Origin of the sequence: Pseudophaeobacter leonis, assembly GCF_002087335.1 — a bacterium.
Classification (GTDB): Bacteria; Pseudomonadota; Alphaproteobacteria; order Rhodobacterales; family Rhodobacteraceae; genus Pseudophaeobacter; species Pseudophaeobacter leonis.
Window position 1 is genome coordinate 1 of record NZ_MWVJ01000102.1, and the last position, 57,102, is coordinate 57,102.

50 protein-coding genes, 1 tRNA gene and 9 pseudogenes (1 of these 60 only partly in view) are annotated in these 57,102 nt (G+C 58.6%); 22 read left to right on the plus strand and 38 right to left on the minus strand.

Translation table 11 applies throughout. The features are described from left to right. A partial coding sequence (locus B4968_RS23845; protein WP_139792914.1) for a hypothetical protein occupies positions 1-232 on the minus strand: 232 nt, incomplete at its 3' end. Then, positions 219-344 carry a hypothetical protein gene (locus B4968_RS25350; protein ID WP_277620964.1) on the minus strand — a complete coding sequence of 42 codons (126 nt, stop codon included), beginning with the start codon at positions 342-344 and terminating at the stop codon, positions 219-221. The genes B4968_RS25350 and B4968_RS23845, both read right to left, overlap by 14 nt. 230 nt (positions 345-574) lie before the next feature. Here B4968_RS25350 and B4968_RS18745 point away from each other — a divergent pair, with 230 nt between their 5' ends. The 5 genes from B4968_RS18745 (at position 575) to B4968_RS18765 (ending at position 4,670) form a co-directional block, all read left to right on the plus strand. Then, the gene (locus B4968_RS18745; protein WP_083100859.1) at positions 575-916 is read left to right on the plus strand and encodes a DUF2946 family protein; all 342 of its coding nucleotides are present in this window, start codon (positions 575-577) and stop codon (positions 914-916) included. Between the two features lie 80 nt (positions 917-996). After that, positions 997-2,103, plus strand: a complete 1,107-nt coding sequence (locus B4968_RS18750) for an ABC transporter substrate-binding protein (protein ID WP_083100860.1) — start codon at positions 997-999, stop codon at positions 2,101-2,103. Further along, complete coding sequence (locus B4968_RS18755) at positions 2,100-3,188, plus strand: FecCD family ABC transporter permease (protein WP_241525850.1); 1,089 nt, start codon at positions 2,100-2,102, stop codon at positions 3,186-3,188. The genes B4968_RS18750 and B4968_RS18755 overlap by 4 nt, the downstream gene beginning before the upstream one ends. After that, a complete protein-coding gene (locus tag B4968_RS18760) occupies positions 3,185-3,943 on the plus strand; it encodes an ABC transporter ATP-binding protein (protein ID WP_161492612.1) in 759 nt (252 codons plus the stop codon). Before B4968_RS18755 ends, B4968_RS18760 begins: the two co-directional genes overlap by 4 nt. Positions 3,944-4,205: 262 nt before the next feature. Next, entirely contained in the window at positions 4,206-4,670 is a 465-nt protein-coding gene (locus B4968_RS18765) for a GNAT family N-acetyltransferase (protein WP_083100862.1), read from the plus strand. Here B4968_RS18765 and B4968_RS18770 read toward each other — a convergent pair. The 3 genes from B4968_RS18770 to B4968_RS18780 form a co-directional block, all read right to left on the minus strand. Beyond that, complete coding sequence (locus B4968_RS18770) at positions 4,667-4,900, minus strand: hypothetical protein (RefSeq protein WP_139792915.1); 234 nt, start codon at positions 4,898-4,900, stop codon at positions 4,667-4,669. The genes B4968_RS18765 and B4968_RS18770 overlap by 4 nt on opposite strands. A gap of 197 nt (positions 4,901-5,097) precedes the next feature. Beyond that, a complete protein-coding gene (locus B4968_RS18775; RefSeq protein ID WP_083100864.1) occupies positions 5,098-5,424 on the minus strand; it encodes a helix-turn-helix domain-containing protein in 327 nt (108 codons plus the stop codon). Next, entirely contained in the window at positions 5,421-5,744 is a 324-nt protein-coding gene (locus B4968_RS18780; RefSeq protein ID WP_083100865.1) for a hypothetical protein, read from the minus strand. The genes B4968_RS18775 and B4968_RS18780 overlap by 4 nt, the downstream gene beginning before the upstream one ends. 47 nt (positions 5,745-5,791) lie before the next feature. Here B4968_RS18780 and B4968_RS18790 point away from each other — a divergent pair, with 47 nt between their 5' ends. Beyond that, on the plus strand, positions 5,792-6,676 hold the full coding sequence (locus B4968_RS18790; RefSeq protein ID WP_338153316.1) for a S24 family peptidase: 885 nt from the start codon (positions 5,792-5,794) through the stop codon (positions 6,674-6,676). Between the two features lie 536 nt (positions 6,677-7,212). Here B4968_RS18790 and B4968_RS18795 read toward each other — a convergent pair. From B4968_RS18795 to B4968_RS23225, 3 genes are all read right to left on the minus strand, one after another. After that, the gene (locus tag B4968_RS18795) at positions 7,213-9,408 is read right to left on the minus strand and encodes an ATP-binding protein (RefSeq protein WP_161492613.1); all 2,196 of its coding nucleotides are present in this window, start codon (positions 9,406-9,408) and stop codon (positions 7,213-7,215) included. Further along, entirely contained in the window at positions 9,326-10,231 is a 906-nt protein-coding gene (locus tag B4968_RS18800) for a substrate-binding periplasmic protein (RefSeq protein WP_083100868.1), read from the minus strand. Before B4968_RS18800 ends, B4968_RS18795 begins: the two co-directional genes overlap by 83 nt. 207 nt (positions 10,232-10,438) lie before the next feature. Beyond that, the gene (locus B4968_RS23225; protein ID WP_139792916.1) at positions 10,439-10,825 is read right to left on the minus strand and encodes a response regulator; all 387 of its coding nucleotides are present in this window, start codon (positions 10,823-10,825) and stop codon (positions 10,439-10,441) included. 287 nt (positions 10,826-11,112) lie between these two features. Here B4968_RS23225 and B4968_RS18810 point away from each other — a divergent pair, with 287 nt between their 5' ends. The 4 genes and pseudogenes from B4968_RS18810 (at position 11,113) to B4968_RS23230 (ending at position 12,815) form a co-directional block, all read left to right on the plus strand. Next, the gene (locus B4968_RS18810; RefSeq protein ID WP_083100869.1) at positions 11,113-11,382 is read left to right on the plus strand and encodes a hypothetical protein; all 270 of its coding nucleotides are present in this window, start codon (positions 11,113-11,115) and stop codon (positions 11,380-11,382) included. 231 nt (positions 11,383-11,613) lie between these two features. Then, on the plus strand, positions 11,614-11,892 hold the full coding sequence (locus B4968_RS18815; RefSeq protein ID WP_083100870.1) for a hypothetical protein: 279 nt from the start codon (positions 11,614-11,616) through the stop codon (positions 11,890-11,892). 88 nt (positions 11,893-11,980) lie between these two features. Next, positions 11,981-12,633: pseudogene (locus B4968_RS18820) on the plus strand (hypothetical protein). Next, positions 12,630-12,815: a helix-turn-helix transcriptional regulator gene (locus B4968_RS23230; protein ID WP_139792917.1), complete on the plus strand. Its 186-nt coding sequence runs from the start codon at positions 12,630-12,632 to the stop codon at positions 12,813-12,815. The pseudogene B4968_RS18820 and the gene B4968_RS23230 overlap by 4 nt, the downstream one beginning before the upstream one ends. 81 nt (positions 12,816-12,896) lie before the next feature. Here B4968_RS23230 and B4968_RS18825 read toward each other — a convergent pair. Both B4968_RS18825 and B4968_RS18830 read right to left on the minus strand, forming a co-directional pair. Beyond that, positions 12,897-12,982: transfer RNA gene (locus B4968_RS18825), tRNA-Leu, on the minus strand. Between the two features lie 188 nt (positions 12,983-13,170). Next, positions 13,171-14,745 carry a caspase family protein gene (locus B4968_RS18830; protein WP_241525851.1) on the minus strand — a complete coding sequence of 525 codons (1,575 nt, stop codon included), beginning with the start codon at positions 14,743-14,745 and terminating at the stop codon, positions 13,171-13,173. A 321-nt stretch (positions 14,746-15,066) separates the two neighbouring features. Between B4968_RS18830 and lipB the strand changes: the two genes are divergently transcribed. Next, a complete protein-coding gene (gene lipB / locus B4968_RS18835) occupies positions 15,067-15,726 on the plus strand; it encodes a lipoyl(octanoyl) transferase LipB (protein WP_083100871.1) in 660 nt (219 codons plus the stop codon). 103 nt (positions 15,727-15,829) lie between these two features. Here the strand turns inward: lipB and B4968_RS18840 are convergent, their stop codons facing one another. The 3 genes from B4968_RS18840 to B4968_RS18850 form a co-directional block, all read right to left on the minus strand. Then, positions 15,830-16,216 carry a hypothetical protein gene (locus B4968_RS18840; RefSeq protein WP_083100872.1) on the minus strand — a complete coding sequence of 129 codons (387 nt, stop codon included), beginning with the start codon at positions 16,214-16,216 and terminating at the stop codon, positions 15,830-15,832. A gap of 17 nt (positions 16,217-16,233) precedes the next feature. Beyond that, positions 16,234-17,460, minus strand: coding sequence for an alpha/beta fold hydrolase (locus B4968_RS18845; protein ID WP_083100873.1), 1,227 nt, complete (start codon positions 17,458-17,460; stop codon positions 16,234-16,236). 506 nt (positions 17,461-17,966) lie between these two features. Next, positions 17,967-18,389 carry an HIT family protein gene (locus B4968_RS18850; RefSeq protein WP_083100874.1) on the minus strand — a complete coding sequence of 141 codons (423 nt, stop codon included), beginning with the start codon at positions 18,387-18,389 and terminating at the stop codon, positions 17,967-17,969. Positions 18,390-18,750: 361 nt separating this feature from the next. On the opposite strand from B4968_RS18850, the gene ctaD reads away from it, so the two are divergent. Beyond that, complete coding sequence (gene ctaD, locus B4968_RS18855; RefSeq protein ID WP_083100945.1) at positions 18,751-20,424, plus strand: cytochrome c oxidase subunit I; 1,674 nt, start codon at positions 18,751-18,753, stop codon at positions 20,422-20,424. A gap of 330 nt (positions 20,425-20,754) precedes the next feature. Further along, positions 20,755-21,200: pseudogene (locus tag B4968_RS18860) on the plus strand (DUF2244 domain-containing protein). 178 nt (positions 21,201-21,378) lie between these two features. Here B4968_RS18860 and B4968_RS18865 read toward each other — a convergent pair. The 8 genes from B4968_RS18865 to B4968_RS18895 form a co-directional block, all read right to left on the minus strand. Next, positions 21,379-22,803, minus strand: a complete 1,425-nt coding sequence (locus B4968_RS18865; RefSeq protein ID WP_083100946.1) for a gamma-aminobutyraldehyde dehydrogenase — start codon at positions 22,801-22,803, stop codon at positions 21,379-21,381. A gap of 17 nt (positions 22,804-22,820) precedes the next feature. After that, positions 22,821-23,627, minus strand: a complete 807-nt coding sequence (locus tag B4968_RS18870) for an ABC transporter permease (protein WP_083100875.1) — start codon at positions 23,625-23,627, stop codon at positions 22,821-22,823. Further along, positions 23,617-24,366, minus strand: a complete 750-nt coding sequence (locus tag B4968_RS18875) for an ABC transporter permease (protein WP_241525852.1) — start codon at positions 24,364-24,366, stop codon at positions 23,617-23,619. The genes B4968_RS18870 and B4968_RS18875 overlap by 11 nt, the downstream gene beginning before the upstream one ends. Before the next feature lie 187 nt (positions 24,367-24,553). Further along, positions 24,554-25,540, minus strand: a complete 987-nt coding sequence (locus B4968_RS18880; RefSeq protein WP_083100877.1) for an ABC transporter ATP-binding protein — start codon at positions 25,538-25,540, stop codon at positions 24,554-24,556. A 63-nt stretch (positions 25,541-25,603) separates the two neighbouring features. Then, positions 25,604-25,726, minus strand: a complete 123-nt coding sequence (locus B4968_RS25355) for a hypothetical protein (RefSeq protein WP_277620965.1) — start codon at positions 25,724-25,726, stop codon at positions 25,604-25,606. Beyond that, positions 25,719-26,765: an ABC transporter substrate-binding protein gene (locus B4968_RS18885; protein WP_241525853.1), complete on the minus strand. Its 1,047-nt coding sequence runs from the start codon at positions 26,763-26,765 to the stop codon at positions 25,719-25,721. The genes B4968_RS25355 and B4968_RS18885 overlap by 8 nt, the downstream gene beginning before the upstream one ends. Positions 26,766-26,896: 131 nt before the next feature. Continuing rightward, positions 26,897-27,805: a LysR family transcriptional regulator gene (locus B4968_RS18890; RefSeq protein WP_083100878.1), complete on the minus strand. Its 909-nt coding sequence runs from the start codon at positions 27,803-27,805 to the stop codon at positions 26,897-26,899. A gap of 227 nt (positions 27,806-28,032) precedes the next feature. Next, on the minus strand, positions 28,033-28,506 hold the full coding sequence (locus tag B4968_RS18895; RefSeq protein ID WP_083100879.1) for a GatB/YqeY domain-containing protein: 474 nt from the start codon (positions 28,504-28,506) through the stop codon (positions 28,033-28,035). Between the two features lie 245 nt (positions 28,507-28,751). Between B4968_RS18895 and carA the strand changes: the two genes are divergently transcribed. Together carA and B4968_RS18905 are read left to right on the plus strand one after the other, a co-directional pair. Continuing rightward, positions 28,752-29,915, plus strand: a complete 1,164-nt coding sequence (gene carA, locus B4968_RS18900; protein ID WP_083100880.1) for a glutamine-hydrolyzing carbamoyl-phosphate synthase small subunit — start codon at positions 28,752-28,754, stop codon at positions 29,913-29,915. Positions 29,916-30,146: 231 nt separating this feature from the next. Then, complete coding sequence (locus B4968_RS18905) at positions 30,147-32,237, plus strand: glycosyltransferase (RefSeq protein WP_241525854.1); 2,091 nt, start codon at positions 30,147-30,149, stop codon at positions 32,235-32,237. Positions 32,238-32,258: 21 nt separating this feature from the next. Here the strand turns inward: B4968_RS18905 and B4968_RS18910 are convergent, their stop codons facing one another. Beyond that, positions 32,259-32,912 (minus strand): GntR family transcriptional regulator, encoded by a 654-nt coding sequence (locus B4968_RS18910; RefSeq protein ID WP_083100881.1) that lies wholly within the window; start codon positions 32,910-32,912, stop codon positions 32,259-32,261. 156 nt (positions 32,913-33,068) lie between these two features. Here B4968_RS18910 and B4968_RS18915 point away from each other — a divergent pair, with 156 nt between their 5' ends. The 3 genes and pseudogenes from B4968_RS18915 (at position 33,069) to B4968_RS18925 (ending at position 35,475) form a co-directional block, all read left to right on the plus strand. After that, complete coding sequence (locus B4968_RS18915; RefSeq protein ID WP_083100882.1) at positions 33,069-33,725, plus strand: pyrimidine 5'-nucleotidase; 657 nt, start codon at positions 33,069-33,071, stop codon at positions 33,723-33,725. Positions 33,726-33,924: 199 nt separating this feature from the next. Beyond that, positions 33,925-34,176: a hypothetical protein gene (locus B4968_RS18920; RefSeq protein ID WP_083100883.1), complete on the plus strand. Its 252-nt coding sequence runs from the start codon at positions 33,925-33,927 to the stop codon at positions 34,174-34,176. Between the two features lie 101 nt (positions 34,177-34,277). Continuing rightward, positions 34,278-35,475 (plus strand): annotated as a pseudogene (locus B4968_RS18925) (UbiH/UbiF family hydroxylase). 113 nt (positions 35,476-35,588) lie between these two features. Here B4968_RS18925 and B4968_RS18930 read toward each other — a convergent pair. From B4968_RS18930 to B4968_RS18940, 3 genes and pseudogenes are all read right to left on the minus strand, one after another. After that, positions 35,589-36,711 (minus strand): annotated as a pseudogene (locus B4968_RS18930) (aminotransferase class V-fold PLP-dependent enzyme). Between the two features lie 164 nt (positions 36,712-36,875). Next, a pseudogene (locus B4968_RS18935) lies at positions 36,876-37,335 on the minus strand (Lrp/AsnC family transcriptional regulator). Positions 37,336-37,360: 25 nt separating this feature from the next. After that, positions 37,361-37,816, minus strand: a complete 456-nt coding sequence (locus B4968_RS18940; RefSeq protein ID WP_083100884.1) for an Lrp/AsnC family transcriptional regulator — start codon at positions 37,814-37,816, stop codon at positions 37,361-37,363. Between the two features lie 131 nt (positions 37,817-37,947). Here B4968_RS18940 and ilvC point away from each other — a divergent pair. The 3 genes and pseudogenes from ilvC (at position 37,948) to B4968_RS18955 (ending at position 41,038) form a co-directional block, all read left to right on the plus strand. Further along, positions 37,948-38,971, plus strand: a pseudogene (gene ilvC / locus B4968_RS18945) (ketol-acid reductoisomerase). Positions 38,972-39,113: 142 nt separating this feature from the next. Next, positions 39,114-40,036: pseudogene (locus B4968_RS18950) on the plus strand (DMT family transporter). 87 nt (positions 40,037-40,123) lie between these two features. Further along, positions 40,124-41,038: a DMT family transporter gene (locus tag B4968_RS18955; RefSeq protein ID WP_083100885.1), complete on the plus strand. Its 915-nt coding sequence runs from the start codon at positions 40,124-40,126 to the stop codon at positions 41,036-41,038. Between the two features lie 50 nt (positions 41,039-41,088). Here the strand turns inward: B4968_RS18955 and folP are convergent, their stop codons facing one another. The 9 genes and pseudogenes from folP to B4968_RS19000 form a co-directional block, all read right to left on the minus strand. Continuing rightward, positions 41,089-42,084: a dihydropteroate synthase gene (folP, locus tag B4968_RS18960; protein WP_083100886.1), complete on the minus strand. Its 996-nt coding sequence runs from the start codon at positions 42,082-42,084 to the stop codon at positions 41,089-41,091. Further along, positions 42,081-43,001, minus strand: coding sequence for a dihydroneopterin aldolase (locus B4968_RS18965; protein WP_083100887.1), 921 nt, complete (start codon positions 42,999-43,001; stop codon positions 42,081-42,083). Before B4968_RS18965 ends, folP begins: the two co-directional genes overlap by 4 nt. Positions 43,002-43,323: 322 nt before the next feature. Next, complete coding sequence (locus B4968_RS18970; protein ID WP_139792918.1) at positions 43,324-43,971, minus strand: cell wall hydrolase; 648 nt, start codon at positions 43,969-43,971, stop codon at positions 43,324-43,326. 171 nt (positions 43,972-44,142) lie between these two features. Beyond that, positions 44,143-46,707 (minus strand): putative PEP-binding protein, encoded by a 2,565-nt coding sequence (locus B4968_RS18975; protein ID WP_241525855.1) that lies wholly within the window; start codon positions 46,705-46,707, stop codon positions 44,143-44,145. A gap of 338 nt (positions 46,708-47,045) precedes the next feature. After that, complete coding sequence (locus B4968_RS26295; RefSeq protein ID WP_420916553.1) at positions 47,046-47,480, minus strand: DALR anticodon-binding domain-containing protein; 435 nt, start codon at positions 47,478-47,480, stop codon at positions 47,046-47,048. Between the two features lie 63 nt (positions 47,481-47,543). Continuing rightward, a pseudogene (gene glyS, locus B4968_RS18985) lies at positions 47,544-49,270 on the minus strand (glycine--tRNA ligase subunit beta); the annotation flags it as partial. Positions 49,271-49,279: 9 nt separating this feature from the next. After that, complete coding sequence (gene gltS, locus B4968_RS18990; RefSeq protein ID WP_083100889.1) at positions 49,280-50,488, minus strand: sodium/glutamate symporter; 1,209 nt, start codon at positions 50,486-50,488, stop codon at positions 49,280-49,282. A 62-nt stretch (positions 50,489-50,550) separates the two neighbouring features. Further along, positions 50,551-51,079 (minus strand): annotated as a pseudogene (locus B4968_RS18995) (DUF6446 family protein). Positions 51,080-51,188: 109 nt separating this feature from the next. Beyond that, a complete protein-coding gene (locus B4968_RS19000) occupies positions 51,189-52,154 on the minus strand; it encodes a glycine--tRNA ligase subunit alpha (protein WP_420916551.1) in 966 nt (321 codons plus the stop codon). A gap of 317 nt (positions 52,155-52,471) precedes the next feature. On the opposite strand from B4968_RS19000, the gene B4968_RS19005 reads away from it, so the two are divergent. Next, the gene (locus B4968_RS19005; RefSeq protein ID WP_083100949.1) at positions 52,472-54,346 is read left to right on the plus strand and encodes a trypsin-like peptidase domain-containing protein; all 1,875 of its coding nucleotides are present in this window, start codon (positions 52,472-52,474) and stop codon (positions 54,344-54,346) included. Positions 54,347-54,527: 181 nt separating this feature from the next. Here the strand turns inward: B4968_RS19005 and B4968_RS19010 are convergent, their stop codons facing one another. From B4968_RS19010 to B4968_RS19025, 4 genes are all read right to left on the minus strand, one after another. Continuing rightward, positions 54,528-55,169, minus strand: coding sequence for an SDR family oxidoreductase (locus B4968_RS19010; RefSeq protein ID WP_083100891.1), 642 nt, complete (start codon positions 55,167-55,169; stop codon positions 54,528-54,530). Positions 55,170-55,185: 16 nt separating this feature from the next. Then, complete coding sequence (locus tag B4968_RS19015; RefSeq protein WP_083100892.1) at positions 55,186-55,695, minus strand: DUF1178 family protein; 510 nt, start codon at positions 55,693-55,695, stop codon at positions 55,186-55,188. A gap of 179 nt (positions 55,696-55,874) precedes the next feature. Continuing rightward, positions 55,875-56,654 carry an EcsC family protein gene (locus B4968_RS19020; RefSeq protein WP_083100893.1) on the minus strand — a complete coding sequence of 260 codons (780 nt, stop codon included), beginning with the start codon at positions 56,652-56,654 and terminating at the stop codon, positions 55,875-55,877. Between the two features lie 48 nt (positions 56,655-56,702). Beyond that, positions 56,703-57,102, minus strand: partial view of a GNAT family N-acetyltransferase gene (locus tag B4968_RS19025; RefSeq protein ID WP_083100894.1) — the 3' portion only. It continues 140 nt past the right edge of the window; only the last 400 of its 540 coding nucleotides appear in the window; the start codon falls outside the window, past its right edge; its stop codon occupies positions 56,703-56,705.

The window sequence follows — 57,102 nt, forward strand, 5'->3', positions numbered from 1 at the left end:
ACGACCCGTTGAAACCACACCGCACAGCCGACCTTGGTGCGCAGCCGTAGCATGTTGGTTTAGGTTTGCTAGGGCTGGCGGCTTGGCAGTTAAAGAACAACCCGCGATCTGCGCCGGTTTCCAGATCCATCAGGTGCCGCTCGTAAGCCATCCGCACCAAGTCACCTGCGACGATATCGCCCTCCAGAACCCCCAGCGCATATTTGCTGACAGGGTGATCAATTGGTTCCATTGAGCTGCACCATAACCTGATCGAACAGATCCCCCTGGCCCCCATCACTCAAGCGCGCCGCATCAACTGGGCTCAGGCCGAACAAGGCCGCGTCCCGCCGCATCGCGGTCATGGCCGTTTCCTGCAGCGTTATCCCTAGTTGCAGGCGCGAGGATTGCCGGGCGAGTTGATATTCATTTTTGCAAAACACCGTTCCACATAGTCCAAAACCGAGGGTGATTGGAGCGAACTTTCGAAGCGGCCAATAATTGCGCTGGACTTATACAGCATAACCTGTTGAAAAGTGCCCGATGGATTACCATGCGAGTTACATTGAAAAGATCACCTAAACATAAGGTTTGGATGCTTTTTCCAGCGGTGGCTTGGCTGTTTATTCAGTTCAGCATGTCCGGGCTTATACTCGGCACGTCAGCCAATGCGATGCAAGTCGAAATTTGTTCGCGCTTTGGTATTCAGACTATATCCATAAATCCTGACACCGGCGAGCCGACTGAGCAAGCCATAGGCAGCGGTTGCGACTGGTGTCAGTCTTTTGGCGCCACGATTGATATCGCGACGCGCCATGATGTGGCGTGGTCTGCGTTTGAGCGCGACCATACCCAAATTCTACCAGCCAGCCCGCGGATGCATGTGCCACTGCGCCTTGTTGCAGGTTTTCAAAGCCGCGCACCACCAATCCTTTGAACTTTCACACACTCTAACAAAACATAACGAGCTTCCCTAAGTGGGCGGCCCGAATAAATCTGTGAACCAAAGGAAACCCTATGTTCAAAACACTTTCACGCGGCGTTGCTGCCGTGGCCTTCATGGCGTCATTCGCCCTGCCTGCAGGGGCAGAAAGCATCACAGTCACTGACACGCTTGATCGCACTGTTGAAATCCCGGCTGATCCACAGCGCATCTTGTTGGGGTTCTACTACGAAGACTTCCTCGCGGTGGCCGGGCCTGACGCCTACGACCGCGTTGTCGCGATTTCAAAGGACACATGGGCCGGATGGCGGAACCTGCAATGGCAGACATACGCAGCCGCCATTCCCCGTCTTGAAGAGCTGGCAGATGTAGGCGAAGTCGACTCTGGCACCTTCTCGCTTGAAGCCGTTGTTGCCGCCAAACCTGATGTCGCCGTGCTCGCGGCCTGGCAGTATAAGGCACTGGGCGACGTGGCTGAGCGGATCGAAGCGGCTGGTATCCCCGTGGTCGTACTCGACTACAATGCGCAAACCGTTGAAAAGCACGTTCAGTCGACGCATCTTCTCAGCCAGATCATGAAGTCCGAAGACCGTGCGCAAGAGCTGGCTGACGCCTATGCAGCACAGGTCGCTGACGTTATGGCCCGCCTTGCAGCATTACCCAAAGGCGATGCGCCGAAAGTCTACGTCGAGCTTGCCCGCAAAGGCAAAGACGCTGTCGACAACTCCTACTCAGGCACTCAATGGGGCAGCGTGATCAACCAGGTTGGCGCGATCAACATTGCCGATGGCCAGATCAGCAACTGGGGCAAGCTGAGCCCTGAATATGTACTGGCGCAAAATCCGCAGGCTATTTTTCTCGCGGGCTCGGGATGGGCTGGACGCGACGAGGCCGTCATCATGGGGCCGAATGTGGACAGCGCGCTGACGCATGAGCGCATGAAGGCCTACCTCGGTCGCCCTGGCTGGGATGGCTTGGATGCGGTTGAAGACGGCAAGGTTTTCGGCATCTACCACGGTGGCAACCGCACACTCTATGACTATGCGTTCCTGCAGTTCGTTGCCAAGAGTCTCTACCCTGAGGCCTTCGCCGATGTTGACCCGCAGGCGTCTCTGGAGCGGTTTTTCGCAACCTATATGCCCGTCGAATTCAAAGGCACCTACATGACTAAGTTGCCGTGAGCAGCGCCTTGAATACGTCTGACGCACTAACGGAAGGGGCGGCGCAAGCTGCCCCTGCTCAACTTGGCTATCGGCAGCTGATAGCGCGGCGCGTCTTCTGGCTTGTGGCTGCCACAGCAACGCTTGCGGTGCTCGTCGTCGCGGATATCCTGATCGGCCCTGCCTTCTTGGCTGGGGGGGATGTGCTGCAAGCCTTGTTCCTCCCCAGTCAAGCCAGCAGTATGGTGCGGGTTATCGTGCATGATATCCGCCTGCCGATGACGCTGATGGCTATTCTTGTCGGCATTTCCTTGGGCACCGCTGGCGTACATATGCAAACGATCCTCGGCAACCCTCTGGCCAGCCCCTACACACTGGGTTTTTCGGCGGCGGCCGGTTTTGGTGCAGCTCTCGCTATTCTCACCGGAATAACCCTGCCGTTTGCTCCTTGGTTGACGATCCCCTTGGCGGCTTTCGTCATGTGCGCCGCGGCCGCCGCCCTGGTGTTCGCCTTTGCTAACATAAGGGGAATGAGCCCCGAAATCATGGTGCTCGCAGGTATTGCCACGCTCTTCATGTTTCAATCAGCGCAATCCATGGTGCAGTATCTCGCCTCTCCTGAGGTGCTGCAATCTATCGTCTTCTGGCTCTTCGGCTCGCTCCTCAAGGCAAGTTGGAACAACGTGCCAATTGTCGCTGCTTGCTTCGTGTTCGCAAGCCTCATAGTGCTTCCCAATCTGTGGCAGCTCACGGCATTAAGGCTCGGCGATGTGCGTGCCGCGTCGATTGGCGTTGATGTGAAATCACTTCGCATAAAGCTATTTGCCGTGGTCGCGCTGCTGACTGCATCCGGAGTAGCCTTCGTTGGCACCATCGGGTTTGTCGGCCTCGTCGCGCCTCATATCGCACGTATGCTGGTTGGCGAAGATCAACGCATTCTTTTACCCATGTCTGCTTTAACCGGCGCTATCACCATGACTGGTGCCTCGGTGCTGTCCAAACTGGTGTCGCCCGGCGGGGTGATCCCCATTGGCATCGTCACCGCGCTGATCGGCGTGCCGTTCCTTTTTTTCCTTATACTACGCGGCCAAAGGAGACACTGGTGAGCCTGCAAACCAAACATCTCAGCGTGTCTTATGGCACGGCACCCATCATTCGCGATTTTTCTGAGCCATTTAAAACAGGGCAAGTCACCGCCTTGATCGGCTGTAACGGCGCGGGCAAATCAACGCTGTTCAAGGCGATGGCTGGCTTGTCACCGATGAAAGGGCATCTTTTGTTTGCAGAGCATCTTTTGACGGCGGCAGAACAGCGCCAACACATCGCCTACATGCCTCAAGATACTGACGCAACATCATCGTTGACCGTGCTGGAAGTTGTTCTACTTGGCCGCCTCGGAAAGCTGGGTATGCGCCTACCGACTTCTTTGGTGGGTGAGGCAACAACTGCACTCCAAACCTTTGGCCTCGCAACGCTAGAAAATCGTACACTCAATGAGATTAGTGGTGGGCAGCGTCAGCTTGTCTACCTCGCACAAGCATTGTTTCGAACACCTAAAGTATTGCTCCTTGACGAGCCCACGGCTGCGCTTGATTTGCGCCACCAACTTCTGGTGCTTGACCGCGTTCGCACCTATGCGCGCGACAGTGGTGCCTGCGTGGCGATCGCGCTGCATGATCTTACTCTGGCCGCCCAGTTTTCGGATCGGCTCATTGGCCTCAAGGATGGCCTTGTTGTTGCAGCTGGTACGGCAAGCGACGTGCTCACCCAACAAAACTTGCAAGCAATGTACGGCATCAAAGCTGACATCAGTCGCGGCCCATCTGGCAAAATTCAGGTGACGCCGCTTCATGCTGTCTAGCTTGGTATTGCAAGTGACATGCCATAGAAAACGAAAGCTAGGCAAGGTCCCGCATCTTACCAGCTCGCACCTCGTGCGGTTAAGGTCGGCTATCGCAAATTCGGGTCAAGAGCTGTGGGGCTGCTTTGGGCTGGGTCCCGTCATCGGGTTGCTCGCGCAACGACCTACCAGGCCAAGATCTGCGTGCTGTACCACCGCAAGTCCGGTTTGAGCCCTTTCTGCAGTCTTGTACGACTGCAGCGCCCGGAGTATCAATTGACTTATGATAGCTCTTCTTTCGGTCCGGCCAGCTACTGCAAATGATGTCGATGCACTGCAAGACCTTTACTTGCACCTGTCATCTGACAACGAGAGATGCCCACCCGAGATTGCAGAAACGATAATTCACGATATCACTAAGTATGCGGGAAGTGCGATCTTTATTGGCGAGTTCGGCGGAGAGGTGGTCTGTACCTGCACGCTCATAGTCATTCCAAATTTGACTAGGGGTGGAACGCCTTACGCGCTGATCGAGAATGTTGTCACGCATCCCGCGCATCGCGGAAAAGGTTTCGGAACGTCAATGCTTGACGCAGCTACAAATGAAGCGTGGCAGAACGGTTGTTACAAGATCATGCTGAGTACAGGGTCTAGAAACCCTTCGACATTAGCATTCTATGCACATGCAGGTTTCGAACAAAGCAGAACGGGCTTCCAGAAGCGGCGGATTGCCGTCCGTGTCGATTAGTGCGCATCGTGCGAACGGCCGCTAAGTCCCGCAGCGCTGCCTCTGGGCTTACGCACATGCTGGCGCCAGCGCTTTTCCTCAACCCAGTTTTCAGAATACTTGATGTAGCGAGGCTGGTTGCCCGCCTGCTCCACGGCATAGGCCTTGGCCCCTGCCAGGATCTCAGTTGGGTCTGTACCCTCTCCCAGCGCTTTGCGCAGTGCATCCTCGGTTTTCTCTGCATCGCCCATTCGGGGGAAGGCATCAGCGAACTGATCCCAGAACCCCGAAAAATCAAAATCTAGGGATTGTGTGTGGTCGGCGTCAGCCGGGCACAAGGTTCTATAATGGTTCAAAGGATGGTTTGGGTGCATCTCCTGCACCGGTAGGGGTGCATTTCCTGCACCTGTCGGGTGCAACTCCTGCACCCGTGCATTTCCTGCACCCCCTACATATAGTGGCACGGGGCATTTCGCGCACGGGTCGGAGGCAAGCAAGAAACGGTATTGAGGTTGATCCTGTACTCCACAGTAAAGCCATTTCGGCACTTGCGCTGGCCCACTTCCGAGATGATCCCGGACTCAACCAGATCTGAGATATTGGTCTGCACAGTCCGCTTGCTTTTCATTTCCAGATCAGCAGCCATGTTGCCCTTGCTGACCCAGATACCGGAGCCGTCGTCACTTGCAGCGTCAGCCATGTAGAGCAGGATTGCCTTTTTCGTGGGTGACCCCACTATCCGGCGTTTGATAAGAGAATAGATCTCAATGCTCATGCTACTCTCCGTATCTCTTCCGCGAAGAATTCAGGAGCACCCGGATCGGTGAGGATCACCAGCAACGCGATATGGCTGGCTGGTGCAGTCACCGCCCCCCACCAGTTCAGCGCTGTCTGAAAGCTCACGTCACAAAACAGCGCCACCTCGCGCGGGCTGTTGAAGCGTTGCCGGAAATAGGCCGACCACAGATCAGGCGCGCTAGCCTTGAGTGCGTATGGGTCAAAGATATTTGACCAAGACTTTTGCCCAGCGCGCGGCTCATGCTGAAAACATGGGATTTCGTTGTTCACAATCAGTGTCAGACGGGGACGGCTCATGCTGCGTCCTCTCCAACTGGTGTAGGTGCCGGATTGTCAGCCATGTATTGGCGGATCTTATCCACCGTGTTCAGGGTTGGGCTCGATTGCCCATTAACCCAAGCTTTCCATTGCAACCAACTGGCACCAACCGATTGGCGCAGAATGTGCTGTGGGCTTCTACCAACAGCGTTGGCATAAGCTCGCATATCATCAAGAAACTGTTCCATGCAACGCTAATGGGGTTAATTTACCCCAATCGTCAAGGGTTAATTTACTCCATGCGTAAAACGAGCAAATGGGGTAATTTACCCCACATGCAACAGTCCTTCAGAGATGCGTTTCTCGCCGCAACCAAAGCCAGCAATAAATCAATGCGCCAAATAGCCTTGGACGCTGGTGTTTCTTATGAGCTGCTAAAAAACCTCGCTCAAGGGAAAAGCAAGTCCACCAACGTCGACGACGCTGTTAAAATTGCAGCATCCTTTGGCACCAATCTCGAAGGTTTCCTTGAAGGCATGTTGGTCCAAGAAGATCGCAGAACCATTGCCATTGCAGGCAAAGTTGGTGCCGGAGCGCGAGTACCGTTGTTTGACGCTTATGTTAAAGGAGACGGCCCCCAGGTCGAGTGCCCACCAGGCCTTTCCCCGCATGGCATTGTCGCCGTTGAAATTGAGGGCGACAGCATGGAACCTATCTATTCAGCGGGAGATCTACTTTTCTATACCCGCAATGGCCATGACGTCGTTGCTTCCGACGATATTGGTCACCGATGCGTCTGTGAGGACGAGGATGGGATGGGATGGGTAAAACAGATCAAACTAGGTGATGAGCCTGGCCTATTCCACCTGATCTCCCTGAACCCTGGAGCAAACAACATGTGGAATGTCCGCCTGAAGTGGGCAGCAAAGGTTCGCCTTCATTGGCCAGAAGAGTTAGCACACAAAATCTAGCCACTGCCCTAAACCTGTATTCCAAAAAATCCTTTGTTAGCCGGTCAACACATCAGGATCTCACGCCAGTAAAACTGGATAGCCTGATCCAAGTGCAGCAGAAATGCTCAGAAACTGACTATGCTAAATACAAGGCGTTTGGACACGGAAGTGCGCTGCGAACGGCCCAAACCTGCCGTTGGCCAGGTGCCCAAGTGCTGCGTTGCAGCTTCCCCGAAGCAGCCGTTCAACACATTGTGCAGCATTTCCGGTGGCCGGAGGTCGGCAGAGTAGGACTTTGCAGTCTTTCGCTGCAGTTGTCACCAAGGTCACCAGTGCGCAGGAAAGCAGACCTTTTTCGCAGATTGCCAAAAGGGTCGGCGTGGGGATAGGTGATCGTTGGCTTCTATTGGGACGGCAGGTGTTGTCAGGACTGCTGAGCGATGCATCTCTGGCGCATGACAATCGGATACGCGCCATCTTCTGGTGCTGCCAACCCTTCCGTTAGCGGCTTTGTCCACAACTCAAGTCACGGCGTAGTGGCACGGTTGAGTGTCCTATTGGGAGAACCCATGTAACGCTTTCTCGATCGCTGACAGAAGATCCACGCGGTGCACCGGCTTCATCAATCTGATGTCTTCGGGGCGCAGGCCGTTGCCGTGGACAGTTGCCTCGCTGGCATAGCCGGACATAAAGACGACCGGTAGATCAGGTCTAAGTTCGCGCAGCGCCTTCGCAAGAGTGGTTCCCTGCAATTCACCGGGCATGACGATGTCGGTGACCAGCAGGTCGAAAGCAGGCTCGTCCAGAAAAATTTTCTTTGCTTCATCGCCTGTAGTCGCTGTCTTTACTTCATATCCAGCTTTCTCAAGTGTCGCCAAAAGAATTTCCAACACCGCTGCCTGATCTTCAACAAGCAGAATACGTTCAGTTCCTCCTGCGGGCTGCGTAACTACCGTTGCGTTGTCCAGCGCGCGACCGTGCTCATCTGGCAAAGCCCGGAAAAAGAGTTTCACCGTCGTTCCGACGTCTGGCTCGGAATAGATGCGGGCGGTCCCACCGGATTGGTCCATGAATCCCTGGATCATCGAAAGACCCAAGCCCGATCCCGATCCGGGCGGTTTTGTGGTGTAGAATGGCTCAAATACGGTCTCCAGCGACTCCTTCGGAATGCCTTCACCCGTGTCGCTGACCGCAAGCATCACGTATTCGCCCGGCTCCAGCCCGCCTTCAACAGATGTCGTATCGTCTGGCCGGATCAGGATATTGGCGGTTTCAATCGTCAGATTTCCGTCGTTCTGCATGGCATCGCGCGCATTGATGACAAGGTTCAAAAGCGCGCTTTGTGTCGATCCTGCATCCGCTTCAATCCGCGACAGATCGGCCTGCAATGAGGTCTCGACATGAACTGTTGCAGGCAGGGTCCGACCTATCCAGGATTGGGTCGAATGGACGATTTCATTGAGATCTAGAACCTTGGGGGCCAAAGCTGCCTGCCGTGCAAAGCTAAGCATGTTCCGGGTCAGGTCGGACCCCCGCCCAACAGCCCCTATTGCCGCGTCGATAAGCTTCAGATCCTCGGATTTGGTTATGTCGTCCCGCAACAACTCTAGATTACCAAGGAGCACCGCCAGCAGGTTGTTGAAATCATGCGCAACGCCCCCCGTCATATGGCCGATGGATTCGAGTTTCTGCGCCCTGCGAAGCCGTTCTTCGCTGGCCAGCAGTTCTGCCTGCGCTTCGAACAATTCGGTGACGTCGGTTGCGATGCCAACGATGCGTTCCAACTTTGAATGGTCATCCCAGACCGGGAACCCTCGAGCATAAAGTATCCGTTCAGAGCCGTCGGGCCGGATCACCTTGTAGGTCGGGAAATCAATGTGCCTAACCGTTCCTGGGGGCGTCTCGGCAATTGCCTTTTGCGCCTGTTCGACCGTTCGTTCGACATCTTTGCGCCCCTGCTCGTCCAGCGCGTCCATCCATGCCGTGGGGCTGCTCAGCAATACTTCTGAGCTACGGCCCCACATTTTCTCATAGGCAGGATTGACGTACCACACCTCTTGCCAATCGGGTGACCCGATCCAGAACAGGTCGCCAACATTCTCGGCGATTTCGCGAAAGCGTTTTTCGCTCTCGCGGACAGTGGCAAAAGAGTGCTCGAGCCGCTTGTTCAGTTCATTGAACTTCTGAAAGACAACAGCCAGTTCATCTTGCCGGTCCCGCATGGACGCGGGTTTGAATTCTGGCACCGCCACCGCTCCTTCGTGCTTGCGAAGAAACTGGGTGAATTCCTCAAGCGGGGTCAAAATAAACCGCCTGAGGAAAAGGATCATGAAACCAGCGACGAGGAAGGTTTTGATTGCGTTGCTGATCAGAATGACCAGCGCTTTCTGTAAGAGCCGTTGATAGACCCCATCTAAAGACGCCTGCACCATCAGCGTGCCGATCTGCCGAATTTCTCCCAAGTGGCTGTATTGGACAGGATAGTCGCTGCCGACCACGTTCCTGACGGCGAGTTTGCCTACTGAAATAACGGCGTCGTCGTTCTCAAGGACAGCAAGGTATTGCATGTCCGTCAATTTTTCGATGCCTTCAATCTGCAATTTGATGCTGTCAAAATCGGCCACCCAAAGGCTTTGGGCGATATTAGCCAGATGAACCTGCCTGACCTCAACCAATCGCTCGTCGATCGCGGCTCGATCCGTGCGGTAATCCAGGAAAAGCTGAATGCCCGTCAGTACCAGCGTTACCACAGAACTGAACAGAACGACATATACGACAAACCGACGGTCGATGTGGGAATACGGCCTCGTCCGGTCCGCTCCCACAGGTGTGGCGGGCCCGTCCGTCATTCAAAAGAGGGGCCATAATTTGATCGAACAGAGCCTGGTATGTTCCATCTGCCTTGATCTCCCGCAAGGCTGCGGTGATTTCAGGAACTAGATCGCGATGTTTCTTATGCACGTAGAGATACATGTCTCTGACAGATAACGGAGGGTCGATGGATTGGATGGCCGTCCAACCTTTTGTTTCCAAAAAGGCCGAACCCTGCCAAAGATCGAACAGGACTACGTCGACGCGTCCGCGCTTGGCCAGCAAGAAAAGTTGGTCGGGATCCCGTTCCGTCACAAGACTTTTTACATCGGTGACCTTCGCCTCGAATATCTTCCACCCCGTGACGTAGGCGACAGAGTGAGTGTGTAAATCCTCCCAATCGTTCAGCACCAGATCGCGTTGCGTCGAGAAGGCCGCAAACCGCATGTCGGCAAGCGTCAAAGGCACCTGAATGAGGTTTTTATAGATTTTTTCAAGCCCTCCGATCCGATAGGCATCGCCGTCGGCCAACCCGCTATTGGCGTCTTGGATGGCGCGTTCGGGGGGCAGGCCGACCACGACAATGGGCTGGCCGATCCGCGCGCCAACTTCGTGCAGGACAAGATCAATGAACCCCGTTCCGTCCTGCTTGTGAAATGGTGCGTTCGCTGCGGTACTGAAGACGAGTGCCTTTTCGGCAAGCGCTGGCTGACAAGTCAGCAACAACAAAGCGAACCAAAACCTGAAAAATGGAGAACTCATATTTCACCTTCCCTACGACGGGTATTTCTAACCATAGCCAAATTGGTATTTTTGTGAAGTTCTTACTGCAAGCTGACGCGTGGGATGTCTTTAGTGTATTAGGCCACCCTTGCGAGCGACCTTGTCCGCATTCGGCACATAAGGTCAAATACACACAGTGCAGCATGCGGTACTATGAGCTCCTTGCGGTCATGCGGCCGCACAGCATCACACACCCAATTCTCGTGCTTCCTGTTCCAGCAAGGCGATCAGATCGTTTTTGCCGAGGGGCTTGAAGATATTGCGCTCGACCGACAAGTTTCGAGCTTCGGCAATCATTTTGGCTGCCAGAAACGGAGCGTCTGCTCCACCAGCAATGAACCGCAAACGCAATTGGCGATCCACATCGACAAGACCTTCGATTGCTTCAATCCCATCCATTTCAGGCATGTAGATATCAACGATAAGCAAAGCTGATCCCGAACCCGACGCGACTTGTTCGACAAGATCCTGCCCATTCACACAAATTACGGGCAGCCATCCTTCGCGACTGGCCACTGTAGCGATATATTCTGAAAAACCAGTATTGTCGTCTGCAATATATAGCTGCTTCATAGGGCTCTTTTACCGAGATCGTAGTAAATGCTCTATTTCATCACCATTGTGACGGCCAATGACTCCATTTGCAAGGTTCGCCGACGTCAGTTTCCGACTTGGCGTCACCATTGCCTCGCATCCGCAGCGAATGGCTCCTTCCCGCCCTTCCAGTTGACGCCCCCCTCCCCCTAGGCCTAGCCAGCTTAAGGTCAAGTTCGCCAGTAGACAGCCAAAGCTTCGCCCACAATCTAAATGGGGTATTTTTACCCCGTTATTAATCTTCACATCAACCGATGGAGGATTGAATGAACGACATTACTAGAACCGCCCGCCAGATTATCAGTGCACCCGAGGATTACCTGCACGACACCAGCCTGTTTACAGCTGCCTGGGCAACAATGAAGGCGGCACGCGGCCAGGGATTTGACCCGCAGCGCCTGCAGCCACAGCACCTAATTGGTCGGCCCACACCTGCGCCCGAACCGCTTGACCAAACCCTGACCCGGGTTGGTGAAACTGTGCGCACCTATGCTGCCAAACAGGGATACCGCGCCCCGCGCCGCCATGCCGCGTGAGCTAACAGGGGATCGCCTTCCTAGACGCCTTGCAGCCCGCCAAGATCAGCACTCGCAGGCCTGCCAGCGGGCACCCCCGCCCCCGTAATAACACTTCGACCGGCGCCAGGAGGACGGCGCCGGTCACTCCTTTCAGAATTCCGCGCCCTCATCCCGATTGCGCGGAGTGGCGCGGGCGGTTCAGTCCTCCTCCAAAGTTCACCGCCCGCGCACCAAATAAAAGGCAACCCCATGCCCCCACACACCCTGACAGCCGCTGCGGCGGAAATTGAGGATAAACACGGCCTGTGCAAAATTCTGACATTCCAGGATCTGGGAGGCATCTTAACACCCCCCAGCGATGATCCAACGGACTGGTGGGAGCCGGAGAACCTAACGCACCGCGCCGAACTGCACGGCATCCAAGCATCAGGCGCCGATACGATTGAGGCAATCACCCACTGGGTCAAAATCGCCTCGGTAGGAAAACCCGATGGGCCCAATGAGCTCTTTTCGACACCTGCAGTGTGAGCGCTGCATTCTAGGGCGCGGCACCTCAAGCCCACCACTCACGATCAACGGCTGCGCCCTCCTCACCCAATCCAGAAAGCCCAGCGCCATGGCAAAAGTTCTTATCGGATGCGAAACCAGCGGAGTTGTCAGAGAGGCCTTTCTTGCCCTTGGCCACGATACATGGTCCTGCGACCTGCTACCCTCTGACACCCCGTCAAACCGTCATATCCAAGGCGACATTCTGGAGTCATGCAGGGCGACTGGGATTTGATGGCCGTCATGCATCCCCCCTGCACCCGCCTGTGTAACAGTGGTGTGCGCTGGCTCTCCAAACCACCAGCAGGCCGCAGCTTGCACGACATGTGGGCCGAACTCGATGAAGGTGCCGCGCTGTTCTCTGCCGTTTGGAACGTTGCCCATATCCCCTGCGTAGCCGTCGAGAACCCTGTAATGCACAAGCATGCGAAAGAACGGATCCAGGATTACCGGCCCCCTGCGCAAACGGTGCAGCCTTGGCAGTTTGCTACCGATCCAAACGGGCCAGACAATGAGCGCAAGAGAACCTGTTTCTGGCTGCGTAGCCTACCACCTCTCACGGCAACAGGCTCCCTTGATGGATCGACCTCTCGCGACACTGTGCACAAGGCCAGCCCAGGCGCTGAACGCTGGAAGCTGCGCAGCAAGTTCTTTCCCGGCATCGCGTCCGCCATGGCTGACCAATGGGGAAGCCATGCCTCAAGACGGGAGCAGGCGGCATGAATACCGATCAACCTATCTATGTGCCGCTTGCCGATTCCAAGAAAGTGTTCTCGGTCTCCCGCGACACGATTTACCGGGCAGCTAAGAAAGGGCTGATAACGATCCACAAAGCACAAGGTAGATCCCTGCTGAAAGTGTCAGAGGTTTGCGCTTGGATTGAGGGAGGTGCAAAAAGCACTTGATCGCTTGTGGGGCTAATTGTGGACCTGTTGAGGCAGGTCCACCCAAAAATAATTTACTTTCAGATACTTACTGGAAAGCCTTGGTGCGGCGAGAAGACTCGAACTTCCACGGGTGTTACCCCACAGCGACCTCAACGCTGCGCGTCTACCAATTCCGCCACGACCGCACTGTCTAGGCTTGGTGAAGGCGTATTAGACGAGCCCACCAAGGATGTGAAGAGGTAAAATCGAAGAATATGGAATTTCACCCCACCCGTTCGTTTTCAGGCAAAATCACCAAACTTTAGCAAGACGCTGAGGAGAGCCTGAGGGGAGAATGAACGCTTCTCCCCTCGTCACACGCAGATCTGTGCGCTTATTGATTTGCAGTCTGGGAGGCGGACAGGAACATGTCGCCTGACATCTGGTCGTAGTAGGCGGGGAACTGTTCGTGATTTACCGACGCTGCCAATTGCTGAACATCCCGACGCACTTGCTTTGCCAAATCATGCAATGACATCCCCTGCTCCTGCAGGCGCGGCAGCAGGGCGCGGGTGAAGACCGAGTTTGGATTGTTGTCGTCGTCCGACAGCCGGTCCAGCGCAGTTTGCCCGGCCCCCGCAGAGTAAAGTATGAAAGCCCCTTCCGGAGGCTCCATACGCACCAAGCCGCGTGAGCCACCTACCGACCGCTTTCCATCTACAGAAAAGGGGTTGTTGCGGCAGGCATCAAGAACCATGATCGTGGTCCGTGCGCCTTTGCGTTGGAAAGTATCCAGGATTCTGCCCGCAGGAATGCTTTCTCCGGTGAGGAAACTCTCATCGCCATAGTTCACCACAGGCACATCTGACGGGAGCAGATAGTTTCGTCCGTCAACTTCAATGCCATGCCCGGCGAAATAGAACAAAACTTCGTCGCCTGGCTCGATTTGCCCAGCCAGAGTTGAGACCGCACTGTTGATCTCCCGGCGGCTGGCATCATAGAGCGTCAGCACGTCAAAGCCCAATTCATTCAGCGTATTGCTTACGGCCTGGGCATCGTTACGTGCTTTTTGCAGCGACTCGAGGTTGGTATACCCGTCAACGCCAATCACCAGGGCCCGACGTCTGCTCGCAGGCGCGGTATAGACTGGCTGTCGAACGTCAGACTGGAGCGTGGCTGCCGCAGTCTGCTCCTGTGAAAGGGCCGCCATGGTCACACCCTGCTGGGGAGGTTGCGGCTGGATAGCCTGACCTTGCTGGATAACCTGGCCTTGCTGCATGACTTGGCCTTGCTGCATGACTTGGCCTTGCTGGGTCACCTGACCTTGGAAAACTTGCCCCTGCTGAACGGCCTGACCCTGGAAAACCTGGCCCTGATAGACCTGACCTTGGTAGACTTGGCCCTGGTAGTTTTGCCCTTGGACAGGCTGCCCCTGAACAAGCTGGCCCTGTGGCGGTTGAGCTTGGAAAACCTGGCCCTGACCGCCCTGCACCTGATACCCGGCTACGGCCTGCCCCTGCATCACCATCTGTGGCTGTGCGCCGTAGGTTTGCACCGTGACGGGGGCTTGCCCTGCATGGGCGCCCTGCTGGGGAATTTGCTGCCCAAACTGCTGCGGAGCACCATAGGTGCCGGTGGTCACCATTGTTGTTGCAGGCACACCTGCCATCTGCGGAACCTGCTGCTGTGGCACCTGTCTTTGCAGCTGTTCGTTCATATAAATCTTGAGCAGAATCTTCGACCCGTCAGGGTGTGAGTTCGCTTGCTGTGTCGCCTGAAAACCGCTTGCCAGCGCGCGCTGGTGGGCGGAATTCAAAAAACCCAACTCATAATCGGTTAGCTGCCCGGTGGCAGGATAACCCATGTACCCTTGGTAATGGCTAATTGCAGCCCGCGATTTGCGACCCATTACACCATCTGGTGTGCCTGCTGGAAACCCAAAATAAGTCAAAGAGGTTTGCGTTTGCACGGTTTTGCACCCGCGCGGCAGAGTTCGCATTGCTCCGGGTGGTTGTGCGCTTATTGCGATTTGCTCCACTTACAATCGCACCGCCGATAATACCGCCGAGAAGAGCCGCGCCGAGGTTGTCAGCAGCCGTCGGCCCGCCAACTGAGGTTAAAATGATGGTTGCAGCCAATGCTGACTTTAGCGACTTTGAAAACATGCCACTCCCCTTTATGTATACGCAATATGGAATCAGCCTAGCGCAATTTCGCTCATAGGGACGAGTCATTTCGCCAACAATTCAACCTATAGGCCAAATGGCCTCCCTTCCCGACAGGATCGACAATGGTAGAATGGATCACATCAGAGGCTGTGGTGGAATATGAAGCCGCCGTTTCCTTTATGGAGAGCCGCGCGGCAGCCATTGCTGCGGGCCAGGCGCCCGAGTGTATCTGGCTGCTGGAACACCCGCCGCTGTATACCGCAGGAACCTCTGCCAGGATCGAGGATCTGACGGATCCGGACCGGTTTCCGGTATATCCCTCGAACCGCGGTGGCCAATATACCTACCACGGCCCCGGCCAGCGGGTGATTTATGTCATGCTTGATGTGGGAAGGCGTGGCCGCGATGTGCGCCGTTTTGTGCAGGATCTGGAAGCCTGGGTGATCCTGACCCTCTCTGAGTTCAACCTCACAGGCCATATCCGTGACGGGCGGGTGGGGGTCTGGGTGGAGCGTCCTGACAAACCACGGCGCGCGGATGGCCTGCTTGCCGAAGACAAGATTGCTGCCATCGGCATTCGTCTGCGCAAGTGGGTGAGCTTTCACGGCATCTCGATCAATGTCGAACCAGACCTCTCGCACTTCAACGGCATTGTGCCTTGTGGCATTCAGGAGCACGGCGTGACCAGCCTGGTTGATCTTGGCTTGCCCATCACACTGGAAGATGTCGATGTCGCCCTAAAGCGCAGCTTTTCGGCCGTCTTCGAACAAACTCCTCTTTGACAAGATACGTTATTGTGCATCTTTGCGGCGGCGCAGCCCAGAGAGCCCAGGCCACCCCCAAAGGATGTGCTCCAAAGCCACGGCACAAATGCCGCCGCCACTTTTACGACAAAGCAAGCTGCGCCCCGGGGCCCTTGTCCGCAGACAATTCCTCAAGGGCGGCAAGGACCAGTTCAGGGCCAACATAGAGCAGCACATTCCCCGCGCTGGAGCAGATACGGGTCTGGATCTTCTCCGCCCCGACCACCATGGGATAGAGCCCCTCCTGACGCGCCAAAACCTCCTCGTCGCCACAAAGGTAGATGGTAGAGGTGCCATGTCCGATCATCTGCCGACGCCAGTCTCCCGCTGCCAGAGCCATATCCGCAAGAAACCCGGTGCCGCCCTGCTGCATCACCAAGAGATGACTGAGGCCCAACACCGGATCAAGATCCATCGCATCAATCTGCGCCAGTGCCTTGCTGCCATGCTTTGCCTGCCAACGGACCAATGTCGTCCCACCCTGCTTTAGCACCGTTCGGGACCAGCTCTTGAGAACAAGTGGCAACAGAGATGGCGCAAACCGGGCGCTGAGCGCCAGCCAGCGCTGATAGCCCTGCAACGAGCGATAGTGGCGGGCCCGCTTAGCGGCGGGGTCGGTGCCACACCAACAATGCCTCCGATCCGGTCCCGCAGCCGCAGCGCAGCCGCACGGGCAAAAACCGCACCACTCCGATGGCCCAACAAGATTGGCCGCTGCAGGTTCTCCTGCTCAATAAGCGCTTTGATCTGGGCGACAAAAGCATTCAGTTGCTGGTGGGGTTTGGGCGTGGGATGCGAGGTGCCATAGCCGCCGCGCAAAGGGGCGTAGACCCGAAAACCGCAGGTGCGAAGCTGCGGTTGCAACCGTTGAATTCCGGCAATCCCATCCATCATGCCATGCACAAAAATCACCGGCTGGCCGGTCTCGGCTCCCAGGCGGAAACACTGGGTTTCGCAGCCCAGAGCATCGCGAATTAGCAGGCTTGGCGGCAAACGCGTTCCCGCAGCTATCGCCAGATCGTCGGCGCGTTCCTGCAACAGGAAACCAACAAGCCGAATCATCTCTGCAGCACCGGGCGCCCCCGCCTTGGCTGCAATCTGCGAGAGCATCTGCGGCAATGCAGGACCGTCCAGCTGCCCCAACAAGAAATCGCGCAAAAAACGGGTCTCCTGATGGTCCAGGCCAAAGGCCTGCGCCACGACCTCATCGGCCTCCGCAGGCCAGACACCATCAAACACTTCAACCGATACAGCGATGGGCCCCGCCCCGGTGTCGCCATCGTTCCCGACCCAGACGGGCCTGCACAGCAGTTTTTTCGGCGATGCTACAGTTTCAAGAACCTGAATATCTTGCCAGCTAAACGTCTCCGAGGCGATCTGCTTTACAAAATTTTCCCAGGCCCGCTTGCCTGCCGAAGAGACCTGCAGCCATGCCAGCGCATCGCCGCCATCCCTGTCGGGGCTTCCGGCTGGTGCCTCTCCCTGATCACAGAAGCGCAACAGCCTGCCCTGAAGGTCGACCAGAAGCCAAAGACCAGGGCGCGTGCCCTCACCCGCAACCCAATTGCGCGCGGCGGGCTCTGCAAGGGCCGTCACAAGATTGGGGCAGCCAATCCGATGCCATTGCTGCTCCAAAATCTCCAGGGCCCGGGCAAAATGCGCTTGCAGCTCGGGGGCTTCAAAAGCCGGATTAATCCCTGCAGGTAAGCACATTGCACCTACAAAAGAATCCGGCTTTTGCTCGGGGATAAACCTGGAAAACAGCTCTGGCGCAATACAGTTTCATAGATTGCCGCAACAATCTGCTCTTGCGAGGGCAGGATCATCCGCTGCAGGTTTGTCACATCCACCTCATAATCAACAAAAAACTCATTACGCAAATGGAGAGCTCAAACCGAGCCAAATCATCTGGCCGCAACCCTACATATTTGAGCCAGAAAAAGTCATAGGGCAGATTGGCAATAGTGCTGCGAGATGAAACGCGGGCAAGCTCTCAAAAAGCCACAAACACCCAATTCTTACCAACCGATTAAAGAAAGACTCATTTTAGCTTTACAAATACTAGCTACCTGAAAAAATAAATCAACTGTACGCTGCACCCAATATCAAATTGGTTGCAGCGTGACATTTTACAGACTCGGCGGCATGCCGCCCCCAGCAGATGCGTCAGCGGCAGTCACCAGGATGTCGCCGCACAGGACGACTGAACGGCGCGCACGCTATTCAGCCAGTGCGGCGCGAATGCGGCTCGCCTGGGCTTCGATTACCTCCCGCTCCGCCATTTGGCCGGGGGGACGAAGCCTGTCTCCGTCATGGCGCGGCAGAACATGAAAGTGCAGATGGAACACTTCCTGCCCGCCTGCGGCCTCGTTGAACTGCTGTAGCGTGACCCCATCTGCCGAAAAGGCTTTCACCACCGCATGGCTCAGCTTTTGGACAGTTTGCATCACAGCCGCGAGCTGCTCGGGGCTGGCGTCCAGCACATTGCGGCAGGGCGTTTTTGGGATCACCAGCAGATGTCCGTCAGCACGCGGCATGATGTCCATAAAGGCAAGGGTGTCGTCATCTTCATAGACACGTGCCGCAGGGATCTCGCCGCGCAGAAGTTTGCCAAAGATGTTGTCCGGGTCATAGGCCGTCATCAGATGCCCTCCTTGTTGCAATGATGTGTCTTGGGTTTTGCGGCTCAGGGCTGCTCTGGTCAAGCCTTCACGTCGCGGGGCAAACGGCGACGGGTAAACGGCGATGGGCAAACGGCGACGGGCGATGTCGCCACAATGCCCGCCACAAAAGCAAACCTGCGAAAACCTTAACAGATCACCACCAAAACCGGGGCAACCGGGCAAAACCGTGGAAAAAACAAGTGCCCGCGACAATTAATCTTGATTCAGATCAAACTCCGCCATTGAAGGCCACTACCCGGCACACTAAAACCATCCATGAGTCTATGGCCACCCGGAGTGTTTCCTGGGGCCACAAGTTATGCAACAGGAGGCACCCAAAATGGCAGACGCAGCCATTCTTGGTCACGGCCATGAAGACGAGCGCGGTTTTTTCACCCGCTGGTTCATGAGTACGAACCATAAGGATATCGGCATTCTCTACCTCATCGTTTCGGCGATTGTTGGTTTCATCTCTGTCGCGTTCACCGTTTACATGCGGCTTGAACTGATGGATCCCGGCGTTCAGTACATGTGTGCAGAAGGCGCCCGCTTCTTTGCGGATGCGTCCAGCGCATGTACCCCGAACGGTCATCTTTGGAACGTGTTGATCACGGCGCATGGCATCTTGATGATGTTCTTCGTGGTGATCCCGGCGCTGTTCGGCGGCTTTGGCAACTACTTCATGCCGCTGCAGATCGGTGCACCGGACATGGCCTTCCCGCGGATGAACAACCTCAGCTTCTGGCTCTATGTGGCTGGTACATCGCTGGCGGTCGCCTCGGTTCTGTCGCCTGGCGGCAATGACCAGCTTGGCTCTGGTGTCGGTTGGGTTCTGTATCCGCCGCTGTCGGTCAATGAAGGCGGCTACTCGATGGATCTGGCAATCTTTGCCGTTCACGTCTCGGGTGCCTCGTCCATCCTGGGTGCGATCAACATGATCACCACCTTCCTGAACATGCGTGCCCCCGGCATGACCCTGTTCAAGGTGCCGCTGTTCAGCTGGTCGATCTTTGTCACCTCCTGGCTGATCCTGCTGTCCCTGCCTGTTCTGGCCGGCGCGATCACCATGTTGCTGATGGACCGCAACTTTGGCTTCACCTTCTTTGATCCCGCCGGTGGTGGTGATCCGATCCTGTATCAGCACATCCTGTGGTTCTTTGGGCACCCCGAAGTCTACATCGTGATCCTGCCGGGCTTTGGTATCATCTCGCACGTGATCGCCACCTTCTCGCGCAAGCCGGTCTTTGGCTACCTGCCGATGGTCTGGGCGATTATCGCGATTGGTGTTCTGGGCTTCGTCGTTTGGGCGCACCACATGTACACCGTGGGTATGTCGCTGAACCAACAGGCCTACTTTATGCTGGCCACCATGGTCATCGCGGTGCCAACGGGCGTTAAGGTGTTCTCGTGGATTGCCACCATGTGGGGCGGCTCTATCTCGTTCAAAGCGCCTATGATGTTTGCCTTTGGCTTCCTCTTCCTGTTCACCGTTGGTGGTGTCACAGGCGTGGTTCTGTCGCAGGCCGCAGTGGATCGCGCCTATCACGACACCTACTATGTGGTTGCGCACTTCCACTACGTAATGTCGCTGGGTGCTGTTTTCGCGATCTTCTCGGGTATCTACTTCTACTTTGGCAAGATGACCGGTCGTCAGTACAACGAGCTGGGCGCACAGATTCACTTCTGGATGTTCTTCATCGGTGCCAACCTGACCTTCTTCCCACAGCACTTCCTGGGTCGTCAGGGCATGCCGCGTCGTTACATCGACTACCCCGAGGGCTTTGCCTACTGGAACAAGATCTCGTCTTATGGCGCCTTCCTGTCCTTTGCATCCTTCCTGCTGTTCTTTGGTGTGATGATCTACTCGCTGCTGCGCGGCGCGCGTATCACCCAGAACAACTACTGGAATGAATATGCAGACACGCTGGAATGGACCCTGCCCTGCCCACCACCAGAGCACACCTTCGAGATCCTGCCAAAGCAGGAAGAATGGGACAAATCCCACTCTCACTGATCTGAGGTGACAGACAGAATCAAAGGCCCCGGAGCATCTGCTGCGGGGCCTTTTTTATGCGGGGGTTGTAGGCCTCAGGTCGCAGGCAACAGATCTCGGGCCGCAGATCCCGGGTCGCAGATCTCGGGTCGCAGGTTCCGGGCCGCGATAAATTGCCCGCTTGAAAACCCGCACCCAAAACACATAATTGCCGAAACAGCTCTGCGCGCGCAGCTGCCTCCGCCAACAAAGACCTGCCCCATGCCCTATTCCTGGATCACCCCACCGCCCTCTCTGTCAGACACGTCAGAGCAGACAACCCAGCCCCAATTGCAGCCCCTATCGAAGCCTATGGAGCTGCACCTGTGGCCCCATCAATCCCTGCCGCCCGAGGGCTATGTGCGTTTCCTCACCGGAACAGCGATTTTCATCGCCCTGCCGCTGCTGGCCTTTCTGGGGTCCGTGGTGCTGTGGGGGCTTTTGCCGTTTCTGGCGCTGGCGCTCTTTGGCTTGAAGTGGGCTCTGGACCGCAACCGCCGCGACGCCCAGATCCTTGAGGTGCTGACCATCGACAGCACCGACGCCCAGCTGGAGCGGCGGGACGCCAGTGGCAAACAGCAAAGCTGGCAGGCAATCGCTACTGGACCACATTGACCCTGCACCCTGTTCAGGGGCCTGTGCCGAGCTATGTCACTCTGCGCGGTGGCGGCCGCGGAGTCGAGATCGGGGCGTTTCTGTCAGAAGACGAGCGCAAAGCCCTTCATAGCGACCTCGCCCGGATCTTTACCCCTGCCTAAATCATGCCCGCGCCGGGACGGCTGGGCCAGAAACATGTGATTTCTTTGCAGCAGTACAGTCCATAGACGGCCCCAGATCAGGTCGCATGGTTTGGGTGGCACACCCTTCGAAACAGAGACACCACCCAGTATAGTTTTGCCACCCTGCCAGTGCGGCCCTGAGACATTCAGTACAGTCTTAGTGCGCAATCATCACATGACGCACCGCCGTATAGTCCTCAAGCGCATACATCGACATGTCTTTGCCATAGCCAGACTGTTTCAGGCCACCATGGGGCATCTCGGTGGTCAGCATGAAATGGGTATTCACCCAGGTGCAGCCATATTGCAGGCGGGACGAGGTATCCATCGCAAGGCCGATATTGTTGGTCCAGACCGAAGAGGCCAGACCATACTGGCTGTCATTTGCCCAGCCGATGACATCATCCTCAGCCGTGAAGCGGGTGATGGACACAACCGGCCCAAAGACTTCGCGCTGCACGATTTCGTCCTGTTGCAAGGCGCCTGCGATGACCGTTGGCTGGTAGTAAAACCCGGTGCCCTCATGGACGCCGCCGCCGGCAGTCACTTCCATGTGCTTTTGCGACGAGGCGCGGTGTACAAAGCTGGCCACACGGTCGCGCTGGCGCTGGCTGATCAGCGGTGGAATCTCGTTGAGCGTGTCATCGGCGTTATCAAAGACAATCGAGGAGGCCGCCGCCGAGAGCTCAGCCACCAGACGGTCATATATCTTGGCCCCGGCATAGATCCGGCAGGCGGCTGTGCAGTCCTGCCCGGCATTGTAAAAGCCAAAGGCTTTCAGCCCTTCGACCACGCGATCCAGATCAGCATCGTCATAGACAATCACCGGCGCTTTGCCTCCCAGCTCAAGATGGGTGCGCTTGACGCTGTTGGCAGCCGCCTTGAGCACCTTTTTGCCTGTTGCGATGTCGCCCGTGATCGAGATCATGTCGACGCCGGGGTGGTTGATCAGCGCATTGCCGACACTGGCCCCCTGCCCCACAATCACGTTGACCACGCCTTCGGGCAGAATGTCTGCCATGATCTTTGCCAGCTTCAGCGCGGTCAGCGGCGTCTGTTCCGAGGGTTTCAGCACCACCGTGTTGCCCCCCGCCAGAGCCGGCGCCAGCTTCCAGGCCATCATCATCAGCGGATAGTTCCAGGGCGCGATCGAGGCAACAACGCCAATCGCATCCCGCCGGATCATCGAGGTGTGACCTTCGAGATATTCGCCTGCCGCCGGGCTGTGCATATTGCGCACGGCACCGGCGAAATAGCGAAAACAGTCTGCGACGCCCGGCACTTCTTCATTGCGCACCTCATTGATGGGTTTGCCACAATTCAGTGCTTCCAGCTGGGCCAACTCTTCGAGGTTTGCCTCAATGGCGTCGGCAATGGCCAGCAGCTTGGCGCTTCGGTCGGCCGGTGTTGTGCGCGACCAGGAGGCAAAGGCCCGCCGCGCCGAGGCAACCGCGCGGTCGATCTGCTCAAGGTTGGCCTCGGGCATTTTCAAAATGACCTCGCCGGTACGTGGATTGAGAACAGATTCCTCGGATTCGGTGCCCGCCTCAAATGCGCTGCCGATCAGCATTTTAACTTCCATCATAACTCTCCCAGTTCTTATTTTCCCTGACCGGCCACGGTATCTGTGCCGCGTGTCAGGTAGTAGGCGCCGAGGATCGGCAGGAATGTGACCAGAACCACCACCATGGCAACCACATTGGTCACCGGTCTCTGGCGTGGCCGGACAAGTTCTTCGAGCATCCAGATTGGCAGCGTTTGCTGTTGGCCCGCAGTAAAGGTGGTGACAATCACTTCGTCAAAGCTAAGAGCGAAGGCCAGCATCCCCCCCGCCAGCAGGGCCGTAGCAATATTGGGCAGGATCACATGGCGAAAGGTTTGAAAACTGTCCGCCCCAAGATCCATGGATGCCTCAATCAACGACCCCGAGGTCCGCCGGAAACGCGCCACCGCATTGTTGTAGACCACCACAACACAGAAGGTCGCGTGCCCCAGAACGATGGTCCAGAAACTGAAGGGGATATCCGCCAGATTGAACGCCGCGCGCAGCGAGATACCCGTCACGATCCCCGGCAGGGCGATCGGCAGGATCACCAGCAGGGACACCGCTTCGCGGCCAAAGAACTTTGTCCGGCTGACGGCCGCCGCACAGAGGGTGCCAAGCACCAGCGCTATGACGGTTGAGATCGACGCCACCCGCACCGACAGCGACAGCGCCTGCCAAACATCCGGCCTGTCCCAGGTGACCGCAAACCATTTCAGGGTCAGACCGGGGGGCGGCCACTGATAAGATTTGTCTTCGGTGGTGAAGGCATAGATAAAGATCAAAAGCAGCGGCAGGTGCAAAAAGGCAAGGCCCGCACCGGCTGCAATTTTCAACCCAACAGAAGCACGATCAGAGCGCATCGAAGGCTCCTTTTCTTTTGGCGACCCAAAGGTAGAGCCCCATGATCAGGATGGGCACGACAGCAAAGGCGGCAGCGAGTGGGATATTGCCGGCGGTGCCCTGATAGGCATAGACCGCCTGGCCGATAAACCGACGTGATGAGCCGACAATCTGCGGGATGATATAGTCGCCCAGCGTCAGGGAAAACGTGAAGATCGACCCGGCAATCACCCCCGGCAGCGCCAGCGGCAGCAACACATAGCGAAAGCTCTGGCCGGGCCGGGCCCCTAGATCGCCCGAGGCCTCGAGCATCGAGGTCGGCACCCGTTCCAGCGAGGCCTGAATCGGCAGCACCATGAAAGGCAGCCAGACATAGAGGAACACCAGAAAGGTGCCAGTCCAGCTGACCGACAGGGAATTGCCGCCAATCACCGGGATCGACAGATAGGCCTCCAGAAACCAGCTCAGATGCAGGGTCTCAAACAGCCAGTTCAGAATGCCTTCCTTGGCGAGGATCAGCTTCCAGGAATAGACTTTGACCAGATAGCTGGACCAGAGCGGCAACATCACCCCAAGATAGAAAATCGCCTTCCACTTTCCCCTGGCATAGCGGGCCGCATAATAGGCGATGGGAAAGCTGATGATCGCCGCCGCAACGGTCACAGCAGCCGCCATCACAACGGTGCGGATGATGATGTCAAAATTGGCCGGGGTGAACAGCTCCCCATAGGTTTTCAGGGTGAACTCGTAGACGATCATCCCGGAAAATTCATCAATGGAAAAAAAGCTCTGCGCCAGCAGGGCAAAGAGCGACCCGAGATAAATAATCCCCAGCCATAGCGCAGGCGGGGCCAGCAGCAGCAGGATCGTCAGCCGTGGCCTGCGCCAGAGCGTATCCGAGACACGGCTCAGCAGTCCGTTTCGGCGCCTGTTGGCGACAGATCGCTCATGCGCCCGGCTCCATCAGGTGCAGATCATCCGCGTCCCAGGAGAGATGCACCTGATCCCCAATGGCAGGAATCGCCTGCCCCTTGGGCACCAGCGCAATCATCGCGGTCTCCGCCATGGTCACAGACACCCGGGTCGCAGCCCCGATAAAGCTGGTGGCGCGGACCACAGCGGCATGGCCCTGGGGGCCGATTTTCACCGCTTCCGGGCGCAGCGCTGCATGGCTGCGCCTGCCAATGAGCTTTTCTGTCAGCGTCGGCGGCAGCACATTTGAAGAGCCGACAAAATCCGCAACAAAGGGGACCTCGGGGCGGTAGTAGATGTCTTCCGGCCTGCCCACCTGCACGATTTTGCCCTCGTTGAACACGGCGACGCGATCCGCCATCGACAGCGCCTCGCCCTGATCATGGGTCACAAAGACAAAGGTGATCCCCAGCTTGCGCTGCAGCACCTTGAGCTCTTCTTGCATCTGTTCGCGCAGCTTCAGGTCAAGCGCGCCAAGGGGTTCATCCAGCAGCAGAACTTTTGGTTTATTGACCAGGGCCCGTGCCAGGGCGACACGCTGACGCTGGCCGCCAGACAGCTCGGAGGGTTTGCGTTTGCCATAGCCCGGCAAAGCCACCAGTTCGAGCGCCTCTTGTGCCGCCCGGTGCCGGTCTGCCTTGGGGCTCCCGGCAATCATCAGACCATAGGCCACATTGTCCAGAACATTAAGATGAGGGAACAGCGCATAGTCCTGAAACACCGTATTCACCTGCCGCCTGTAGGGCGGGACACCCTGCATGGACTGGCCAAAAATCGCGATGTCTCCGCTGGATGGCTGCTCGAACCCGGCGATCAGGCGCAGGCAGGTTGTTTTGCCAGAGCCGGAGGGGCCAAGCATGGCAAAGAATTCTCCTTCGGCAATGTCGATATCAACCTCATCAACCGCGCGAACGGAACCGAAGTGGCGCGAAGCACCAGTAAAGCGGACTGCAGATGTCATGGAATTTCCGTCAAGTTGGCCTGCCGCCCGATGAGCGGCAGGCTGTTTAGGTAATACAGAAGATTAACGGCCGCCGATCACACCGATGTAGTCAGACACCCAGCGGTAATAGGGGACACAGCTGCCCTGGCTTTCGCATTTTGACACAGGGGTCTGCCAGAACTTGATACGGGCGAACTCATCCATGGCCGTTCTTGGTGCAGCCTTCGGCGGTCTGCATGCCGCGCCCATCGGTACAGGCGGTGGGGACGGCCGGGTTGGCACCAAACCAGACGGAAAGATCAGATTGCAGGTTCGACGACAAAGAGTGCTCCATCCACATATAGGCGCAGTTCGGGTTTTCGGCTTCGGCATGCATCATTGTTGTGTCAGCCCAGCCGGTGGCCCCTTCCTGCGGGATGGTCGAGGCCACTTTGGCGTCATCGCCCTGCAGCAGGTTCACCTGGAACGGCCAGGACCCGGAGGCGACCATGCCTTCGTTCTTGAAGTCATCAATCTGGATAAAGGCATCATGCCAGTAGCGCGACACCAGTTTGCGCTGGCCACGCAGCAGGTCCAATGCGGCGTCATACTGCTCCTGGTTCAGCTCATAGGGCGAGGTGATGCCGAGCTCGGGGTTGTGATACATCAGGTAGTTGGCAGCATCCGCAATATGGATCGGGCCATCATAGGCCTGAACCCGGCCTTTGTTGGATTTGCCATCGGCAAGAGTGGTCTCTTCAAACACCACCGACCAGCTTGTCGGCGCCTCAGCAAAGGCTTCGGTTGAATACATCAGCACATTCGGGCCCCACATATAGGGGGTGCCATAGTGAACACCGTCGACAAAATGCCAGGGGGCCTCTTTCAGGCGGTCATCTACCGAGGGCCAGCTTGGCACCAGATCGGTATTCACCGGCTGTACCCGTTTGCCGGCGATCATCCGCAATGAGGCATCCCCGGAGGCTGTCACCAGATCAAAGCCGCCTTCATTCATCAGCGCCACCATCTCGTCGCTGGTATTGGCTGTCTTGACGTTGACCTTACAGCTCGTCGCCTCTTCAAATTTGGTGACCCAGTCAAAGGCCGCCACGGTTTCGCCGCGCTCGATATAGCCGGGCCAGGCCACGATATTGACCTGGCCTTCGCCCGCGCCAATCTCGGTTATCATTTCTGCCGCCAAGGGCTGGCCGGCAATGACTGCGGTCGCCACGATGGCTGTGCAGGATTTAAAGAAGGTCGTCATTTGATTTCTCCCCTGAGGTGGACATGATCTGGCTCTTTTGGCTCTTTTGATGCCTAAGCATGTGCCGCCGGGAATGATTTCACAAATTCAATAGAGAGAAACATGTTATCGGTTTTTCCGATACCTATTGGCTAGCGCTCCCTAACCGATTGATGGCCTTGGGCAATCGCAATAAAATCTTTGGCCGCCGCGCTGAGAGGAGAGCCTTTTCGCCAGGCCATCCCGACCTGCACCGCCGGCAGAGCCCCGGACACATCGCGCGCTTCGATCCTGTCGCCCTCCAGCGACCAGGGCCGGTAGACCAGATCTGGCAGCAAGGCGATCCCGGCACCGGTTGCGACCAGACTGCGCACAGCTTCAACCGATCGGGTGCGAAAGGCGATTTTGGGTCTGGTGCCAAGCGCCGACAACAGGGTCATCGCCGCCTCGCCCATCTCATCGATATCCAGCATGATCAGTTGCTCTGCAGTCAGATCATCGACGCTGATACTGTCCTGCTTTATCAGCCTGTGCCCAATGGAAACCCACAGCCGGTAGGGCAAAACATCCAGAATTTCGACCTGCAACGCCAATTTATCATGCAGATTCGAGATCACCATCACCGCCACATCCAGCTCTCCGCCAATGAGAAGATGTTCGAGATATTCGCCGTTGTCCTCAATCGCCGTGACATCGACCTGAGGATTGGCGCGGCGGTACTTTGCCAAAAGGTCGGACAACACATAGCCCGCCATCAACGAGGTCACGCCCAGATGCAAGGCGCCGGAAATCTCCTGGTCCTTTTGCGACAGCACACGTCTGGCCCCGGAGACCTCTGCCAGAATAGAGGTCGCGTGGCGTAAAAACTGGTGCCCCTTGTGGGTGATGTTCAGCCCCCGGGAATGGCGCTCAAACAGTTTAACCCCAAGATCTGCTTCGAGAAACTTCACCGCTTCGGTCACTGCCGACTGCGAAATGGCCAGAGTGTGCGCCGCTCTGCTGACAGAGCCTTTCTCGGCCACGGCAACAAAGTATTGCAGCTGTCGTATCGTAAAAGCCATGAAGAAGCCCCCATTATCTGCATATCCGATAGCAAGCTACCACCAAAGGCGCACCATATGGGATGGAAAAATATGGGATTGGAAATTTCTTCAGGTACCATGAGCTGCAAGGAAAGGACGTTTTGTTGCACTCAATGCAATGATGTCGCGCGCAACGCAAAAAGACCCGCGCTGCGGGTCCATTTTCGTTTTGAAATACTGAAATCTCTGTGGCGCAGGCGGCCAGCCTAGCAGCCACCGTCCTTGCAGAGCTCGTCCTTGACCATGGGTCCCACTTTGCCAAAATCCATCTGACCGGTGAATTTTGCTTTCAGGGCTCCCATGACCTTGCCCATATCGCGAATCGATGCGGCACCAGAACCGGTCACCGCAGCCTTTACAGCGGCGCGAATCTCGTCGTCATCAAGCTGCTTGGGCAGGAACTCTTCGATGATGGCGATTTCTTCCAGTTCCCGCTCGTCCAGATCCAGACGGCTGCCCCCTCCAAAGGCACGGGCGCTTTCGTTGCGCTGCTTGGTCATCTTGCCAAGAATCGCCAGAATATCCGCATCGCCAATGGTGGCGTCACCATCACCGCCACGGGCCGCAATTTCCTTGTCCTTGATTGCAGCATTGATCAGGCGCAACGTGCTTAACCGCTGGGCGGATTTGTCTTTCATCGCCTGTTTCAGAGCCTGGTTGACCAGGGTTCGCGTATCCATACTTTTTATCCATCCAGAGGAAACCGGAACTGGCAGCTTTATCCAATCAAGCGCCCCATTTCAAGCACCCGCCCATTCACCGTGATCCCGGCAGCAGACCCCAACGCAGATACGGGCTGCCAACCCGGGCATATCCTGAGTTGTCAGCCCTGCTGTTCTTATGGTTTCGCCGCGCCAGCGAGGCTTGACCCCATGCCCGGCGCCCCCTAAAAGCCGATGAATTTCACCCTCAGGAGAGTCTCGTCATGGCCGATACCGCACCGTCCAAGCCAACCGCCTGCCTGGCGCTTGCCGATGGCACCGTCTTTTACGGCACCGGGTTCGGCGCCACCGGTCGCACCGTTGCCGAGCTGTGTTTCAACACCGCCATGACCGGCTATCAGGAAATCATGACGGACCCCTCTTATGCCGGGCAGATCGTGACCTTCACCTTCCCGCATATTGGCAACACCGGCGTCACGCCCGAGGATGACGAGACCGCAAACCCCGTCGCCGCTGGCATGGTGGTAAAATGGGACCCGACCCTGGCTTCCAACTGGCGCGCCCACGAAGAGCTTGCCGCCTGGCTCGCCCGGACGGGTCGCATCGCTATCGGTGGCATTGATACCCGTCGCCTGACCCGCGCCATCCGCCAGCAGGGTGTGCCACATGCCGCCCTGGCCCATGATCCAGACGGCAATTTTGACGTCGAGGCGCTGGTGGCCGAGGCGCGCGCCTGGTCCGGGCTTGAGGGCATGGATCTGGCCAAGGATGTCACCTGCGCCCAGAGCTATCGCTGGGATGAGATGCGGTGGGCCTGGCCCGAGGGCTACAGCCGTCAGGAAAACCCGGTGCACAAGGTCGTTGCGATCGACTATGGCGCGAAACGCAACATTCTGCGCTGCCTTGCCTCGGCAGGCTGTGACGTCACCGTTTTGCCAGCTACAGCGAGCGCCGAAGAGGTGCTGGCCCATAATCCGGATGGCATCTTCCTCTCAAATGGCCCCGGTGATCCTGCGGCGACCGGCGCATATGCCGTACCAATGATCCAGAGCATTCTGGCCGATACGGATCTGCCGGTGTTTGGCATCTGCCTTGGCCACCAAATGCTGGCGCTGGCGCTTGGCGGCAAGACCGTCAAGATGAACCACGGCCACCACGGTGCCAACCACCCGGTCAAGGAAAACGCCACCGGCAAGGTTGAGATCACCTCGATGAACCACGGGTTTGCGGTGGATGCCCAAAGCCTGCCCAAGGGCGTGGAAGAAACCCATGTCTCGCTGTTTGACGGCTCCAACTGCGGCATTCGCATGACGGGTCGCCCGGTCTATTCTGTGCAACATCACCCAGAGGCAAGCCCCGGTCCACAAGACAGTTTTTATCTGTTTGAGCGCTTTGCCGAGGCCATGGCGACTCGAAAAGCTTCGTAAAGGCCTGGTTAATTCCCAATGAATTCCCGGTTAAAACCCACACAGCCCTATTGCGGTTAACGCACTGTTAATGAACCCTCCTCAACCTCAGGTGCGTACTGCATCTGGGGTTTTTGGATTTTGAGTGATCGTATGCGCGGTTTGCATTCTCGTGGGTTTAAGCGTCTTCGCCGTCCATTGTGGATTTCCCAATCAGCAGGGGCGGCGGCTCCGGTCGAGCATAAGGCAGAGATGAAGACACGCAGTGTCAGCCTGATGCATCTTCAGCTCCAGACACGCAGGCTGCATGGCTTTCAGGACAAGCCGCCTGCCGCAGCAATCCGCCCCCCCACCGAGCAACAGACCAAACCACGCCAGGGGCGCGACACATCGCCCGCGCCCGCAACAGACGCGGACGCGGACAGCACCTCAGCCTCCGTGACCGGAATTTTTCGGGCCGGCAGTCTTGCTCTGCGCGTCGTCGACCTTGCCCGGCACAGGCCCAGCGCACCGCTGCTCAATCGCAAGCCTGCCAGTTTTTGGCTCCGTCACTGCGCCATTCCCTGGGTGCAGCTTGGCGATACGATCGCCATTGCCTTTGCCGATGCCGAAGAGGCCGAACGCCAGTGCCAGGAGCTCACAGCCTGCTTTGGCCCCTTCATTCCCGTCCTTGCGCCCCGCGAACAGATATCATCGCTGCTGCTGCACCATTTCAAAACCTCCATGGCCCGCCGTGCCAGCGCCAGCATTGCCCCGGAGCTCAGCTCCAGAACTCTGTTTGAACACTCAGGGCGGCTGAAACAACTGCTGCCCCTCACATCGCTCCTGACCATCGCAGCCCTCTACCCGGTTGAGGTCTTTTCAGTGTTTTGCGCCCTGGCAGTGTTTTTGCTGACTGCCTTTGCCGCACTAAAGGTCTGTGGCGTCATCGCGTATCTTGCGCAACAACAGCCACAAGCACTGCGCCCCCGGCAAAACCCAAATGACGCCGACATGCCCAATATATCGGTCCTTGTCCCGCTCTACAAAGAGGCCGCTATCAGCTCAGCCTTGCTCAAACGTCTGCGTCGCCTGCAGTATCCAAAGGAGCGGCTGGAAATCCTGTTGGTCCTGGAGGAAGGGGATACCGTCACCCGCGATGCCATCGCCGCAGCAACGCTGCCGTCCTGGGTGCAGGTGATAGAGGTTCCGGCCTGGGGCGCGTTGAAAACCAAGCCGCGCGCATTGAACTACGCGCTGAATTTCTGTCGCGGTGAGATCATCGGGGTCTGGGATGCCGAAGACGCCCCTGTGCCGGATCAGCTGCAACAGGTCGCCGCCGCGTTTGCCGCCGCCCCCGCCGAGGTCGCCTGCTTTCAGGGCGTGCTGGACTACTACAACCCGCAGGCCAACTGGATTTCGCGCTGTTTCACTCTGGAATATGCCAGCTGGTTTCGCGTTGTTTTGCCAGGTATTGCGAAACTCGGGCTGGTTGTGCCCCTGGGGGGCACCACCATGTTTGTCCGCCGTAAGATACTGGATGATCTGGGGGGCTGGGATTCCCACAATGTCACCGAAGACGCCGACCTTGGTGTGCGCCTGTTCCGGGCCGGGTTTCGCACCCAAATGCTCCCCAGCACGACCTTTGAGGAGGCGACCTGCACGCCGCCGGCCTGGACGCGGCAACGCTCTCGCTGGCTGAAGGGCTTCATGGCCCCCTATCTTGTACATATGCGTCAGCCGGTTCAGCTCCTGCGTGACCTCGGCTGGCGCGCCTTCCTTGGCTTTCAGGTTTTCTTTCTGGGCACGGTAGGGCTGTTCCTGCTTGCCCCTTTCCTGTGGAGCTACTGGCTGCTGGCCTTTGGGATGTCTCACCCAAGTGCGGCGCTCTGGTCTGATGCTATGTTCACAACGGCCTTCTCCTCGATGATATTCTTTGAGGGACTGGGTATGTGTATCGCGGTGATTGCCGCCTTCGCGGCCCGGCGACCGCTTTGGGCGCCCTGGGCCCTTACCCTGCCGCTCTATTTCCTGCTGGCGCCTTTCGCTGTCTACAGGGCCCTGCATGGCCTGCTGTTTGATCCCTTTTTCTGGGACAAAACCAGCCACGGGCTGCACCCTCCGGACGCAGATGTGCAAGCGACCCAGCAGACACTCGCCTCAGACGATCTCGGCCCCGCGACAGCAGACCGGTCAAAACCAACACAGGAAAAGCCAGCTCAGCAGACCTGCGCCGCACAGAGCATGCAGGGCATTGAGGCAGCAGCACGCCAGACATCCAGTGGCAAAGCATCAGATCAATTCTCAAACACCGCACAGGACCTGACACAGGGCCTGAAACAGCGACTGGGGCCCGCAGAGTAGTCGCGGCCTTTTACCGCCCTTTTACCGACCCTTGCCGCGCGCACCGGCATCCTGTTTCAGCCGTGTCATGAAGGCCACCGAGATATGGTCTTTCAGCGCCTGCCCGGCGGCCTCTTCGTCGCGCGCCTCAATGGCGGCAACGATACGCTTGTGCTCGGCCTGTGCGATTTCGCCCCGCCCCTCAGCCGCCAGCGAAGTGGTGGCCATCAGCGCCATTGACCGATGCACCAGGTTCAACTGCTGCACCAGATAGCGGTTATGGGAGGCCAAATGAATCTGTTCGTGAAACCGCCGGTTTGCCTTGGCCAGATCGGTTGGCATATCGACCAGCGCATCATCCTCGCGGACCATGTCCTTTAGCACCCGGAGTTCCTCGTCCGTGGCATGACGTGCCGCCAGACTGGCCGCCAGCCCCTCCAGCTCGCGCCGCACCATATAGAGCTCGGCCATCTGGTTGTGATCCAGCGAGGCCACGATCAACGAGCGCCCGTCACGTTCCAACAATGACTGCGTCTCCAGCCGCTGCAGCGCCTCACGGATCGGCGTACGCGAGACGCCAAACTGCTCAGCAAGATCGCTTTCGACCAGGCGGTCGCCCGGCTTGTACACCCCCACGTCGATCGCTTCCAGGATCAGGGAATAGGCGTCTTTCTGGTTGCTGCGGCTCTGGTTCATCAAATATCCCACTCAAACAGTAGGTCTGCATTCCTACAGGTCACGACGTGGCTTTCAAGCCTTGCGACCAGAAACCTACCAGAAACGTAAGGAAATTTGTCTCAACCCGGAGGATATGCCGTTGCCAAACGCCACAAGCCAGCCTACTGGCACCCTATGGTCAGGCAATCCTTCTCACATGTGCGACACTGGGTCTTTGACCTGGACAATACGCTTTACCCCCCTTCGGCCCGTCTGTTCGACCAGATCGAGGTCAAGATGACCAACTACGTGATGAGCCAGCTGGGCATTGACCAAAGCGAGGCAGATCGCCTGCGCAGCACCTATTGGCACGATCACGGCACCACGCTGGCCGGGCTGATGCGCGAGCATGACATGGACCCGCTGCCCTACCTTGAGGCGGTGCACGACATTTCGCTCGACCACCTGCAAGACGACCCCGACCTTGCGGCCTGCATCCGGGCCCTGCCCGGCAAACGCATTGTCTACACCAATGGCAGTGCGCCTTATGCCAAACGGGGATTGGCCGCACGCGGGCTCTCGGGGCTGTTTGACGGGATCTACGGCGTCGAAGACGCTAGCTTTCGCCCCAAGCCAGAGCGCGCCGCCTTTGACATGGTGTTTCAAAAGGCGGGTATCCGGTCTGAGACCGCCGCCATGTTTGAAGACGATCCGCGCAATCTTTCTGCCCCGCATGCCATGGGGATGCGCACAGTGCATGTGGCCCCCGAAGCGCTTGGCCAGGCCCATGACACCTCTCATATTCATCACCACACGGATGACCTGGCTGGCTTCCTCGCAAAGATCCTGTAACGCCTGACGCTCAGGCAGCATTGGTAGCCGACCTTTGCAACCTTAACGCATGTTTGCCGCCGCGCTCTGCTGGCCACTCTGCTCTGCTCCGGGACACTCTGCCGCAGCTTACTTTTGGATCAGCGCGCAAAAATGACCTGAAAATGTATCTTAGCGCCCCTATATCCCAGGGCGCACCAAGATTAAAAGGATCGCGCATATGGCCCTTGCCTATACCCTCCCCGACCGCCTGCCCCTGTGGCAACGCCTTCTCTTTGCTATCCCGCTGATTGGCCGCATCTCAAAAGAGGTGGCCTATGGCGAGACAGAGAACTTCGTCTATGCTCTGATCACTCTGGTTTGTCTTTGGGGCTGCTCAATCGTGCTGTTTGGTATTCCGGGGCTGTACCTGCCCGCTGTGGCCCTGGTGCCGGTGATGTTCATTCTGCTGATCGCCATCTCGCGCGGATAGCTGGCCAAATCCGGACCCGGCAGCCAAGGACCGGACCATATGTCGCTTGTCATTGCCCTGTGCTCGGGACTATCTGAAGACAAGACAGGAAAGGCAGGGCGATGACAGAGCGGTGTGATATTCTGGTATCCGGTGGCGGTGTTGCCGGGCTGACGGCGGCGGCAGCCTTTGGCGCGGCAGGGTTTTCAGTGATCTGTGTTGATCCAACGCCGCCGGTGACAGACCGCGATGCTTTGGGCGCGGATTTTTGCGCACCACCGCGTTTTTACAGCCCGCGCAGGCGCTGCTGCAGCGCTTTGGGCTGTGGGACACTCTGGCAGAGCACGCCGCCCCCTTGCAGGTCATGCGGATCGTGGATGCCGGAGGCGAGCTGCCTGAGCCACGTGTCGTCAGGGATTTCAATGCCGCTGATATTTCAGAAAAACCCTTTGGCTGGAACCTGCCAAACTGGCTTTTGCGCCGCGAGATCCTCGCCCGGATTGCAGCACTCCCCAACGTGGATTTCCGCGCCGGAACAGCCAGCAAATCCCTGTTACCCGCACACAAGAGGCGCGCGTTACCCTGAGCGACGGCAGCAAGATCAGCACCAAGCTGGTTGTCGCCTGCGACGGTCGCGGCTCTGCGATGCGCGAGGCTGCTGGCATTCCGGTAAAAACAACACGCTACGGCCAAAAGGCGCTGGCCTTTGCGGTGACCCACCCGGTGCCGCATGACAATGTCTCGACCGAAATCCACCGCTCTGGCGGCCCCTTCACGCTGGTGCCGCTGCCAGATTATCAGGGCAAGCCCTCGTCGGCGGTGGTCTGGATGGAACGTGGCCCGCGCGCACAAGAGTTGCTGGCCCTGGCCCCTGCCGAATTTGAAGCCGAGATGACCCGGCGCAGCTGTGGGCTGTTTGGTGAGCTAACGCTGGCCTCGCGCCGCAGCATATGGCCAATCATCAGCCAATCTGCCGCGCGCCTTGATGGTGAGCGCCTGGCCCTGATGGCAGAAGCCGCCCATGTGGTGCCGCCAATTGGTGCCCAGGGGCTCAATATGTCGCTGGGCGATCTGCGGGCTCTGTTGGAGCTGGCTGAGGCCCGCCCCGAGGGCCTGGGCGATGCCATGATGCTGAGCGCCTATCACAAGGCGCGACACGCTGAGATCATGCTGCGACTGAAAGGCATTGATCTGCTCAATCGCAGCTCGATGCTTGAGGCGCGCCCCCTGCGGGATCTGCGCGCCATTGGCCTCAACGCGCTCTATTCCATGGCGCCTGTGCGCCGCAACCTGATGCAGATGGGGCTCGGCGTAAAATAGAAATCCGGGTTTCCCAAGTGGGAAACCCGCTGCCTTCGGCGAAGGTATTTAAGGCAAGATGAAACAGGTGGCCCGAGAGGGTCTCAGGCCAGCCTGCCCCAGAGCAGCCCGTCTCAGAGTACCTGATCTACCGCTTTTTTCAGGCGCGCGAGCGTCGCCTCGACATCGTAGAGTTTGTCGAGACCAAACAGCCCCAGGCGGAATGTGCGGAACTCGGCGGGTTCATCACATTGCAGCGGCACGCCTGCGGCAATCTGCATGCCCAGCGCGGCAAATTTCTTGCCGTTTTGCACCTCAGGATCCGTGGTATAGCTACCACAACACCCGGTGCGCCAAAGCCCTCGGCAGCCACCGAGGTGACGCCTTTTGCAGCCAACATGGCGCGCACCCCATTGCCCAACTGCCACTGCGCGTCCCGCAACCGGTCGAACCCATATTCCTTGGTCTCGATCATGGTATCGCGAAAGGCGCGCAGCGCATCGGTCGGCATGGTGGCGTGATAGGCATGACCGCCGTTCTCATAGGCCTGCATGATGGCACGCCATTGTTTGAGGTTCAGCGCAAAACTGTCGGATGTGGTCTCTTCCAGCCGCGCAAGGGCGCGCGGTGAGAACATCACCAGCCCGGCCGAGGGCGAAGCGCTCCAGCCTTTTTGTGGCGCCGAGATCAGCACATCCACGCCGGTGGCGGCCATATCAACCCAGGCACAGCCAGATGCAATGCAGTCGAGCACCATCAACGCCCCGACCTCATGCGCCGCCGCTGCCATGGCGGTGACGTAGTCATCAGGCAGGATCACCCCGGCGGCTGTCTCCACATGCGGCGCAAAGACAATAGCAGGCTTATGCTCGTGGATCGCCGCGACCACCTCTGCAATCGGCGCCGGGGCAAAGGGCGACTGCGCTTCATTGCCTGCGCGGCGGGCCTTCATCACGGTGGCCGAAGCGGTCAGCCCGCCAGTTTCAAAAATCTGGCTCCAGCGATAGGAGAACGGCCATTGCGCACCACCAGAGCATTCTCACCACGGGCAAACTGGCGCGCCACGGCCTCCATCGCATAGGTGCCGCCACCGGGCACCAGTGCCACAGCTTCGGCCTTGTAGACCTCTTTCAGCATGGCACTGATATCCAGCATCACCGCCTGAAAGTCTTTGGACATGTGATTGAGCGAGCGGTCGGTAAAAACCACCGAGAATTCATCCAGCCCCTGCGGGTCCACGGTCTCTAAAAGCGCCATTTCAGTCTCCCAAATTTTGTTCCACAGATAGCTAACGCGCCATCAGCCTGCTGGCAAAGTCTACTTTGGCATACTGGAGCCCGCCTGCCGCGACCACCGGCAATCGGAAAAAGCGCATGACCTGTATCTGGCCCAACTCTCTGGCCCACAATCTAGCCCACTAACTAACCTAATGGTCCGGCACGGCGCTCCTCGGACAACAGCACATTTGCGTCGACCGAGCCGACACCGGGCAAGAGCATGATGCGGCGACGCAAAACCCGCTCAAAATCAGCAATATCGCGCGCGGTGACCCGCAACCGGTAGTCATACAGCCCCAGCACATGCTCCACTGTCTGTACCTCAGGGATGGCGCAGACAGCGCGTTCAAAATCCTCGAGGCTAACCCGGCCTTTGGTGCCCAGTTTGACGCCAAGGAACACCGTCACCCCAAAGCCAAGCTTTTCGCGGTCCAGCTCCAGCCTGCGCCCGGTGATGATGCCCAGATCCTGCAGCCGTTGCATCCGCCGCCAAGGTGGCTGGCTGGCTCAGGCCCAGCTTGCGCCCAAGAGCCCCCGCCGATTGGCTGGCATCACGCGACAGCGCCTTGAGCAGGCCAAAGTCGATGTCATCCAGATCGCTCATGACGGCCCTCTCATGACTGCCCCCCTCATAGCGGCAGGCTTTCGTTGCTCTTGATCCGTGCCACATGCATCAGCGCCTCAATATCGGCGATATGCGGCAGAGTCAGAATAGCGCTGCGGTAGATCTGCTGGTAATGCGCCATATCGCGCGCAATCACCGACAGGCGAGCATCTACCTGCCCCAGAAAGGTCTGGATCTCCAGCACCTCAGGGATCTCGCGGGCCTGGGCGATGAACTCGTCAAACGCGCGCGGGTTGGTCTTGTCCAGCGTCACCCGCAGCGAGCCCTCCACCGGATAGCCCAGGGCGCGCCAATCGCTCATCGCGCGGCTTCCCAGCAGGATGCCCGCCTCGCGCAGCTTGTCCAGCCGCCGGGTCAGACGCGAGGGCGTGAGGCCGAGCGCCTCGGCCAGATCAGGAATCGACTGTTCCGGATCACTTTGCATATGGCGCAATATGCGCCGATCGAGATCATCAAGCATGAAGTGGATGATATTTCAGCATCTAACGAATGACTACCGCAATATTTGTGATTGTACTGATAAAACCAGCCGTGCATATCGCGCTGTCTTGCCTATGATGCCTGCAAACGCCAACCAAAAGGATCACCGATATGCGCGTATACTATGACCGCGATTGCGACGTTAACCTGATCAAAGACAAAAAAGTAGCCATCCTGGGCTACGGCAGCCAGGGCCACGCCCATGCGCTGAACCTGCGCGACTCAGGCGCAAAAAACCTCGTTGTGGCGCTGCGCGAAGGCTCTGCCTCTGCCCAGAAAGCCGAAGGCGCAAGGCCTCAAGGTTATGGGTATCGCCGAAGCCGCTGCCTGGTGTGACGTGATCATGTTCACCATGCCCGATGAGCTGCAGGCCGAAACCTACAAGAAATACGTGCACGACAACATCAAGCCCGGCTCGGCCATTGCCTTTGCCCACGGTCTGAACGTTCACTTTGGCCTGATCGAGCCCAAAGAAGGCGTCGACGTCATCATGATGGCCCCCAAAGGCCCCGGTCATACGGTACGTGGCGAATACACCAAAGGTGGCGGCGTGCCCTGCCTGGTTGCTGTTGACAAAGACGCCACCGGCAAAGCGCTGGAAATCGGCCTGTCCTATTGCTCCGCCATTGGTGGCGGCCGCTCCGGCATCATCAAGACCAACTTCCGCGAAGAATGCGAAACCGACCTGTTCGGCGAGCAGGCTGTTCTGTGTGGCGGTATCGTCGAGCTGATCCGCATGGGTTTTGAGACCCTGGTTGAAGCTGGTTACGAGCCTGAAATGGCCTATTTCGAGTGCCTGCACGAAACCAAGCTGATCGTGGACCTGATCTATGAAGGCGGCATCGCCAACATGGACTACTCGATCTCCAACACAGCTGAATACGGTCAGTATGTATCCGGCCCGCGCATTCTGCCTTACACCGAGACAAAGGCGAACATGAAAGCGGTTCTGGACGACATTCAGTCCGGCAAATTCGTGCGCGACTTCATGCTGGAAAACGCGGTTGGCCAGCCAACGCTCAAGGCCTCGCGTCGTGCCAACGACGAGCACCAGATCGAACAGGTTGGCGGCAAACTGCGCGCCATGATGCCTTGGATCTCGGCTGGCAAAATGGTCGACAAAGAGAAAAACTAAGGCGCCTTTTCAGGCCGGGTTTTTTCAGGTCGGCTTTTCGGGCCAGACGGGGAAGTCCCGCCACCATAGTTGCTTTGCCGGGCGTTCCATTCTTTGGGGCGCCCGTCTTATTTTTAGAAGCTTTTGTTCAGGAGCATTCCACATGCAGGTCGCAGCACAGACAGGGGCCGGAACGGTCAATTGGGTCAAACTGATCCTCCTTGGCCTGATTTGGGGGTCGTCCTTCATGGCCGTGACCCTCGCGCTCAAAGGGCTGGGTCCTGTGACAATCGCTGCTGCCCGCATCTCGTTGGGAGCCATATCCCTACTGATTGTCACCGCCCTGATGCGGATTGATCTCCCCTCCATGAACACCCACCACGGCCGAACCGTCTGGCTTTGTGCACTGGGAATGGGGTTCTTTACCAATGCGCTGCCGTTCTCATTGCTGAGCTGGGGGCAGACCTATGTCGCCAGTGGCTTTGCCGGGGTCTGTATGGCGGTGGTGCCGCTGTTTGTGCTGCCTCTGGCACATTATCTGGTCCCCGGTGAGCGCATGACCCTGCGCCGCACCCTGGGCTTTTCCATTGGTTTTCTGGGTGTGCTGACCCTGATCCGCCTAAAGGCCTTTGTCTCGGCGGGCAGTGATTTTGAATCCCTGGCGCGCATGGCCTGTCTGGCCGCCGCCCTGTGCTATGCAATCGGATCTATCATCACCCGCCTTTGTCCCGGGGTGAATATGCTGTCTCTGTCTGCCGCCGCGCTGCTCTGTGGTGCCATGATGATCGTGCCTGCGGCCCTGTGGCAAGAGGGCGTACCTAGCCTGCCTGCGGGGCGCTCGCTGCTGGCGGTGCTCTACCTTGGCCTGGTGCCCACCGCGCTGGCGCAGGTGCTGCTGGTGCAGGTGGCACGCAGTGCCGGTCCTGGCTTTTTGTCGACAGTGAACTATCAGGTGCCGGGTTGGTCGGGTTTTTTGGCGCGCTTTTGCTCAACGAAACCCTGCCGCCACAGCTTTTTGCCGCCCTTGCGCTGATCCTTGGAGGCCTGCTGCTCAGCCGGGCTCCGGCCCATCGCCAGCGCCCCTAGCAGGCCGCAGAACACATCAAAAGGTTTTGAGGTTGACCTCACCGCTGCCCCTGCGCCAAGTGCAACTCTAACAGGGGCGCGGACGGCATGCAGGAAAAGATGGGCAAATACTGGCTGATGATTGCCACCCTCGGTCTGGTCTGGGGCGGGACATTCCCCCTGATCAAGCTGACACTGGAGGGGATCACCCCCTTCTGGCTGGCCGCCGGGCGCATTGGCTTTGCCGCCGCCTTGCTCTGCGCGGTCTGGGCCTGGCGCGGCTTCCAGCTGTTTAGGGCCGAAAGAAGCTGGCCTGCGCTTTTGATCATTGGCCTCTTCAGCACCGCCCTGCCCTTTATGCTGATCAATTGGGGGCAGCAGCATGTCTCGGCTGGGTTTACCGGCCTCAGCATGGCGGCGATTCCGCTGATCGTGCTGCCTCTGGCGCATCTGTTCATCCCCGGAGAGCAGATGGTCCTGCGGCGGCTCTTTGGCTTTGTGGTCGGTTTTGTAGGGGTGGCGCTGCTGATTGGCAGCAAAGCCTTTGCCTCCAGCAATGCCGAGCTGGAACTGTTTGGCCGCATTGCCTGCGTCTCGGCCGCAGGTTGCTATGCCATCAGCTCGATTTTGACCCGCCGCCTGCCGCCGGTAGATCCTGTTGGACTGGCAGCGATTTTGCTGGTGATCGGCACGGTCGTCATCCTGCCTGTCGCCTGGACGGTCGAGGGCCCGCCGGTGATGCCAGAGGGGCGCATCCTGGGATTGATCGCTTTGCTCGGGCTGATCCCAACAGCGGCGGCCAATCTGCTGCGGGTGATTGTCGTGCGGGAGGCCGGCCCCACCTTCATGACGCTCACCAACTATCAGGTGCCAGTCTGGGCCGTCGTGCTGGGGGCGCTCTTTTTGGGAGAGAGCCTGCCGCCCTCGATGCTCTTGTCGATGATTCTGATCCTGAGCGGGCTGTGCATCAGTCAGTGGGGGGCGCTGACGCGGCTCTTTGCCTCTGGCAAAAAACAGTACTAGGCGCTGCTAAAACCCCGGCTTATACGCCCTGAAAACCCTGAAATCTGTTGTCAGCGCGTGGCCTGCCACAGGCGCAACGCCTGCGCGGTCTCGGCGACGTCATGCACCCGCAGCATCTGCACCCCCTTGGCAACCCCCGCCAAAGCCACAGCGATAGATCCGGGGGCGCGTTTGTCGGCCTGAGGCTCTTTACCGATGGTGCCGATGAATTTCTTGCGCGACACCCCCAGCAAAATCGGGCAGCCAAGGCCGTGAAACAGGCTCAACCCCTTGATAAGGGACAGATTATGCGCCTGCGTTTTGCCAAAGCCAATGCCGGGATCAACCACGATCTGGTCGCGCAAAATGCCCGTCGCCTCCAGGCGGTCAACCCGCTCGGCCAGGAAATCATAGACGTCCAGCAGGACATGATCGTATTTTGGATCGTCCTGCATGGTTTCCGGATCACCCTGTGAATGCATCACGCAGACCGGGGCGCCTGCCTGTGCTGCCAGCGGCGCCAAAGCCGCATCATAGGTAAAGCCCGAGACATCATTGACCAGCTGCGCCCCCGCCTCCAGCGCCTCCATGGCCACCGAGGCCTTGCGGGTGTCGATGGAAATCGGCACCGCCGAGCTGGCGCGAATGGCGGCTATCACAGGTGCGGTGCGCGCAACCTCTTCGTCTTCGGGAACAAATGCAGCTCCGGGCCGGGTGGATTCGCCACCAATATCAAGAATATCCGCGCCATCCTGTATCATGCGCTGCGCGGCTGCCACTCCGGCCTCAAGCCCGGTATGTCGCCCGCCATCGGAGAAACTATCCGGGGTGACATTCAATATCCCCATGATTTTGGGGCGGGTCATATCCAGGCCAGCAATGGCTGCGCGCCGAAACATCAGCCGGTGGCGTATATCTTCGGGCACCAGTCCCACCGGAACGATCCGCGGCGGTGCCTCGCGGCTGAGCAATTCTACTTCGGAAAACCAGAGCGATCCGCCAGCAAGCGGCAGCGCGCCTTCGGGTCGTGTTTCTCCATGCCGTACCAGTGGCCGGTAATACATCACAGCTGCGTTTGCTCCACATCGACGGCGCGCAACGAAACCTGAGGGCAGGCAGGCAATTCGGCGCCAATGACAATCATTTCACCCGCCTCAAAGGTTGCCGCAAACCATGCGGCCAATGCAACCGATTCAGAAGGCGCAGCCGAGGGGCCATCCACCGCATCCAATACGATCTTTGACGGCGCCCAGACGCAGATTTGCCCATTTTTCATGGCCCAGTCGAGCTCTGTCCGGGTCGAGACAACCACGCAGCGGTCATCTCTTGCGGCCAGACGCCAGGCATTTTGTTCGATAGAAAGCAAATCAATGCGCCGCTGAGTCATCTTGTGACCGGTTTTTGGCGTCTCCAGCGGATGCGCCCCAACACAGAGAATCAGCGGGCGGCGACGACAGGCCATCTGATCAACCCAGGCCGTGAAGTTCTCGCTCTCGATCGCGGCATTGGACAGAAACATCAGTCGCGGATGCGGCGGCTCATCCTCTTCGACCAGGTGGTTCACCTGATCCTTTGAGCGCACGATTTCGACGCCCAAAGCACCGGGGCCGCGATCCAGCTTTTCGATACGCACAAACACCCGCACCGCCTGCGGCTCAACCAGGATCCGCTCCGCCACACGTTCAGCCAGGGTTTCCAACAGGTTGAGACGTTCCGCCGCGAGCTCATAGGCGATGGCTTCGGTCACTTTGTCGTAGGACAGGATCCGGTCTACGTCGTCATCCAGATCGGCCGGCAGCGGCGAGACCTCGACCACCACGTTGAAACAGATGCGCTGGGTATTGCCGCGTTCGGCCTGAAAGGCGCCGATCTCAACCTCAACCATGTGGTCTCGTAAAGAGATCCGGTCCAGTGGTCCGGGAGAGGCAGTTGCAACCGAACGTTCCGACGGGTGCTCAAAGGCGAGGCGAACTTCTGAAGACATGGGAGACGGGCCTTTGGCTGGCTGGCGTGGAGGTGGTGGGTCATACTACTCTTGCGCTTGTGCCTTAACAGGCCCGCATGCGCCAGACTAGGCACCGAAAGCGGCACCCCCTCACGCCTGCCGCCGCAGCGCACCCTATTTACATCACTTTACGCCCACACCGGACCTATGAGCTGCCCTGTGACGGACTGGCCCGTGACAGGCTGGCCCGTGACAGACTGGCCTAATGAGAAACCGGCCCGATGAGCGGCTGGCCTGATGAGCAGTCGGCCTGGTGGCGAGTATGCAGCCCGGTCAGAGTGCGGCCGGTGGTGTCACAAAGTCACTCGCTTGAGGCAATCTGGTAGCGCTCATCGCGGTAAAACAGGTGCACGCCAATCCGCATTGTTTTGGTGAAGCTGCGGCTCCAGCGCGGACGTACGGCCGTGGTGTGGTAGTAGGTCGCCCCCTGAGTGAGCTGCGGCGCAGCACCGTCGATCACCAGCTTGGCCACCTTTGCAACCCGGGCATAGGCGCGCTTTTCGTGGATCACCTCTTCGTGGCCGTCACAGGTATAGGTAAACTGGCACTGATACCGCCGCCCGGTGCCCTGATTGATCACGCTGCACGGCGTATCGGGGAACTGAGCGCTCTTCACCCGGTTCATGATCACTTCTGCAACGGCAAACTGACCTTTGACTGTCTCGCCGCGCGCCTCAAAGTAGAGGGCCTCTGCGAGGCAAGCGAAGTTTTCATCACCGCTCGCCTTGGGCTGTTTGTCGAGCCAGGCCTTGGTAAAGGAAATCCCTTCAGCCGGGACCGGCTTGGGGCGGGCCTTGAAGCCAAGAAAACCCGAAAACCGGTTTTCCGGGACCGTGTTCAGGCTGGACTGTTCACGCTTGAACAATGCACTGAGGCCGGTCTCGGCTTCGGCGATTTGCCCCGTCATTACTGTCGCAACCACCAAGGCCGCCAAGGTCAGGAATTTCATGTCAGGGATCCTCATTTTTCCACTTGCGCATGGCCTCCCCAGTCACATGCGATCGCTCCCTTTAAACACATTCCAGCAAAACGTCCAGTTCTTGGAATATGAGGCCGTCATCGCGCCAATGGGATTGATCTGAGACCAGGTTGAGCCGAGGCTGGAAGAAACAAATTTTCCTTAGTTCTTTGTGTATGTTGGCGATGGCACGCCGGTTTTCTCTTCGATCGCGAGCTGCGCTGCGGCCAATCGGACGACGGGGACGCGGAACGGTGAACAAGACACATAATCGAATCCAGCCTCGCGACAAAAGGCAATCGATTCGGGGTTGCCGCCGTGCTCGCCACAAATCGAAAGCGTGACCTGCGGATTTGCACTGCGGCCGCGCTGCACGCCAAGCTTCAGCAGCTCGCCCACCCCATCCACATCCAGCACATGGAACGGGTCTTCCGGGAAGACGCCCTGCTGCACATAGTTCGACATAAACCGCCCGGCATCATCGCGCGACAATCCATAGGTCATCTGGGTGAGATCATTGGTGCCAAAGCTCAGGAACGAGGTTTGCGGCGAGATTTCAGCGGCGCGCAAAGCCGCGCGCGGCGTCTCAACCATAACACCTAAACGGTAGTCAAAGCTTTCTCCCCGCTCTGAGGCAACGGCTGCGGCCACCGCATCAATGCGCGCCTTGACCAGCTCAACTTCGCGTTTGGCAGAGACCAGCGGGATCATCACTTCGGGCACCACGGGGGCGCCATCTTTGGAGGCCAGCAGAGTGGCTTCAAAAATAGCCCGCGCCTCCATGTCATAGATCTCAGGGACGGTGACGCCAAGGCGCACCCCGCGCAGACCCAGCATGGGATTATATTCGTGCATCTCCTCAACCCGGCGCGTGACATCGCTCACCGGAATATCAAGCGCCTCTGAGAGTTCGCGCTGGCCGGTTCTGGAGGTTGGCAGGACCTCATGCAGCGGCGGGTCAAAAGCCGGATGCAGACCGGCAGGCCTTCCATAATGCGGAACAGTTCCAGGAAATCCTTGCGCTGCATCGGCAACAGGCGGGCCAGAACCGCCGCGCGCCCGCTTGAGGCTTTCGGCAAAGATCATCTCGCGCATCACCGTGAGGCGTCCGGGGTCAAAGAACATATGCTCGGTCCGGCACAGGCCAATGCCCTCGGCATTGAAATTACGCGCCGTCTGCGCATCGGCAGGCGTGTCGGCATTGGCCCGGATACCAATATCGCGCGCCTCATCCGCCCAGGTCAGCAGCGCCTGAAAGGCATCGTCCTGCGCCGCTTCCAGCATCTCCGGCTCGCCCGCCAGAACCTTGCCGCTGCTGCCATCAATGGTGACAATATCGCCTGCGCGAAAAACCCCGCCGCTGGCCGAACTCAGCAGTTTGTTCTTGGCATCAAATTTCATATCTGACGCGCCGACAATACTGAGCGATCCCAGCCCGCGGCCAATGACAGCCGCATGGCTGGTCATGCCGCCCCTGCCTGTCAGCACAGCCACGGCCGCATGCATGCCGCGCACATCTTCTGGCGAGGTTTCGCGCCGCACCAGAATGCAGGGCTCTCCACGCGCCGCACTGGACTGCGCATCCGCCGCAGTAAACACCAGTTGCCCGGTAGCAGCCCCCGGGCTGGCTGCGATTCCAGACCCAATCACATCGCGGGTCGCTGTCGGAGAGACCTGCCGGTGCAGCAATTCATTCAGCACATGGGCATCGACCCGCATCACCGCCTCATGTGGCGGAATAATGCCATCTTCTGCCAGTGCCACAGCAATCCGCACAGCAGCCTGAGAAGAGCGCTGCACCCGCACCCCGTCAAGAATATGCAGATTGCCGTTCTGGATCACAAACTCCACCTGCATCTCTTCGCGCAACCGTTTGCGCATCAGCGCCGCGTCTGCCTTGATACGGGCAAAGGCCATCGGCGACAGCTCTTCCAAAGACGGCCCCCGGAGATCGCGTTCCAGAAAGAGCGCCTCTGTACCTGCCCCAAGCGCTTCGCGCCCCTGCGACTGGCTAAGGTAGCGCCCCGTCAGCTGCGGCTTGCCGGTTGTTGAGCTGACAAGTTGCAGCACGCCCGAGCCGCATTCGCCCTGCCCCAGACCGGGGATCATCTCCTGGACCCCCAGACCCAGCCCGGCATCCGCAGGCCCCCCTTTGGCCTGACGCAACAGCCGCGCCGACGTGCCTTCCCAGGCGCGCGCCATAGAGCGCAGCGCCGCCCCCAGCTGCTCCGCCGGGTCTTGCGGGAACACCTCGTCGGTTTCCGCCTCATAGGCCTGCAGGATTTCGCGTAAGGCATCCGGGCCGCCATCTTCCACATCGTCAAATACATCCGGGTCCAGCCGCGCCACATGTACCGCGTAAGATTGCACAAAGCGCAGATACAGCGAGGCTGCCGCCTCATGTCCCAGCGCCTCTTTCAGCGAAAGATAGCGAATGTCGTTCATGCCGATGTTAAGGATCGCACCGGGACCGCCCCAGTCCGGAACCTCAGAGGAGGGGCGCACGCAGAGCAGGGCATCATCAGAAAACTTCGACAGGATTGCGCGGATATCCGGCAAGGCGCCAGCTGCAATATTCTGCACGGCCTCAAATGAAAGGGCAACGGTACAGGGCACCGGCAGATCCAGTCGCACAAGGCGTTGCAAACACTTGGCACGTCCACCGTGGCGGGCGGCCTCAATCGGGGCGGTTGGGGTGATCAACGTAGCGAGCGGAGTATCAGGCATGGATTTTCAGCTCCACTTTCTGCGATGCGGCATCATTTCTTTAGCCTGCAGCATAGGCGCCAAGCCCCACGGTGCAAGGGGGCAGGCCCTCGCCCTGCGCTAAAACTTCCAGGCCGCGACTGGAATGCTGCAAGGTCAGATCACTACAGGTCTCGAAAGGGACGAATTTACAGCGTGGATTTACAGGGCGGTTTTGGACAAGCGCTGATCGCGACAGGCCTGCGATGCCGATCGGCTGGCACAAAGGTGACAGCGCATAAAAAAGGGCCACATGTCATGAGTGGCCCTCTTGTAAAGAGTTTCGCGTGGCTGACAGCCTCAGACGGAGGTGCCGGACCTCAGGCCTCGATACGGGTCAGGTCTGCCACCTGACCACAGACCTTGCGGATATGGGACAGCAGGTTCAACCGGTTGCGACGCACCACTTCCTTCTCCGCATTGACCTGCACTGCCTCAAAGAACGCATCCACCGGCGCCCGCAGGGCCGCCATGCCGCCCATGGCGGCCGCGAAATCCTCGGCCTCGATGGCCGTGGAGATCGCTCCCTCGCTGGCTTCAAGTGCTGCAAACAGTGCTTTTTCGCTCTCATGCTTAGCAAACTTCGCATCGGCGCCGTAGGAATACTCCACCCCGTCTTTTTCCTCGGCCTGGGTCAGGATATTGTTGGCCCGCTTGAAGCCCTGCAAAAGGTTTGTGCCATCCTCAGAGACCAGGAAATCCTCCAGCGCACGGGCCCGTTTCACCAGCAGCGTCAGATCATCATTGCCCGCCATCGCGATACAGGCGTCGATCACATCGTGGCGAATACCCTCATCGCGCAAAAACACCTTCAGGCGATCATGGAAAAAGGACAGCAGGTCATTGGACAGATCCGGAACCTTTTCCTCAAGACCAAGGAACGCCGCTGCAGGTTTCTCGCCCAGGGTTTCCTTCACCGCATTAAAGGCCGCGCCAAACACACCGTGTTCGGCAATTTCCAACAGCAAAGAGGCAACATGCTCTGAGGGCAGCGTTGCATCCAGCGCATCTTCGACCCTTAGCAATTGCCCATCAAAAAACCGGTCCAAAGGCAGGCGGGCATCATTTTTCAGAACCAGACGGATCACACCCAGTGCTGCGCGACGCAGGGCAAAGGGGTCTTTGGATCCGGTGGGCTTTTCATCAATCGCCCAGAACCCGGTCAATGTATCCAGCTTGTCAGCCAGCGCCACGGCCACTGAAACCGGCTCAGACGGTACATCATCCGAAGGGCCCAGCGGCGAGAAATGCGCCTCGCAGGCATTGGCCACCTCTTGCGGCAGGCCAGCCGCCTCGGCGTAGTAGCGCCCCATCAGACCCTGCAATTCCGGGAACTCATAGACCATTGCCGAGCTCAGATCGGCCTTGGCGACCCGGGCCGCCTGCTCTGCCAGATCAGCGTCAGCCCCCACGAAGGGCGCAATCTCGCGAGCCAAAGCCGCGATACGGTCAATACGCGCCGCCTGGGTGCCCAGCTTGTTGTGGAAGGTCACATTTGACAGCTGCGCGGTCCAGGCCTCCATGCCGGTCTCGGATTTGGCCACCCGCAGGTCATTCTCCCAAAAGAATTTGGCATCGGCCAAACGGGCCGACAGCACCTTCTGGTTGCCCGCCAGAATGGTGGCGCCATGATCCGCCGTCTCGCGGTTGGCAACGGTCACAAAGCCCTCGATGCGGCCCGTCTTAGGGTTCCTGACCGAGAAAAACTTCTGGTGTTCGCGCATACTGGTCTGCAGCACCTCTGGCGGCAGCTCCAGGAATTCGGCGTCAATATCCCCAACAGCACCACCGGCCATTCCACCAGACCGGCAACCTCAGTCAAAAGACCTTTGTCTTCGACCAGCTCCAGTCCACGTGCAAAAGCCTGATTGCTGGCCTCCTGCCAGATGGCTTCTCTCCGCTCAGCCGGATCCAGCACCACATAGGCGCGCTTCAGCTTGGCGGTGTAATCCTCAAAACCAGTCACCACGATCTCGCCCGGCGCCATAAAGCGATGGCCCTGCGTGGTATTGCCCGCTTGGATGCCCTCCAGCTCCAGCGGCACAACCTCGGCGCCGTTTTCATCGCTCAAAACACAGAGGATCGAATGCAGCGGGCGGACCCAGCGCAGGGTTCCTGCCCCCCAGCGCATGGATTTTGGCCAGGGGAAGTTGCGTACGGTTGCATCCAGCACCTCGGCAATGATCTCGGCGGCCGGACGGCCGGTTTTCTCCACAACCGCAAAATAGACCGCGCCTTTTGGCGTGTCGCGCTCTTGCAGCTGCTCACGGCTGATCCCTGCGCCGCGCAAAAATCCCTCGATCGCCTTGTCGGGCGCGCCGACCTTGGGGCCTTTGCGCTCTTCGCGCAGGGTCGGGCTGGCGGCCAACAGACCTTCAAGCGCCAGGGTCAGGCGGCGCGGCGTCGAGAAGGCAGCGGCGCCGCCATAGGTGAGCCCCGCCTCCACCAGACCATCGGTCACGCGCTTTTTCAGATCCTCAGCTGCACGCGCCTGCATGCGGGCCGGGATTTCTTCGGAAAACAGTTCTATCAGCAGGTCGGGCATCTGGGATCCTCAGAAGTTCACAATCGCCTGGATGACGATGGCATTGGCGATATCCACAAAGAAGGCGGATACAAGGGGCAGTACCACAAAGGCAATAGGCGAGGGCCCATAGCGTTTGGTTACTGCGGTCATATTTGCAATAGCGGTCGGCGTGGCCCCAAGGGCAAAGCCGCCAAAACCAGCCGCCAGCACAGCGGCGCGGTAGTTGCCGCCCAGCATCGGGAACAGCACGAAAAGCACAAAAGCCACCGCAAACAGGGTTTGCAGCAGCATAATCACCGCCATGGTCAGGCCAAGATCGGCAATGGTCCAGAGCTGCAGGCTCATCAGAGACATGGCAAGAAAGATCCCCAGCGAGAACTCAGACATCAGCGCCAAGACAGGCGTGCGCGCCACCGGTGCTGCATTGGGCGCAATCAGGCTGCGCAGATTGGCCAGCACAATCCCGGACACCAGGCAGGGCACAAACAGCGGCAGTTTTAGTCCGGCAACCAGTAGGGCCTGATGCAGCCCATAGCCAAAAATGATCGCCAGATTGAGATAGAGCATCACCCGGATCAGACCCAAATGGTCAATTGTGGTGGTTTCAGCCGCATCATCTGCGACACCAACCGTGTGTTCTTCGTCCGGACGGCTCGAGGTTAATGCGTTGCGGCCTATCAAAAAGCGCGCGACCGGCCCGCCAATCAGTGCTGCCAGCACCAGTCCAAGCGTGGCCACAGCCACGCCCAGTTCCGACGCACCAGACAGGCCGGTGGCAGTCGCCACCTCTGGCGCCCAGGCAATCGCCGTGCCATGCCCGCCAATGAGCGCGGCCGAGCCGAACAACACGCCTGCCTTTGCCGGGTAGCCAAATGCCAGCGCCCCCGCCACCCCGATGAGGTTCTGGGCGAGAATGGTGGCCAAGGTCAGCAGCAGTAAGATTGCCAGGGGCTTGCCCCCTGCCAGTAAATCAGCAAGCCGGGCGTTGAGACCAATCGCGGCAAAAAACGTGACCAGAAACAGGTCGCGCCCTTCCATCTCAAAACTGATCTGCAGCCCGGTGGTCTTATAGGCCAGCATCACCAGCACCGCAGCAATCAAGCCGCCTGACACCGGTTCGGGAATGTTGAAACGCCGCAGGATCAGCAGCTTGCTGTTCAGGCGCGCCCCCAGCAGGAAAACTGCAAACCCCATGGTCACAGAAATAAATCCGGGAATTATGATCGTGTTTTCCATCAAATCCTACCGTTTCCCCCTTCAGACAAGGGCGCAGCTACCATCTACAAAACTTCATGACCTTACTGGCTTTGCGGCCGCGGCGGGCAGGTTTCCCCAACCACGGTGCCATCATAGGCCTTTTCGCCGCAGGCGTTCAGCTCGTGCCAGGCAAAGCCCTGGCCCTGATCCGTCACCGCCACAATGCGGTCCACGCCGTAAAAGATGTTCTTTACCGAAACAAAAGCGACTGCCCGGCCCTCAAGCAAAGCGTCGCCCAGCGCCTGCGCATCAAAGCAGTCAAACCAGCCCGGGGCATTGCGCGGGTCTTTTTGCTCTGAGACCTGAAACAGCTGTGCCAATTCCTGCGGGCGCAGTTTGGTGGTGAAACAGGCGCGATAGCGAATAGGCGAGCTGTCGGCATCAATGGCCTGGAAATCCGAATAGGCGATGGGCTTTGGAGTATCCCCTCCCAACGGCAGCAGCACCACGTCCTCGCCCTGGGGTCAGCGCGACGTCGTCGTAATAGCCGTAGACCTGCAGATAATACATGCCAGCGCCTGCAGCCAGAGCCGACCCCAGCAATAGCACCGTGAGAAATTTACCCAGCATTGGCAAAAGCCCTTTGTTGTCTGACCCGCAAACTTAGCTGTCGGGTTGTTTGCCCCACAGAAACACTGTCGGGCCCGTTCTGCATTCTGATGCGCCGCGCCGCAGCCGCCTAGGCCGCAAAGCCGCCCGCTGAGGTCTGCACAAAGGCATCGGCGCAGTGTTTGGACAGCGTGCGCACACGGCCAATATAGGCCTGGCGTTCCGTCACCGAGATCACGCCCCGTGCATCCAGCAGGTTAAAGATATGGCTGGCCTTGATGCATTGATCATAGGCCGGATGCACCATGATGATGCGTTTGCCTGTCTTGGGATCGTCATGCGCCTGCGCCAAAATCATGGCGCATTCCGCCTCGGCCTCTTCAAAATGGCGCAGCAGTACTTCGGTATTGGCAGTGTCAAAGTTCCAGCGGGCGTATTCTTCTTCGGTCTGTTTGAAGACATCGCCATAGGTCAGCGGGATTGGCGCATCCGGGTCATTGAAGGGCATGTCCATCACGTGATCAACCCCGAGCACATACATCGCCAGACGCTCCAGACCATAGGTCAGCTCGCCCGAAACCGGGTGGCAGTCATGGCCGCCAACCTGCTGAAAATACGTGAACTGGCTGACTTCCATACCATCGCACCAGACCTCCCAGCCCAGCCCCCAGGCGCCCAGCGTCGGGCTTTCCCAGTCGTCTTCGACAAAGCGGATGTCGTGCATCTCCATATCGACGCCAATGGCCTCGAGGCTGCCAAGATAAAGCTCTTGCAGATTGGGCGGGCTGGGTTTGATCAGAGCCTGAAACTGGTAGTAGTGCTGCAGCCGGTTGGGGTTTTCCCCGTAACGGCCATCGGTCGGGCGGCGCGAAGGCTGCACATAGGCTGCGGCCCAGGGCTTGCTGCCCAGCGAGCGCAGGGTGGTCGCCGGGTGAAAGGTGCCTGCCCCCACTTCCATGTCATAGGGCTGCATGATGGCGCAGCCCTTGGCGGCCCAATAGGCCTGCAGCCGCAGAATGATCTCCTGAAAAGAGCGCGGTGCGGTTCTGGCTTCGCCAGGTGTCATCCCGTTAGTCTGGGTGGTGGTCTGGGTCATGTCCAAGTCCCTCGTATAGGCCAAAGTGCGGCAGCAAATGCGGCTTCTACCTATGCAAGCCCCCCGGCAGGGTCAACGGCTAGAAGCACGCAACAGGCTGGAGATACACTCTCGGCCCCGCCTTAACGACGTCTCGGCCACGTCTCAACCAGGTCTCTCGACCAGCGGCTCCGCCCGATTTGCACGCAGATTTGACCATTTTCATCGGTTTGCAGCCTCAGGTCGGGAATTCCCCCTCCTAAGGGGCGTTCCCTTTGCCGCTGCAAAATGCTTATCTGCGCGGCATTAATACAGTCTACCGGGATAGGGTCCTGATAATGAGAAAATTGATTGCCGCATTGGTTCTGTCGCTCAATGCGCTTGCCTTTGTTTTGACCGAGCCTGCGCAAGCGCAGCAAAACCTGCAGGAGACCGTCTGGATTCAGGTGGCAGCACGCTCCTCTCTGGCCGCGGCGCAGCAAGAAGCGCAGAGTGTTGCATCCAGCCTGCCAGACGTGGCTGGCTTTTCACTGGGTGGCGGCTGGTACGGGATCCTGATTGGCCCCTACAGTCGCGGAGACGCCAACCGGGTGCTGCAGGTTTACCGCAGCGAAGGCCAGATCCCGCGCGACAGTTTCATCGCGTTCCCAGCCAATCTGCGGGCCCAGTTCTATCCCCTGGGCACAGATGCAGCGCAGGCCCTGGCGCCAAACCCCGTACCGACCCCTGCGGCAGTCCCGGAGCCCGGCGAAACTGCTGCCGAGACCCCAGCTGTCGAAGAGCCAGCTCTCGAAGCTCCAGTTGCCGAAGCTCCGGTTATCACGCCAACACCCCCCCAAGCCCCCATCGTGGTGGCCGAGGTTGAAACCCCCCTGCCCGACGAGACCCCTGCACAGGCCCGCCGCAGCGAACAGCTGCTTAACCGCGATGAGCGCAAAGAATTGCAAATCGCGCTGCGCGCGGCCGGTTTCTACACCTCTGCAATCGACGGGGCGTTTGGCCGCGGCACCCGGGGCTCGATGTCCGACTGGCAGCTGTCCAAAGGCTATGAGGCAACCGGCGTCCTCACCACCGCGCAGCGCAAAACACTGCTCGACGACTATAATGCACCGCTGATCTCGGTTGGCATGCGCCGCATCAGCGATTCCCAAGCGGGCATCGCGCTTGAGCTTCCCACCTCGGAGGTTTCCTTTGCCAACTATGAGCCGCCCTTTGCGCATTATGAGAGTTCAGGTGATCTCGGCGTGCGCGTTCTGCTGATCAGCCAGCGCGGCGACAAGAGCACGCTGTATGGTCTGTATGACATTATGCAGACGCTTGAAATTGTGCCGCTGGATGGCCCGCGCGCGCGGTCTGGAAACAGCTTTACCCTTGAAGGGCGCAATGCCAAGATTCCCTCTTTCCCCCAGGCCAGCCTGACCAATGGTGAGATCAAAGGCTTTACCCTGATCTGGCCCGCCGGTGACGAGGCCCGCCGGACCCGGGTGCTGGCAGCAATGCAGCAGAGTTTTGAGCGGCTGGACGGGGTTCTGGACGATGCCGCAGGCGCTGATATCCAGCAGGATATCGACCTGCTGTCCGGTCTGGAGATCCGCAAGCCAAAAATGTCGCGCTCTGGCTTCTTTGTCACGGCAGACGGCATGGTCGTAACCACCTCGGATGTGGTGCAAAGCTGTACCCGGATCACTCTGGATCACGGCTATCCTGCGGACATCCTGGCCGATGACAGCCAAACCGGGATGGCCATTCTGCGCCCAACCAACAGCCTCGCCCCCATGGCTGTGGCCGAACTCAGCGCCCAGACCCCACGGCTGCAGTCCGAGATCGCGGTCTCCGGCTTTTCCTATGAGGGCGTTCTTGGCGCGCCAAGACTGACATGGGGCAAACTGGCCGACGTCAAAAGCCTTGAGGGCAACCCTGACATTGCCCGTCTGACCCTCACCGCTCAGCCCGGTGATGCAGGCGGCCCGGTACTCGACACCTCAGGTGCGGTTCTGGGCATGTTGCTGCCAGCCGGGATTGAAGGGCGCCAATTGCCCGCCGATGTCAGCTTTGCGGTCAATGCCGACGCAATCCGCAGCGCCTTGGATGCTCTGGGTCATGCCGTCCAGACACAGCCCACAACCGGCAGCCAGTCCCATCAGGTTCTGGCTAATCAGGCGCTGGTCAATCATGCCACCGGCATGACCGTGCTGGTCAGCTGCTGGGAGTAAAAACGCAGAGCCTTCAATCTCGGGAGGGGGCTTTCAAAAGCCCTAAACCAGATGTGGACCGAAAAAAGACGCCCGTGGAGAGATCCACCGGCGTCTTTTTATTGCTGAGCCTGATCGCATTACAGGCCTGATTATTACAGCGCCTGATTTCGCCGCTGTCCGCGCCGCCAAATCAGACGCGTTAGTAGGCGTGGATACGGCCGTCCCAGGTGTGGAAACAGCCGGTGGTATCCAGTGTCAGAGCGTCGAATTCGTGGATCAGACCACTGGCGGAGTCTTCGACGCTGATATCGCCCTCTTCGCCGCCCATATCCGTACGCACCCAGCCAGGGTGATAAATCCCCACCGCGATACCTTCGGGGCGCAGATCGGTGGACAATTTACGGCCGAAATTCAGCGCAGCCGCCTTTGAGGCCCGGTAGGCGTAGCTGCCGCCCGGCGCACGGGCATGGCTGGCCATTTGCGACGAAATAATCGCAATCTTGGCGTTCTTGGCCAGTCGCAGATTTGGCAGCAGGGCCTGCACCGTCAGAAAGACACCCGTGACATTGGCAGCCAGGCTCTGGCTCCAGATCTCGGCGGTATAGTCGTTGAGCGCCAGGCCCTTATCGAGGTAAACCCCGGCGTTGCAGACAAGAAGATCAATGGGGCGACTGTCCAATTGCGCGGCAAAGCGCGCCTGTTGTTTTGCATCCGTCACATCCAGCGGCACGCCGGAAGACGGGTCGCGTGACGTCCCTGTGACATCATGCCCATTGTTGCTCAGCTGTGACGCCATTTCGCGGCCAATTCCGCGAGAGGCGCCGGTAATCACTACATGCATATGGTCTTGCCTTTATCTAATTGGTCTTTCGATTGCGCCCAAAGGGCAGTGGCAAAACCGGGATACCGTCTTCAATAAGGGCCTTGGCCTCTTCCGGTTTGGCCTCGCCGTAAATGGCGCGCTCAGGTGCATCGCCAAGATGCATGGCCCGTGCCTCACTGGCAAAATCCTTGCCAACATAGTCAGAATTCGCCTCAACCTTGCGGCGCAGCTCGCCCAGCATCTTTTGCATCTCTGCCGCCGGAGGGGCTGCAGGCGCCTCGGCCTGCCCAGTACGTGCCGCCGCTGGGGCGTCGTCCTGATCTCCGGGGGCTGCGCCTGCAGTCCTCTCGGGCTCACCGATGGCTGAAACCGCCTTGCGCCCCGTGCGCACCCGCGGCGCCATGATCGCCTTTTCCACCTTCGAGCTGCCGCAATAGGAACAGGCCAACAGCCCCGCCGCCGCCAGTTTTTCAAAGGCAGTTGCAGACTGGAACCAGCTGTCAAAGCTATGGCCTTCGGCACATTTCAGGCTGTAGTTTATCATTCATTCACTCATAGCAGGAATTGCTGATTAGTGCGGCAACAATTGCAAAATCAAGAGTGGAAATATACCGCAGCAAAACAGTTGCGGTTTTCCGGTCTCGGTTTCACCAACCGCAGGATGTATTTTGACGCCCGACCTGGCGCAGCCAATTAGACTCAGGGCTCGCTCCCGACTGTTTCTCAGGACGTAAGGGGCAGCCGGTTTACAAAGCGCTCAAGGATCACCGCCTCAGGTTGATCCGCCTCAACCGCCAGTCTGCGCAGGCCAAAATGCACCAGGGCGACCTCGTGGTAATACCCCGAATAGACGTAGTTCGCCGTCGCCCCCGCCGCAGCCCCCAGGATCGGCACCGATTGCGCTGCCAGCTTGTGCCCCAGCGCCGTAGCCAGACGGGGGGCCACGGTATTGATCACCTGATTGAGCGCCTGATTGAGTGCCGGGCCGGACAGGCTCAACCGCAAAGACACAAAGGCAGTCTCAGCCCCGTCGTCCCGCGCCAAAGGCCCGGCCGAGGCAAACACCCGTAGACAGTCGAACATGACGCTTTGCGCACTGGGATCAAACCCTTCGGCGGCAGCAGCATCCTGGATCGTGCGCAGCAAAAAAGCAGTTGTGGCCGGCAGCTCAACCAGCGCGCCCGGCAGTCCGGCCGCACCACCAACCGCTCCCATGGCAGTGCTGACCAGGCGGTTCACCTTTGGCGACTGCCCCGGCATCACCCGGCGGGACTGCCGCGCCGCCTGCATCGCCAGGTGCAGCGCCTGGCTGGTGCCCTGCGCCAGCTGGCCGCGCAGGGCAGCCGGTAAGCGATCAAGCAGGTTTTCAACCCGCCCGCCCAGCGCATTGAGCAAATTGACACCAAGACCGCTGGCCAACTGATACCGCAGTGCCAGGGCATCCAGCTCAGCCTCCACCTCTGCCGCCGACAGAGCGCGTTTCTCGGTCAAAATTTCACCCATGCCTCAGGCCTCCCTCTCTAGAGATAGGTGGCCTGCGTCTGGCGCGTTTCAAGGTGTGCGAGAGGAAAGAGCCTCGCCCTGCCAGCGCGTCACCCGCCCCGTGACGCCTTTCCAGGCTGCCGCATCCTGCATCAGGCCCAGAACCCGGTCGGGGTTTGTGGGGGGCGGCATCTCCACGCCCGAAAGCCGTTCAAACCCAAAGCGTTTGTAATAGGGCGCATCGCCCACCAGCATCACCCGATGCCAGCCGTTTTCAGCCGCCTTCGCCAGGCTGTCACGAATAAGAGACCCTCCCAGCCCCTCACCCTGATGCGTCGGGTGCACCGCCACCGGCCCCAACAGCAATGCTGTCACCCTGTGGTCCGTCTCATCAGCAGAGAAAGGCTCAATCTGCACGGGCCAGAACCGGATAGCGCCAGCCAGAATTCCCAGCTCATCGCGCGCCACC

Excerpts from the sequence above, each read along its gene's own strand:
- B4968_RS18845 (WP_083100873.1), bottom strand. The coding sequence starts at position 17,460 with ATGTGCTTACCTGCAGGGATTAATCCGGCTTTTGAAGCCCCCGAGCTG.
- B4968_RS18750 (WP_083100860.1), top strand. The coding sequence starts at position 997 with ATGTTCAAAACACTTTCACGCGGCGTTGCTGCCGTGGCCTTCATGGCG.
- B4968_RS18975 (WP_241525855.1), bottom strand. The coding sequence starts at position 46,707 with ATGCCTGATACTCCGCTCGCTACGTTGATCACCCCAACCGCCCCGATT.
- B4968_RS18890 (WP_083100878.1), bottom strand. The coding sequence starts at position 27,805 with ATGGCTTTTACGATACGACAGCTGCAATACTTTGTTGCCGTGGCCGAG.
- B4968_RS19015 (WP_083100892.1), bottom strand. The coding sequence starts at position 55,695 with ATGATAAACTACAGCCTGAAATGTGCCGAAGGCCATAGCTTTGACAGC.
- B4968_RS18875 (WP_241525852.1), bottom strand. The coding sequence starts at position 24,366 with ATGATCGTCTACGAGTTCACCCTGAAAACCTATGGGGAGCTGTTCACC.
- B4968_RS18870 (WP_083100875.1), bottom strand. The coding sequence starts at position 23,627 with ATGCGCTCTGATCGTGCTTCTGTTGGGTTGAAAATTGCAGCCGGTGCG.
- B4968_RS26295 (WP_420916553.1), bottom strand. The coding sequence starts at position 47,480 with ATGGCGGGCAATGATGATCTGACGCTGCTGGTGAAACGGGCCCGTGCG.
- B4968_RS18895 (WP_083100879.1), bottom strand. The coding sequence starts at position 28,506 with ATGGATACGCGAACCCTGGTCAACCAGGCTCTGAAACAGGCGATGAAA.
- B4968_RS23225 (WP_139792916.1), bottom strand. The coding sequence starts at position 10,825 with ATGAAGCAGCTATATATTGCAGACGACAATACTGGTTTTTCAGAATAT.
- B4968_RS18850 (WP_083100874.1), bottom strand. The coding sequence starts at position 18,389 with ATGACGGCCTATGACCCGGACAACATCTTTGGCAAACTTCTGCGCGGC.
- B4968_RS18770 (WP_139792915.1), bottom strand. The coding sequence starts at position 4,900 with ATGGGCGATGCAGAGAAAACCGAGGATGCACTGCGCAAAGCGCTGGGA.
- B4968_RS18955 (WP_083100885.1), top strand. The coding sequence starts at position 40,124 with ATGCAGGAAAAGATGGGCAAATACTGGCTGATGATTGCCACCCTCGGT.
- B4968_RS18880 (WP_083100877.1), bottom strand. The coding sequence starts at position 25,540 with ATGACATCTGCAGTCCGCTTTACTGGTGCTTCGCGCCACTTCGGTTCC.
- B4968_RS19020 (WP_083100893.1), bottom strand. The coding sequence starts at position 56,654 with ATGGGTGAAATTTTGACCGAGAAACGCGCTCTGTCGGCGGCAGAGGTG.
- B4968_RS18885 (WP_241525853.1), bottom strand. The coding sequence starts at position 26,765 with ATGACGACCTTCTTTAAATCCTGCACAGCCATCGTGGCGACCGCAGTC.
- B4968_RS25350 (WP_277620964.1), bottom strand. The coding sequence starts at position 344 with ATGACCGCGATGCGGCGGGACGCGGCCTTGTTCGGCCTGAGCCCAGTT.
- B4968_RS18920 (WP_083100883.1), top strand. The coding sequence starts at position 33,925 with ATGGCCCTTGCCTATACCCTCCCCGACCGCCTGCCCCTGTGGCAACGC.
- B4968_RS18810 (WP_083100869.1), top strand. The coding sequence starts at position 11,113 with ATGAACGACATTACTAGAACCGCCCGCCAGATTATCAGTGCACCCGAG.
- B4968_RS18905 (WP_241525854.1), top strand. The coding sequence starts at position 30,147 with ATGAAGACACGCAGTGTCAGCCTGATGCATCTTCAGCTCCAGACACGC.
- B4968_RS18940 (WP_083100884.1), bottom strand. The coding sequence starts at position 37,816 with ATGCTTGATGATCTCGATCGGCGCATATTGCGCCATATGCAAAGTGAT.
- B4968_RS18775 (WP_083100864.1), bottom strand. The coding sequence starts at position 5,424 with ATGAGCATTGAGATCTATTCTCTTATCAAACGCCGGATAGTGGGGTCA.
- B4968_RS18765 (WP_083100862.1), top strand. The coding sequence starts at position 4,206 with ATGATAGCTCTTCTTTCGGTCCGGCCAGCTACTGCAAATGATGTCGAT.
- B4968_RS19000 (WP_420916551.1), bottom strand. The coding sequence starts at position 52,154 with ATGACCCAGACCACCACCCAGACTAACGGGATGACACCTGGCGAAGCC.
- B4968_RS18815 (WP_083100870.1), top strand. The coding sequence starts at position 11,614 with ATGCCCCCACACACCCTGACAGCCGCTGCGGCGGAAATTGAGGATAAA.
- B4968_RS23230 (WP_139792917.1), top strand. The coding sequence starts at position 12,630 with ATGAATACCGATCAACCTATCTATGTGCCGCTTGCCGATTCCAAGAAA.
- B4968_RS25355 (WP_277620965.1), bottom strand. The coding sequence starts at position 25,726 with ATGGATGAGTTCGCCCGTATCAAGTTCTGGCAGACCCCTGTGTCAAAA.
- lipB (WP_083100871.1), top strand. The coding sequence starts at position 15,067 with ATGGTAGAATGGATCACATCAGAGGCTGTGGTGGAATATGAAGCCGCC.
- carA (WP_083100880.1), top strand. The coding sequence starts at position 28,752 with ATGGCCGATACCGCACCGTCCAAGCCAACCGCCTGCCTGGCGCTTGCC.
- gltS (WP_083100889.1), bottom strand. The coding sequence starts at position 50,488 with ATGGAAAACACGATCATAATTCCCGGATTTATTTCTGTGACCATGGGG.
- B4968_RS18915 (WP_083100882.1), top strand. The coding sequence starts at position 33,069 with ATGGTCAGGCAATCCTTCTCACATGTGCGACACTGGGTCTTTGACCTG.
- B4968_RS18910 (WP_083100881.1), bottom strand. The coding sequence starts at position 32,912 with ATGAACCAGAGCCGCAGCAACCAGAAAGACGCCTATTCCCTGATCCTG.
- B4968_RS18965 (WP_083100887.1), bottom strand. The coding sequence starts at position 43,001 with ATGTCTTCAGAAGTTCGCCTCGCCTTTGAGCACCCGTCGGAACGTTCG.
- B4968_RS18780 (WP_083100865.1), bottom strand. The coding sequence starts at position 5,744 with ATGAGCCGTCCCCGTCTGACACTGATTGTGAACAACGAAATCCCATGT.
- B4968_RS19005 (WP_083100949.1), top strand. The coding sequence starts at position 52,472 with ATGAGAAAATTGATTGCCGCATTGGTTCTGTCGCTCAATGCGCTTGCC.
- ctaD (WP_083100945.1), top strand. The coding sequence starts at position 18,751 with ATGGCAGACGCAGCCATTCTTGGTCACGGCCATGAAGACGAGCGCGGT.
- B4968_RS19010 (WP_083100891.1), bottom strand. The coding sequence starts at position 55,169 with ATGCATGTAGTGATTACCGGCGCCTCTCGCGGAATTGGCCGCGAAATG.
- B4968_RS18970 (WP_139792918.1), bottom strand. The coding sequence starts at position 43,971 with ATGAAATTCCTGACCTTGGCGGCCTTGGTGGTTGCGACAGTAATGACG.
- B4968_RS18745 (WP_083100859.1), top strand. The coding sequence starts at position 575 with ATGCTTTTTCCAGCGGTGGCTTGGCTGTTTATTCAGTTCAGCATGTCC.
- B4968_RS18865 (WP_083100946.1), bottom strand. The coding sequence starts at position 22,803 with ATGGAAGTTAAAATGCTGATCGGCAGCGCATTTGAGGCGGGCACCGAA.
- B4968_RS18800 (WP_083100868.1), bottom strand. The coding sequence starts at position 10,231 with ATGAGTTCTCCATTTTTCAGGTTTTGGTTCGCTTTGTTGTTGCTGACT.